This window comes from Microvirgula curvata (assembly GCF_054781615.1).
Genome location: NZ_BAAGUB010000011.1, coordinates 1 through 57,671 on the forward strand (window position 1 = coordinate 1; position 57,671 = coordinate 57,671).

Genomic DNA, 57,671 nt, shown 5'->3' on the forward strand with positions numbered 1-57,671 from the left:
GCGGCAAGGTTTACGCCTTCAACGAAGTCACGCCGGAGATGATCAAGCTCGACGGCGGCGTACTCAAAGACCAGGGGATGTGACGCCATGTCCAACCCGGATTTCTTTCGCGACCTGCAGCCGGAAGTGGCGGCAGAGGTCGAAGCGCTGGCGCGGCTGCAGTATGAGCTGCGCGAAGCCGGCAAGGCGGCACTGGCCGCGGCTGACGCGGCATCGGCCGATGCGCTGATTCACGACATCACGGCAGGCCGGCGGGCGGAGGACGAGGACACCGTCGCCATCCGTGCCTCGGTGCTGCAGGCCGAAAGCGAGCGGGTGCGGGCCGTGCTGGCCGCCCGCCTGCGCGGCACGATGCTGGAAGACGACAGCCCGCATGCCTGCCTGGTCGAACTGGTCGAACAACGGCATGCCGACCGCTATCCGGGCGGCGCACTGCGCCGGCTGGATGCCGTCGAGCTGCTCGATGTGGATGGCGTCGGGATGTGGCTGCGCATGGCGTCACCGGCATGCTGGGAAGCCGCCTGGCTGGCGCCGGACAATCGCGACTGGCGGCTGTCGCGGCTGTCCGCCACCTCGCCGGTGCTGTACCGGGCCCCGGACCGCCTGCCACGCCCGATCGACCTGCCACTGACCGATGTGCCGGTGCTGCTGGGCTGGCTGCTCGACACGCTGGCCACGGGGCCGGATGCCTTCGACAGCCTGCACGACAGCTGAGCGGGCATGAAAAACGGGGCCTCACGGCCCCGTCAGCTTGTCCGGAAATCCCGCCCATGTCGCAAAGGGGCAGGATTCAATCGTGTCAGGCGCTCTTGCCGGCCATGAAGTCGACAGCGGCCTTGACGTCATCGTCGGACAGCGACGGGTTGCCGCCCTTGGCCGGCATCGCGCCCTTGTTGCCGTTGAAGCCTTCCAGCGCGTGCTTGTACAGCGTGTCCTTGCCCTGTGCCAGACGCGGACCCCAGTCGGCCTTGTCGCCCAGTTTCGGCGCGCCGGCCGCACCGGTCTGGTGGCACATGGCGCAGGTTTTCTTGAACACCGCTTCGCCGGCAGCGACTTCGGTGCTGGCGGCCGGGGCGGCGGCCGGGGCTTCGGCGACCGGAGCGGCCGGAGCGGCCGGGGCCTCGGCTGCGGCAGGGGCTTTTTCCTGCTGGCCACCACAGGCGCTCAGCGCGGCGAGCAGGGACAACAGGGCGAGGGAACGAATCGGAGACATCGGCAATCCTGACAAAAGAATAAAAAACGGCATCCCGCACGCAATATGCAGCGATCTCACGCAGATTAAGTATTTATTCAGGATTTTCACTTGATGGCGGTCAATGATCCGGAATGACAGGCAGGTACAAAATGGCTGCGACATTTTGACGCAGTTGTCGCCCTTCTCCACTTGCCCACAGGACCCCCATCATGTCCGACCAAGAACTCCTGCCCCATGACCCGAGTCGCCGTTCCTTCCTGGGAAAATCCGCACTGGCCGGCCTCGCCGGCGCAGGACTGAGCGTAGGCCTCGCCGCCTGCAAGAAGCCGGAAGGCGACAATGCAGCCAAGCCGGCCGCCGCCGGTGCCGCATCGGCCGCCTCGCATGGCAAGTACGACGTCCCGCCCGGCCAGCTCGATGACTACTACATCATCAGCTCCGGCGGTCACTCCGGCGAGTGCCGCATCTACGGTCTGCCGTCGGGACGGGAATTCAAGCGCATTCCGGTATTCAACATCGACTGCATGAGCGGCTGGGGCATCACCAACGAGTCCAAGGCCATTCTCGGCACCCGTCCCGACGGTCAGCTGAAGTTCAAGACCGGCGACACCCACCATATCCACGGGTCGTACAAGGATGGCACCTACGACGGCAAGTTCTTCTGGGTCAACGACAAGCTGAACGCCCGCGTGGCCCGTGTCCGCGGCGACACCTTCGAGTGCGACAAGATTACTGACGTGCCGAACGTGCAGGGCCATCACGGCATTTTCCCGGACAAGCGCGACCCGGTCGATCCGGCCATCAACTACACCACCCGCGTGTTCGCCGGTGCCGAATTCCATATCCCGCTGCCGAACAACGGTGCGGATGTGGATGCGCCGGAAAAGTACGGCTGCCTGTTCTCCTGCCTCGATGCCGAGACCATGGAAGTGCGCTGGCAGGTTCACGTCGACGGCAACATGGACCTGGTCGCGACCAGCTATGACGGCAAGCTGGCCGCATCGAACCAGTACAACACCGAAAACGGCATCCACTATGAAGACATGATGTCGGCCGAGCGCGATGCCTGCGTGTTCTTCAACATTGCCCGCATCGAAGAAGCGGTCAAGGCCGGCAAGTTCACCACCATCGGGACCTCCAAGGTGCCGGTGGTCGATGGCCGCGCCGCCAAGAACGCCGACCCGAAAACCGCGCTGACCTGCTACGTGCCGGTGCCGAAGAACCCGCACGGCGTCAACGCCAGCCCGGACGGCAAGTACTTCGCCTGCTCGGGCAAGCTGTCGCCGACCGCGTCGCTGATCGAACTGGCGCTGGTGCACAAGTGGTTCGACGGTGAACTCAAGACCCAGCGCGACTGCGTGGTCGCCGAGCCGGAAATCGGCCTCGGCCCGCTGCACACCGCCTTTGACGGCCGTGGCAACGCGTACACCACGCTGTTCCTCGACAGCCAGATCGTCAAATGGAACATCGACGCGGCCATCAAGCAGTTCAAGGGCGACAAGACCGCCCAGCCGGTGGTCGACCGCATCGACGTTCATTACCAGCCGGGTCACGGCTGGACCACGATGGGCGAAACCAAGGAAGCCGACGGCAAGTTCTTCAACTCCGGCAACAAGTTCTCCAAGGACCGTTTCCTGCCGGTGGGGCCGCTGCATGCAGAAACCGAGCAGCTGATCGACATCAGCGGCGACAAGATGGTGCTGGTGGCCGACCACCCGGCCTACTCGGAGCCGCATGACGCCATCGGCATCCGCCGTGACGTGATCAAGACCCGCCAGGTCTACAACATGGATGACTTCCCGAATGCGGTGAAGGACCCGAAGAGCCAGCGCATCGAACGCAGCGGCAACAAGGTCACCATCTACCTGGCCAGCCAGGCACCGGCGTACTCGATGCGCGAATTCAAGGTCAAGCAGGGCGACGAAGTCACCATCTTCCTGACCAACCACGACAAGGTCGAGGATCTGACCCACGGTTTCGGCATTCCAATGTACGACATCAACTTCGTCGTCAATCCGCAGGAAACCAAGTCGGTCACCTTCAAGGCCGACAAGCCCGGCGTGTTCTGGTGCTATTGCACCCACTTCTGCCACGCGCTGCACCTGGAGATGCGCAGCCGCATGATCGTCGAACGGCGTTGAGGAGCTCCGTTCACGGCGGGCGTGTCAAGGCGCGCCCGTTTTCCGGCCACAGCACGGCCGCGGGGTGTCCGGTCAGAGGCTCCGCGTACCGGCTTCGATGGTGCCAGTGGCACGGCGAAGCATGGCCGGTTTGACAGGAGGCCCTGAGCAGGGGCCTCCTTTTTTCATCTGCTCATTTCATTCAGAAGGTATCCCGCATGCAGCGCCTCCTGTCCTGCCTGGCCATCGCCCTGACGTTATTGTGCATGCCGGCGCTGGCCGATTCCGCCACGGTCACCGCCCGTGACGGCTGGGCATGGCGCACCCGCGCCGGTCAGTACGGCAGCGCCGGTTTCATCACCCTGAACACGACGGCCACTGCGCAACTGGTCGCCGCCAGCAGCCCGCGCGTCGGCCGGATCGAAATCCATGAAAGCTTTGTCGACGCACAGGGTCGCTTCGGCATGCGCCGGCTGGGAGCCGTCGCCCTGCAGCCGGCCCGCCCGCTGCAGATGCGCCATGACGGCATCCACCTGATGCTGATCGGCCTGCGTACACCGCTGGCGGTCGGCGACCGCTTGCCGCTGTCGCTGACAATCAACAGCGGCGGCCGGACCGAAACCGTGTCGACCACGCTGGAAGTCCGGGCGCCGTAAAGCGCGGGCGCCGTGTGCGGACACCAGCAAACACGGCTCAAAAACAGGATTATTCCTAAATACATTCCAGAATTATGGTGCTGGCATGAGCAGGTCAAGTACGTAGCCTACGTCGTTTCTCCAACCGGCTACGGCATGACTGCGCATGACTTTACCGACCCATTTTCCGCCGCTGTTTCTCGCCCTGCTGACGCCGGGCACGGTCTTGTCCGCACAGGCTGACGGCATCGTCGCCGACCCGGGGGCCGCGAGCACGCAGCAGCCGGTGGTGCAGCGCACCGCCAGCGGCCTGCCGCAGGTCGACATCCAGACCCCCAACGCCGCTGGCGTTTCGCACAACCATTACCGCCAGTTCGACGTCGGCCCGCGCGGCGCCATCCTCAACAACGCCCGCCACGATGTGCAGACCGAGCTTGGTGGCCGGGTGCGCGGCAATCCGGCCCTGGCCAGCGGCAGTGCCCGGCTGATCATCAACGAGGTCAACAGCAGCCAGCCCAGCCTGCTGCGCGGCCTGCTGGAAGTGGCCGGTCCGCGCGCCGACGTCATCGTCGCCAACCCGTCCGGCATCACCTGCGCCGGCTGCGGTTTCATCAATGCCGACCGCAGCACGCTGAGTACCGGCCGGCCGCAGCCCGGCCCGCAGGGCAATCTGGACAGCTTTCGTGTCAGCAATGGCACGGTGCGTATCGAGGGCGCCGGGCTGTATGCCGGCCTGAGCAGCCACACCGCGATCTTTGCCCGCGCGGTCGAAATCAACGCCGGGCTGTGGGCCAGGCACCTGCGGGTGGTAACCGGCGCCAACCGCATCAGCGCCGACGGCGACAGCGTGACCGCAGAGGCCGCCGACGCGGCCACCCGGCCGCAGTTCGCGCTGGATTCGGCCCTGCTCGGCGGCATGTATGCCGGCAAGATCTTCCTGACCGGCACCGAGCACGGCGTTGGCGTCAACCTTGGCGGCAAGGTCACCGCCGGCGACGGCGGACTGGTGCTGCATGCCGACGGCCGGCTGGAAGTCAGCGGCACGGTGCACAGCGAGGGCAGCGCCCGGCTGCACAGCCACGAACGACTCGACAACCGCGGCGGAATCCTCACCGCCCGCGGGAACATCTCGCTGGACGGTGCACGGCTGAACAACGCCGGGGGGCGCATCGAATCGACAGCCGGGGCGCTGGACATGACGGCCCGCGCCGGCGGGATCGGCAACCGGGCGGGCCGGATCAAGGCCGCAGGGCGGATCGTTCTCACCAGCGACGGCATCGACAACCGGGGCGGCACCATTGCCGGACAGCAACTCGTCATCGATGCCCGCCAGGCAACGCTCGACAACCGGAACGGGGGGCTGGACGCCCGGGAGGACCTGAGCCTGAACGGCAGCAGTCACCTGGGCAACCGCCAGGGGCATATCCGTGCAGGCGGCAGGCTGGCCATCGGGACCCCTTCCACCCCGCTGCGGGGCATCGTCAATCACGACGGCGAGCTGCATGCCGGCCGGCAGCTGACCATCCATGCCGACCAGTTCGATGGTGACGGCCGGCTGTACAGTGGCGGTGATTTCCATCTGGCCGTGCATGGCGACCTCAGTCACGGCGGCACGCTGCGGGCAGGGGGGGATGCCACCGCACGGGTCGGCGGCATCCTCCTCAATCTGGGGCGAATGGAAACGGGCCGCCGGCTGACGCTGTCCAGCGCCCACCTTGCCAATGCCGGCCTGCTCGGCGGCGACGTCATCCGGTTATCCTCGACCGGCAGGGTGGAGAACCTGGGGCTGATCGACGGCCGCCGCGTCCATATCGGGGCCAGCCGGCTGAGCAACGATGCCGGGAACAGCCATGCCGCCATGATCACCGCCCGCGACCGCCTGGATATCGGCGTGCAGTCGCTGGACAACCATCCGCATGCCCGGATCTTCAGCGCCGGTGACCTGCTGATCGGGGGCGGGCTGGATGACAATGACCATGCCAGCGGCCGGGCCGGAAGCGTCGTCAACCGGGGCGCCACCTTCGAGGCGCTCGGCAGGCTGATCCTGCGGGCAACCCGCCTGCACAATCTCCGCAACCGGGAATCCGGCACATCGATACCGGCCCGCATCCTGTCCGGCGGGCCGATGCTGCTGGACACCGGGCGGCTGACCAACGACGACAGCCTGATTCTCGCCAATCTGGCCGACAGGCCGGTCATCGTTCCGGCCCGCCCGCCGGCGCCGGAACCGACCGCCCCCGCGCCGGAGACAACCGCCCCTGCGCCGGAGACAACCGCCCCTGCGCCGGAGACGGCCTGGGTGCCAGCCCCCCCCGCGCCGGAAACGGCCGGGGGGCCGGCTCCCCCTTTCCCGCCATGGCTGCACGACCGCTTCCGTGCGCAGCAAGAAGAGCGCGAGCGGCGTGCACAACTGACCGGCCGACGTTTCGACACCAGTCACCATGCCGATGAGGCCCGCTACCACGCCCGGCTGGCGCAAACACTTCTGCCCGCGCACGACTGGCAGCTGATTCCCGGTGTGGTACTGTCGGCCATGCAGATGGCACGGCTGACCGGACGCGTGCACCCCGGACTTTTCAGTCTGGGGGCCGACGGGCGGATCGACCTCGGCACCCTGCCCGGCCGCGGTCGGGATGCCGGTGCGAGCCGGCGTGACCGGCAAGAGGACGGCGCGCCCGTTTTCCGCTGAAAGCGCTTGTGCCGCAGCGATTTCCCCCCATCCAAAAAGCGGTTCTACAGCGCTATAATCCTTGGCAATGTCTACAGATCAAAAAGGGGAGAACACTATGTCGATGGCTGACCGCGACGGATTCATCTGGTTCGACGGCAAGCTCGTGCCATGGCGCGAAGCCACCACTCATGTGCTGACGCACACGCTGCACTATGGTCTTGGCGTGTTTGAAGGCGTCCGCGCCTACGAAACCGCCGAAGGCCCGGCCATTTTCCGCCTGCAGGACCATACCGACCGCCTGTTCCGCTCGGCGCACATCCTCGGCATCGACATGCCGTTCGACAAGGCGGCACTGAACGCCGCCCACCTCGATGTGGTCAGGGCCAACAAGCTGAAGTCGTGTTACTTCCGCCCGATGGCGTTCTACGGTTCGGGCAAGCTCGGCGTCGCACCGCCGAAGGGCGACGTGCACGTGATCGTGGCTGCCTGGGAATGGGGCGCCTACCTCGGCGAGGAAGGCATGAACCGCGGCATCCGCGTCAAGACCAGCTCGTTCGCCCGCCACCACGTGAACATCACCATGTGCAAGGCCAAGGCCAACGGCAACTACATGAACTCGATCCTGGCCAACAACGAGGCCATCAGCAACGGCTATGACGAAGCGCTGCTGCTGGACGTTGACGGCTATGTGGCCGAAGGCTCCGGCGAGAACGTGTTCATCGTCCGCAAGGGCAAGCTGTACACGCCGGACCTGACCAGCGCGCTGGAGGGCATCACCCGCGATACCGTGGTGACCATCGCCGGGGAAATGGGCCTGCAACTGGTCGAAAAGCGCATCACCCGCGACGAAGTCTACAGTGCCGACGAAGCGTTCTTCACCGGTACCGCCGCCGAAATCACGCCGATCCGCGAACTCGACGGCCGCCAGATCGGCGCCGGCAGCCGTGGCCCGGTCACGACCGAGATCCAGTCCCGCTACTTCGCCTGCGTGAAGGGTCAGGACGCCAGTCACCGCGAGTGGCTGACCCTGGTCAAGTAAACGTTATCCGGACGCGGAAACGCCGCCCGCGCGTTCCCGCTCCCGCCCACCCCTGTACGGAACCGAATCTGCAAATGGCTGAATTGAAAGAAAACCGCGCCAACTTCATCGAGATCACCGCGCATGACCTGCCGCTGCACTGTCCGATGCCGGGCATGGTCAAATGGAACGCCCACCCGCGCGTATTCCTGCCGATCCAGCAGCAGGGCGGCGTCTCCAGATGCCCGTACTGCGGCACCGAGTACAAACTGACCGGCCCGCTGCCGAGCGGCCACTGACGCGCGGCCCGCGCCGCGCGGGGGCAACGCGAACTGCGTTGGCCCGGGGCAATGCCTCTATAATCCGGCTTTCGCCCATGCCGGCCGCCAGGCCGGACGGGGCGATCCGAAAACGGCGACGGCATCGGCAGTCCGCGATGCCGTTACCCCCGGCCTTCGCCCCGCGAAGGCGCTCCGCTTCACCCGTGGTAGCGGGCGTGACTGCACGCCACCCCACGGGGGATCGCGTCTTTTGCCATTTATGAAGATCCTTGTCTGTTCCCCCGCCTGGGTCGGCGATGCCGTCATGGCACAGCCGCTGTACCGCCGCCTGCATGAGCGTCATCCCGGGCTTGAGCTGCACGTCCTCGCCCCGGCCTGGACGCTGCCGGTGCTGGCGCGCATGCCGGAAGTCGCCCGGTCGCACCTGAATCCGTTCGGCCATGGCACGCTGAAGCTGATCGACCGTCTTCGACTGGGCCGCAAACTGGCCCGCGAACACTTCGATCAGGTCATCGTGCTGCAGAATTCACTGAAATCGGCACTGGTTCCGTTCGCCACCGCCGCAAAACGGCGTACCGGTTATATCGGCGAAATGCGCTATGGCCTGCTGAACGACCTGCGCGAGCTGGACGAAAAAGCCCTGCCGGACATGGTCGGCCGCTTTGTCGCCCTCGGCGAAGATCGCGGCCAGCTGCCGCAACGACCGATTCCGCACCCGCGCCTGCGCACCGACCCCGCGTCGCAGACCGCCACCGTGGCCCGGCTCGGTCTCGATGCCGGCACCCCGGTGGTCGCCTTCTGTCCCGGCGCCGAATACGGCCCGGCCAAACGCTGGCCGGCCCGCCATTTCGCCACCCTGGCGCAGCAGTGCCGCGATGCCGGCATGCAGGTCTGGATTTTCGGCTCGGGCAAGGACCGGGACATCGCCGACGAAATCGTGCGTCTGGCCGGCGAGGACAGTGTGGTCAACCTGTGCGGCGTAACCCAGCTCGACGAGGCCATCGACCTGCTGTCACTGGCGCAGGTCGCCATCTGCAACGACTCCGGCCTGATGCATATCGCCGCGGCCCTGGACCTGCCGCTGGTCGCCATCTATGGCAGCTCCAGCCCCGATTTCACCCCGCCGCTGTCCGAACATGCCGAGATCGTGACCCTCAGCCTCGATTGCAGCCCGTGCTTCGAGCGCGTCTGTCCGCTCGGCCATATGGACTGCCTCAACAAGCTGGGGGCCGATATGGTATGGTCCGCACTCGATCAAGCCATTGCCAGAAAAACGAATGATTTTGCCCGTCCAGGACGATAACAGCCGTAAATCCGAACTGGTGCGCGTCGCCGCCGGTCTGTTCCGCGACCGCGGCTTCGAACGCACCACAGTCCGTGATATCGGCAATGCCGTCGGGCTCCAGTCGGGCAGTCTGTTCTATCATTTCCGCACCAAGGAAGAGATCCTGGTCGCGGTGATGGCGCTCGGCATCACCAGCACCACCGAGCAGCTGCGCGCCGCACTGGCGGCGGCCACGTCGCCGCGCGAAAAAGTGGCAGCCCTGGTCAACGTCCACCTGCACTCGCTGCTCGGTGAAAACCAGGCCGCACTGGAAGTGATGCTGTACGAGTGGCGCAGCGTGTCGCCGGAACAGAAACCGGGCCTGATCGTGCTGCGCGACCGCTACGAGGACCTGTGGCAGTCGGCGCTGGAAGAAGCCGTCGCCGCCGGCCTGATCCGCGCCGAAGACCCGCGCCTGCTGCGCCGCATGGTGCTGGGCTCGCTGCAGTGGAGCGTGCAGTGGTACAAGCGCGACGGCGACCTCAGCGTCGAGCAGCTGGCACAGCAGATGCTCGACATCCTGTTGCCGCCGCCGGACGGCCAGTAACCGGCTAGCGCGGTTTGCGGTCCCGCGTCTCATAGCCGCGTGCCTCGACCGCGCGGCGCAGCTCGCCGACACCGATATCGACCAGCGCCGGCGCACCGGTCAGGCCGAACTCGATATGCGGCGGCAGGTCGGCGGTGCCGAAGCTTGGCAGGCACGACAGGCGCAGCGCCGGGTAGCGGGCGACCATCTCCTCCATCAGCCCGATCAGGTCGCCTTCGCGCGCCTGCAGGGCGACAAAACCGTGCTCGACATCCGGTTCGTCGTTGAACAGCCCCCGGTAATGGGTATCGAGCACCCACTCGATCATCGGCCATGCCATGCTCGGAAACCCCGGCACGAAGTGATGATTGCCGACGCTGAAGCCCGGAATCTGGTTGACCGGGTTCGGAATCAGCCGGCTGCCGGTCGGAAAATCGACCATGTGAATCCGGTGCGGATAGGCCTCCTCGCCAAAACGCGCCTCAAGAATCGCACGGCCGTCGGCATGCGTTTCCAGCTCCACGCCGGCCGCCGCCGCTGCGCAGGCCCGGGTGTAATCGTCCGGCGTGGCGCCGATGCCGCCAAAGCTGAACACCAGATCGTCCCCTGCCAGCGTGCGCTTGAGCGTCGCGGTAATGGCCTCCGGGGAGTCCGCCAGATACTCGGCCCAGTGGAGCCGCATGCCGCGTGCGGCCAGAATGCGGATCAGCGCCTGCAGATGCTTGTCCTGCCGCTTGCCGGACAACAGTTCGTCGCCGATGATGATTGCGCCTACCTTCATGAGGTCGACTCCGTGGCCGTGAATGGAGCGGGCAATCTATCTCTCCCGGTCTTTCCTGACAATGACCTGTCCCGATTCCCTCACCGTCGCGTAAAATCCCTGCATGCTCAATGAACGCGCGCAACGCCTGCTCAAATCGCTTGTCGAACGCTATATCGCTGACGGCCAGCCGGTCGGTTCGCGGACGCTGACCCAGATTTCCGGTCTCGACATCAGCCCGGCGACCATCCGCAACATCATGGCCGACCTGGAGTCGATGGGACTGATCGTCAGCCCGCACACCTCCGCCGGACGGGTACCGACCGCCAGGGGTTATCGCGTGTTCGTCGACAACCTGCTGACCATCCAGCCGATCGACCATATCGCCCGCCAGCAGATGGAACACGAGCTGCACCCCGACAGCCCGGCGCGGCTGGTCGCCGCCGCCTCGCAACTGCTGTCCGACCTGACCCATTTCGCCAGCGTGGTGGTCACGCCGCAGCGTGCCGACATGGCCTTCCGCCAGATCGAATTCCTGCGTCTGTCCGACCGCCGCGTGCTGCTGATCATCGTCACCCAGCTTGGCGATGTGCAGAACCATTTGCTGTTCACCGAACGCGACTACACCGCATCCGAACTGACCGAGGCGGCCAATTTCCTCAATCGCCACTACGCCGGCCAGTCGCTCGCCACCATCACTGTCGAACTGGAAAGCGAACTGGCCCGGCTGCAGGGGCATATCGCCCGGCTGATGAGTGCGGCCATCGATGCCGGCAAGAACTCGCTGAACAGCCAGGCCGACACGGTCGTGGTCAGTGGCGAACGCAATCTGCTGACCATCGACGAACTGACCAGCGACCTCGGTTCGCTGCGTCAGCTGTTCGACATGTTCGAGCACAAGACCGAACTGCTGCGTCTGCTGAGCCAGAGCCGCGGCGCCCAGGGCGTGCAGCTGTTCATCGGCGACGAATCCGGCGTCCACACGCTGGACGGCTGTTCGGTGGTCACCGCACCGTATTCGATCAATGGCCAGCTGGTCGGCACGCTGGGCGTGATCGGCCCGACACGCATGGCCTACGAACGGGTGATCCCGATCGTCGACATCACCGCCCGGCTGGTGTCCGGCGCGCTGTCCCACTCCTGAATTCCCTTTGACCGGCGCCGATGGCGCCATTCCGACAGGATGCTGTAATGAAACGTCTGCTGCTCCCCGCCCTCTTCGCGCTCGCCGCCCCCGCCTTCGCCGACGAGGCGCTGCTCGCCCGTCCCGAGGCCCAGGCCTTCGTGGAGCGCACGGCCAGAGAGCAGGGACTCGACCGCGCGGCAGTGGCCGACGCACTGCGCCAGGCCGTGATCAAGCCGAACATCGTCGGCATTCTCGACCGCCCGAGCACCGCCCGGCCGTGGTACCAGTTTCGCCCGGCCCACGTGAACACCCGGCTCGCCAGCGAAGGCGCCGCTTTCTGGCAACAGAACGCGAGCTGGCTGGAACTGGCGGAGAACCGCTACCAGGTCGACCCGGCGGTCATTGTCGCCATCATCGGCATCGAGACCGGCTATGGCCGCAACATGGGCAGCTTCCGCGTGCTCGACGCGCTGGCCACCATCGGCTTCAACTACCCGCGCCGCGCCGACTACTTCCAGGGCGAGCTATCCGCCTTCCTGCGCCTGGCACGCGACGAGAACGGTGACCCGACATCGTTCAAGGGGTCGTACGCCGGCGCGATGGGCATGCCGCAGTTCATGCCGTCCAGCTTCCGCAAATGGGCGGTGGACCTGAACGGCGATGGCAAACGCGATATCTGGAGCACACCGGCCGATGCCATCGGCTCGGTCGCCAACTACCTGCAGCAGCATGGCTGGCAGCATGGTGCCGACATCCTGCTGCCGGCAGCGCTGCCGGCCGGCCTTGCCGATACACTGGCGGCCGACAAGTTCAACCTGCACTACAGCGTTGGCGAACTGAAGAAAATGGGGGTGCAGATCGACGCCGACATCGCCGACCCGGTGCTCGGCGTGGTGTTCCCGCTGGAAGTTTCCGCCGGCAACACCCAGTATTGGCTCGGTTTGCAGAATTTCTACACCATCACCCGCTACAACAAGAGCACGCTGTATGCGACAGCCGTCGCCCAGCTGTCGCAGGACATCGCCCAGCGGCGCGGCGCGCAACTCGCCGTGCAATAAACTGCGAACAATGGCGGCAGACGGCCCGGCTTCCTGCCGCCATTGTAGCGAACGGTATTTACCGACCCGTTTTATTTACCGGACAACAAGTATCTGCTTTATCTGCCCGGGCAATTCCAATTACAGATTCAGAATTAACCTGTCCAGAAGCAGTACTCCCTCATTTCATTCCGTTAGCCGCTGACTCTAAATATCACCCTTGCCGTTTTTGTTTCTTCATTCAGACGCAAGAGGCTGATATATGCACTGCCCGTTTCTTTCCGTATCAGGTCGCCAGTGCCGGAGGCTGGTCCGGCGCTGCCGATACCTGTATGCCAGTGGCCTTCATATCGGCAGCACCGTGGGCATTGCCGTCATGATGGGCTGCGCTCCCCTGAGCAAAGCGGCAGACGTGATCGGCGACCCCGTCAGGGCACGCGGGCAGGACGCCACGCCACAAACCGACAGCCCCCCGTGCGACGCGACCGAGCCCGGATACACAGGCCCGTGCCCCGCCCCGTCACCGGGTGCCCGCCCACCGGTCAGCTATGGCAGCATGGCCGCCGTAGCGGGACTGGCTGCAGCGGGTATCGCCATCACGGCGCGTGGAGACCGCGGCACCACGCCGCATGTCGACACCATGCCTCTCCCGGACACGGCCAACCCGGCGGCCCCCGCAGACAGCACCCACAAGGTGTCGAGCCGCCCTCGTACCCCTCCTCCCGCGGGTGGGCCTGATCCACAGCGCCCCTCCAAACCTGGCGACAAACCTGACGACAGGCCCGGTGACAGGCCCGGTGACAGGCCCGGAAGCCAGCCGGAAGTCATTGCCGACGACCGCAGCATTTCCAGCGAACAGGATGCCATCACCGCCTTCGATGGCACGACCGTCGTGCTGAAAGGTACCATCCGCGTCCACGGTACCTTCCCCCATACCCCGACTGTCGTCCGGGTCGATCGCGGCGGCACGCTGAACGTGGACGAAGCAGCCAGTCTGGACACGGCCGGGCTTGACGTGGCCAGCCCGGTCTCGCGTCCTTCCCGGCACGCACTGATGCAGGCGGCCGGCCAGGGCTCGATGCTGCGCAACAACGCTACGCTGACCCTGCCGGGAGGGGCCGGACTGGCTGCCGTAAGGCAGGCCCGGGTCGAGAACCATGGCCTGCTGTCGTCCCGGTTGTCCTCGCCGCCCCGGCCCGGCACCGATGGCCGGCAAAGACCGCCGCAGGGGGCCTATGCCCTTGCCGCCATCGGCAACGGTTCCGGAGCCAGCAACAGCAAGGCATTGTTCGTCTCACTGTCCACGGAGGTCTCCGCGCACCAGTACGACCACCTGGCCACCCACCACGTCCCGTCCCAGTTCAGTGGCAGGCGTCCCGGGATCACCGCCATGGTTGCCCTCAATGGCGGCAGGGCGGACAACGAGGCAGGTGCCACCATCCAGGCCGAAGGCATCGGTGCCGGCGGGATGAGCGCCAGTAACGGCAACCACGCGTCCCGGCCACACTCCATCGCGCGGAATCTGGGCAGCATTACCGTCAACCCGGCCATCGGCGGCCATCTTTCCGTTCATTACCTTCCCATCACGGGTGACGCTGGCGACAAAATCCCCCTCGCCCCGTACGAATACGCAGCGGGCATGTCGGTCGGGTCGCGCGAAGGCAACCAGAACACGCGGTTCGCCATCAATGCCGTCGCCATCAACAAGGGCACCATTACCGTCCACAATGCCGGTGTCGGCATGGTGGCCAGCGGCGAAGGCGGGCTGGCCATCAACCAGGGCACGATACGGCTGGTCAGCGACCCCGGCGTCGAGACACCGGCAGGCAGCCTGTTCGGCATGCAGGCACTGAATCACGCCACCATCCTGAACGACCACGACGGCACGATCGAAATCAGCACGCCAGCCGGCAAGGCATTCCGGCGCCTGGACGGCGGAATGCTGCTGAATCGCGGCAAGGTGCTGCTGCTCGATTCGCCGGTTGCACCCGGCGAGCCGGCATGGGGCTCGGTCGCCGACGCCGGACTCACCGATCTGGCTGGCGAGGGGGATCTGCTGAGCCCGGAAGATGGCCACACCCGGCTGGAGCGGCCGCGGTTCTCCCCCGGCATCAAGCCGGAAACCGCCCCCTCCACGCTCCGCAATCCGGGCAATCTGTCACTCAACGGGCACCGTCTGACCCTGGCTGGCAAGGACACCCTGAGCAATACCGGCACCATCGGCGATGGCACGATCACGACGCTGCACGGCAGCGCGCTGCATAACCGGAACCTGTTCGACCGGGTCGTGCTGCGTGCTTACGGCCCGGTATACAACGAGCCGGACGGTCACGTCATTCTCGGCAGCACGAGCCCCAGCCTGGCTTTTTCGCTGCACAACGCCGGCAGGATGTATCCCGGTCAGCTGGAGCTGCACGGAGAGTTCACCAATGTCCGGGGGAGCTCGATCCACCTGACGCCGGGAGCCGGACTGTTCCTGCATGCCGGCGTGTTCAGCAATGCCGGTGACATCCGCACGGCACTCAGGCCCGACCAGTCTGCCACCGCGGATCAGGCCCTGCTGACCCTTCCGCGCAGCGCGCTGGACCGCGAGATCATCAACACCGGCACGATAACGATGGCAAATGATGTGGCAGTCCTCAGGACGACTGCCGCCTCGCGCGCCGCGACCCGCACGCCATTCATCAACCGCGGCACCATCCGCTTCGACAGCGGGCATCGCACGACAACCGCCCTGGAGGCCGGCCACAACGGGCTCGACATCCTGAACGATACCGGGGCCACGCTCGAGATCGACGGCGACAAGGCCGTGGGGATGTACAGCGATGCCGACGCGCAGCTGGTCAATCGCGGCACCATCACCGTCGGCAAGCCGGGCAGTCCCCATACCGGTCTGGTGGCAATGGCACTGGGGCCACACGCCACCGGCACCCTGGTCAACGACAGTACCGGCCTCATCATCATCAATGCCGGGCAATCCCACGCTTTCCATATTGCCGGACCGGACGGCGCGCTGGTCAATCGCGGCAAGATCCTGCTGCAGTGCGGCAAGGAAGACGGGTGCGACACCTTCAGGGACGCGTCAACCCGGGCACGGGACATGACCGGCACCGAAACGGACCGGGCCCTGATCTTCCCGCCCCGGTTCCTGGCCACCAGCGGCGGCGCCGGCGCGGCCGGCATCCGGTCGACCTCACTGGACCACTACCAGATCGGTACCAGCGCCAGCAGCGCCGGCACGCTGTCCGGCGATTATCTGGCGCTTGGCCACGACGTCCGCATCGATACCGGTTTTACAGCCGGCACATCGGCCAGGCAGCAGGACTATCCCAAGCTCGTCACCGGCAAGGGGCTGAGCGGCGCCGGCAATATCCGTTCGACCACCGTGGTCTGGGAAGCGCGGGGCTACCATGACAACGACGGCGATATCGGCGTCACCCTGGTCAAGAACGACTACCGCGACCTGATTGCCGACGCGTCGCTGGCACCGGTCGCCAGCGCCCTGGAGCGCAGCTACGGGCGCGGCAGACTGTTCTCCAGCCTGGAACTGCCGGGGCGTGAAGATTTTGCCCGCGCGCTGCGCCAGCTGTCCGGCGCCGGCTTTGACCGGTCACTGCGGGCCGTGCCCACGCTGGAACACCGTTTCGACCGGATGGCCGACAGCGTGGCCGAGGATGCCACCGGCTTCGGCTTCAGGCTGCTCGGGCGCGGCGAACGCGGCAGCCGGCTGGGTGCGTCAGCCTACGACATGGTCGCGCTGCAGCAGCGCTTTGCACCCGGCACGGCGCAACTGGCGGTGCGCTACGGTTTTGCCCGCGTGTCGCCGGGCAGCAGCAAGGACCGCGAGCAGGGACTGGACGGCAGCAGCCAGTACCTTGGCGCCCGCTATGCGCGGCCGCTGACGACCGGGCTGGCCGTGGAGGGCCACCTCGACTACTTCCTGCACCAGTACCGCACCCGGCGCACGCTCGACTATGGCACGGGGAGCAAGGCGGTCAATTACCGGGCGCGGGCCGATCACCGGCGCGACCAGCTGGGGGCCCGGCTGAACCTGGCGCTGGCACAGCCGGTCGGCGGTGCGGTGCTGACCCCGCTGCTTGGCGTCAGGCTGCGCTACCAGCGAGACGGCGCACTGCGGGAACGCGACGCCGGGGCCTTCGGGCTGCGGGTGACGTCGCGGCACGATGTGGCGCTGGAGGCGCTGCTGGGATTGCGTTTCAGCCATGACGGGCGGGATTCGCGGTCGCGAGGCTGGCAGCTGGATGCACAGTTCCATGGCCGGCCGGCCATGCTGCGTCAGGCCGGCCGGCGGGAGGCGAGCCTGGCCGGTGCGCCGGATGCCCGCTTTGCCCTGGCGGCGGCGGATGGCCGGCGCCGCTTCGGCTACGACGGTCGGCTGGGCCTCAGCCACCAGGGACGCCACGGGCGCTTCAGCCTGGAGGGCTACCTGAGCCGCGACGACGGCAGTCAGGACCGCGGCGTGATGGCGAACTGGCGGCTGCTGTACTGAGCCGCAGGAGAAATGGCAGGGGCGGATGACAGACAGGCGGTTCCGTCACCGCCCGGATTCATTCCGGTATCGGCTTTAAATCCCGATTCAGAATTTTCCATTCGTCTTTCACCCATTCCATCAGGAAAAACAGGAAGGTACCAAATAAAAAAACAGTATCGTTCCATTCTCATCCAGTGAGTAACGAGACTAAATGGTGCATGGAAATTCCTTTGATTTTTTCACCAAGGATTCAATATGCCAACCCCTGTTCTGTTCAAAACCGGCCGGCACCTGCTCGTCTCCGGTTTTCGCCTTGGCAAGACCGCCGCCCTTTCCATTCTGGTCGGCAGCGCACCACTGGGTGAAGCGGCGGAAAGGAATGAGCACCCTGCCACAAGCCGGGCACGCACCACCTTGCCGGAGGCTCCCCCGCCCTGCCTGGAATCGGAACGCGCCGACAGCGACGCCTGCCCCCGGCAGCCCCGGCCCCAACCGGACCTGACCCTCAGGTACGGGGCCATTGCGGCAGGCGGGGCGGCAGTCGTCGGTTCGCTGCTGGCAGGAGGCGGGAAAAGCGGGGGGAAGGAAGAGGGACAGCACAAGGCACAGCCGGTCACGGCAACGGCAAGCGGCACGGCATCCGGCATGCAGACCACGCCACAGGCTCCGGAACAGGTAGCAATGGAAGCAGAAAAGCGGCCGCCGGTCCTGCAGAAGGGTGTGGAGCCACCACCGGCAAAGGGTGTGGATGAACCACCGCCAACAGGGCAGGACATCACCATCAGCCACGATCGCCATATCAATGGCAAAGAGGACAGCCCGCACCGGACGCTGGACATTTCCGGCGGGCAGAACGCTGTTACCGTCACGGGCAAAACCACGCTGAACGGGGGCCAGGCCGGTATTGCCGGGACGGGCAACAACCTGTCGGTCACGCTGCACGGCAGCAGCGAAATCCACGACAACGATTCGCGTGCCGCGCATCTCAGCGGTGACCACGCCAGGATCAGGCTGAGTGGCAACACGCGCATTACCGCCAAAGGTACCGGCATCGACATCACCGGCAATGACGCGGAGGTCGTGCATTCAGGCCGGATGGAGGTGCTGCATGCCCATGCCGCCGGCACGCGGCTGACCGGCGACATGGCCCGTTACATCGAGCAGGGCCGGCTGGACCTGCACACCCCGCAGGGACACGGCGTACAGGTTACCGGCAACAATGCGCTGCTTCACACCGAACCCGACAGCCAGATCGACGTGACGCACAGCGCCACGGCCCTGTCGCTTGCGGGCGATCGCGGCGCCGTGCGGATGGAAGGCCGGATGACGCTGAACCGCAGTGCCACCGGCCTTGCGCTGACGGGACATCGCAACCTGGTAAAAATATCATCCGGTGACATCCGGGTCAGGGGCGGCAACAGTTTCGCCGTGAAGGTCCGCGGCAACAGCAACAAGATCGAGCTGGATGGCACGATCTCGCTCAGACCGGACGAGCTGCGGCCGGCCAGGCAACTGGCCGAGCCGCTGACGGCCATGTGGATCAAGGGCAATGACAACCATGTCGACATCAACAGTCTGGGACTGGATGGTCAGCTTCTGAGGCTGGACAGGCCACGCTGGCTGGCCCGGCACGGCAACACCTTCGGCATCACGGCCCGCTCGAACGGACTGCGGATAGAGGGGGATGGCAACCAGGTATGGATAAACGGGCCGGTTTTCTACCGTCAGGTTACCAAACCCCTGACGGACAACCAGCGCGCCGGCATCAGCGACACGGACGAACTGCTGCGCCTGCACCCCGGCCTGATGGTTGACGTCAATGGCAAATCTTCCGTGCTGCTGAAGCACAAGATCAATATCCGCGGCGCATTCGCCAGCACACCGACCCTGTTCCGCGCCAGCAACGGGGCCACGCTGACCCTGGTCCAGGGTGCCAGCCTGGAGACCGGCGAGCTGAGGATCATGGACCCGGTCACCTTCCCCACCCGCCACGCGCTGATGGAAGCCAGCGGCGCAGGATCGGTCCTGGACAACTCCGCCCACCTGACCCTGCACGGCGGGGCGGGCCTGGCCGCCCGCAACCAGGGACTGGTCGAGAACAACAGCCAGCTGTCGTCACGGCTCGCCTCGACGCTGCTGAACGAGGCCGATGCCACGATGGCAGGCCCGCTGCAGGGTTCCTATCTGCTGGCGGCCATCGATGCAGGCTCGACGGCAAGCAACCGGCGCTCGCTGACCGTCTCGCTGGACAACAATGTCGCCGCCCACAAGACCGGTTCGCCGTCACTGGTCCTGTCACAGTTCAACGCCACCCGTCCCGGCAACACGGCCATGCTGGCCGTCAATGCCGGCACGGCCAGCAATGAGGCGGGCTCGACCATACGGGCCGAAGGCGTCGGCGCCGGCGGCATGTCGGCCCATGGGGGCAATCCCCGCACCCGCACACTGGCACGGAATCTCGGCAGCATTGTCGTCAACCCGGTCATTGGCAGGCAGCTGACCCTGCGCGACTCCGCCCTGTCCAGTTCGGATGGCCAGTGGGAGCCGCTTGCCGCGCACGAGTATGCGCTGGGCATGTCGGCGGGTTCGCAGCGGGCCAGCGGCGGGACCGGGGGACCCCAGCTCATCCATGCCACCGCCATCAACGATGGCCAGATCACCGTACACAATGCCGGTGTCGGCATGGCGGCCTCCGGCAAGGGCAGCATGGCGCTGAACCGGGGCACGATACGGCTGGTCAGTGACGATGGCGTCCAGACGCCACCGGACGGGCTGTACGGCATGCTGGCGCTGAATGGCGGCCTGATCGTCAATGCCAGAGAGGGCAGCATCGACATGGATACCCCGGTCGGCAAGGCATTCCGGCTGGACAGCGGCGGCATGCTGATCAATCAGGGCAAGGTCCGGGTGGGGGGGCACTCGCTATCGGCCGGGCATTCGCAGTGGGGCGCCGCCACCAATGCCGAGCTCACGGAGGATTTCGCACTGGGCAAAGGGCTGCCGCTGACCCCGCAGGGCATCACCGTCAATGCCGACAAGCCGATGTTTTCCCCGGGCGTAGACATGCCCGCCGTGCTGCGCAGCGACGGCAAGCTGATGCTGAGGGGACTGACGCTGACGCTGTCGGGCAATGACCAGTTGATCAACACCGGCAAGCTGGTCAACGGCACACTGGTCACCCGCCACAACGCCATGCTGGTCAACAGCGGAACGCTCGACAATATGGTCCTGCAGGCGGACGCGCCGCTCAGCAATGAAGCATCGGGCCGGATACGGCTCAGCCATGCGGATCCGAGCCACATCCAGGCACTGGACAACAGCGGCCGGCTGTATCCGGGCAGGCTGTCGCTGCCCGGCCCGGCCACCAATGCCGGCAGCGGCGTGATCCTGATGGCACCGGGCGCCACGCTGGAGCCCGGGAACCACCGTTTCACGAATGCCGGCGAGATCCGGGTGGAACTCCGGCCGGGTCAGCATGGCGCGCCGGCGCAAACGCTGCTGGCCCTCAGCCAGGGACGGCAAGCGGAAGGAGAGATCATCAATACCGGCACGATGGAGGCATCCGACGGCTTTGCCGTCCTCAGGACGCAGAACCCGGCCGGACCGGCCCGCATCCTGTTCGCCAATCGCGGCATGATCCGCTTCAGCACCGGGCACGACACGACAGCGGCGCTGCAGGCCAGCCATGACGGGCTGGACTTGCTCAATGACGCCGGGGCGACCCTGGAGATCAACGGCGACCGTGCCATCGGCATGTTCAGCAATGGCGACGGACAACTGATCAACCGCGGCACCATCAACGTCGGTCAGCCTGGCAGCCCCCACACAGGGCTGGTCGCAATGGCGCTCGGTCCCGACGCGACCGGCACCCTGGTCAACGACAGCACCGGCACCATCGTTGTCCATGCCGGACAGTCCAGCGCTTTCCATATTGCCGGGTCGGGCGGAAAGCTGATCAATCGCGGCCAGGTACTGCTGCAATGCGGCGACGGAGGCACTTGCACCCGGTTCAGGGACGACCATACCCGGGGGCAGGATATCACCGGCTCCGCGGAGGACAAGACCTTCGTCTTCCAGGCCAGAATTGCCGAAAGCCCCCCCGCCGCCCGGCAGATGTCGCCGGACGGTTACGAGATCGGCACCACGGCCAGCGGCGGCGCCGGCACCCTGTCCGCCGACGGCTTGTCGGTCGGCAATGTGGCCATCAATACCCGCTTCACCGCCGGCACGTCCGCCCGGCAGGTGGTGTTCGACAAGGTCTTTGTCGGCAAGAACCTGAGCGGTGCCGGCAATATCCGCGCGACCTCCGCCGTCTGGCGCGCGCACGGTCATTACGATGCCGACGGTCATATCGGCGTGACGCTGGTCAAGAACGACTACCGCGACCTGATCACCGATGCCTCGCTGGCACCGGTTGCCGGGGCGCTGGAGCGCAGTTACAGCAGCAACGCGCTGTTCCGCAGCCTGGAACTGCCGGGCCGCGACGAATTCACCCGGGCACTGCGCCAGCTGTCCGGTGCCGGTATCGAGCGGACATTGCGGTCAACGGCCGCCCTGGAACACCGCTTTGGCCTGATGGCCGGGACCGTCTCCGAGGACGCGACCGGCTTCGGCGTGAAGCTGCTTGGCCGCGGCCAGCACGGCAGCCGGCTCGGTGCATCGGCCCATGACATGCTCGCGCTGCAGCAGCGCTTCGAATCGGGCACGGCGCAGCTGGCAATACGCTACGGCTTCGCCCGCGTATCGCCGGACGGCCAGAGCCGGGATGCCGCGCTGGATGGCCACAGCCAGTTCTTCGGCGTGCGCCATGTACGGCCCCTGTCGTCCGGGCTGGCGCTGGAAAGCGATGTTGGCTACGTCCTGCACCAGTACCGTACCCAGCGTACGCTGCGCTATGGCAACCCCCTGGATCGCCATGACAAGAAGGACGCCAGCCGGCAGCCGCAGGCCGACCATCGCCGTGACCTGCTCGGCAGCCAGGTGAACCTGGCGCTGGCGGGCAAGGCAGGCAGCGTGATGCTGGAGCCGCTGCTGGGCGTCAAGCTGCGCTACCAGCGCGACGGGGCGCTGAAGGAACGGCATGGCGGCGATTTTGGATTGCGGCTGTCATCACGCCATCAGGTGGCGCTGGACGGGGTGCTCGGGCTGCGGCTGAGCCATGACGGCCGGGACGGCAAATCGCGCGGCTGGCGGCTGGACGCGCAGTTCCATGCCCGCCCGACCCTGCTGCGCCACACCGGCCAGCGCGAGGCCAGTCTGGCCGGCGCGCCGGATGCCCGCTTTGCGCTGGCACCGGCAAGTGGCAGCCGCTTCAACCACGACAGCCGGCTTGGCCTCCGCCATGACGGTCGCCACAGCCAGTTCAGCCTGAACGGCTATCTGGGCCGCAACGACGGAGAAAGTGACCGGGGGATGACCGCGAACTGGCTGTACCGGTTCTAGGAGAACGGCAGGCAGGCCCGTCAGGCAATGAAGACGTTGTCGCCCTGACGAGCCAGCTTGCCGCGTCGGCCCGGCCACGTTTCCCACACCAGTTCGCTGTGCGGCAAACGACTCAGGTCCAGCGTCGCGGCCAGATCGCCCAGCGACACGCACTGCCAGCCCTGCCGCTTCCAGCCGGCCAGCAGCAGACCGACCATCTGCAGCAACTTGCGCCCGTCCGCTTCCGCGTTCAGCGAAAAGACATGGCCGTGGCGGCGCGGGGTCGAGGTCAGGTTGAGAATGCGCTCGATCGCCTGCGTCTGGTCACCATGCGATTCGGCCAGCACTTCGTCGAGCGTCGGCAGCGTGGTCGGCAGTTGCGGCACGGCCACGATTTCCGCCCGCTGTACCGGGATGAACGGTTCGCGTCCGCGGGCATCGCTGGCGAAGTGAATGCCGAGCCCCTGGCTCTGGCGCACGGCAGACCAGTTGCCATGCCAGCCCGGCGCCGCCAGCGTCTGCGGTGCAGCCCCGGTCAGCCGGGTGAAGCCGGCGATGGCCCGTTCCAGCGCCTTGCGCGTCCATTCGGCATCGGCCTCGGTGGATTCCTTGCGCCAGGCGGCCTGGTCCCAGGCCTTGAGTCCCAGTTCGAATCCGTCCCCCTGCAGCGCATGCAGGCATTTGCGCAGCGCACGCCCCATGTCCGGGCCCGGCCACAGCCGGCCGTTCTGGCGGGTCAGGAACGGCAGATGCGCACGCGGCTTGACGCCGCCATGGGCAAACCATTCAGCCAGCGGCACCTTGCCGGCCCGATCAGGCCCGAGGCTCAGATAGAACGTCGCGCCCGCCCCCTGCTCGCGAAACAGCCCGGCCAGCGCAACGGCGCCGTCGGTCAGCCCGACCCGGGTGTGGATATCGACCTTGAGCGCAATGACGGACATGGTTCAGGCCACCGTGGCGAGTTCGGCGCGCATGGCATTGATCACGCCGCGGTAATCCGGCTGGCCATAGATGGCGGAGCCGGCCACGAAGGTATCGGCACCGGCGCGGGCGATCTCGGCGATATTGTCGATCTTGACCCCGCCGTCGACTTCAAGCCAGATCTCGCCGCCGTGCTTTGCCGTCCAGGCGTCGATGCGCTCGCGCGTCATCCGGATCTTGTTCAGCGCTTCCGGGATAAAACTCTGCCCGCCAAAGCCCGGGTTGACCGACATGATCAGCACCATGTCGAGCTTGTCCATGACGTGGTCGAGATGATGCAGCGGTGCAGCCGGATTGATCACCAGCCCGGCCTTGCAACCGTTGTCGCGGATCAGGCCCAGCGTGCGGTCGACATGGTCGCTGGCTTCGGGGTGGAAGGTGATCATGTTGGCGCCGGCCTTCGCAAACTGGACCGCCAGCGCATCGACCGGCTTCACCATCAGGTGTACATCGATCATCGCTTCGGTATAAGGTCGTATCGCCTTGCACACCATCGGCCCGATGGTCAGGTTGGGCACGTAGTGGTTGTCCATCACATCGACGTGGATGATATCGGCCCCGGCCGCCACGACATCGCGGACTTCCTCGCCCAGACGGGCAAAATCGGCGGACAGGATGCTGGGGGCAATACGGAACTGACGCATGGCAAAATCGACCTGATAGCGAAAAACCGGATTTTACCGGTTTGCCGCCGTCGACGCATGGTCTTGGCATTTTTCCATTCGCCCCTATCTGCAGGACGCCCATCCACCTTGCAACGGGATCGCCACATGCAGAACAACAAATACGCCATCACGGTCGAACCGCAGTCGTTCTACATCGAAAACCAGTCTGCGCCGGACGATGGCCAGTACGTGTTCGCCTACCGCATCCGCATCACCAATGCCGGTACGGTATCCGCGCAATTGCAGGCCAGACACTGGATTATCACCGACGATACCGGCCATGTTGAGGAAGTTCATGGCGAAGGCGTGGTCGGCGAAAAGCCGACACTGGCGCCGGGAGAGTCGTTCGAGTATGTCAGCGGCGCCGGTATCGGCACGCCGTACGGCACCATGCGCGGCAGCTACCAGATGCTCGCCACCGACGGCACGCCGTTCGAGGCCGAGATCCCCGAATTCACCCTTCTTGGCCCGCGCGTGTTGCATTGACGCGCTCCAGCAGCGCGTCGAGCGCCACTTCGACCGTCTGCGTGCGCACCGCCCGCCGGTCACCGGCGAAATGACGGACGAAGGTATCGACCCGGCCGAACGGCATGGCGATGGCGAAGCAGACCAGGCCGACCGGCTTGTCCGGCGTGCCGCCGCCGGGACCGGCCACGCCGCTGACCGCGACACTCCAGTCGGCCCCGCTGAGCTTCTGCACCCCGCGCGCCATTTCCGCCGCCACCACCTCGCTGACGGCACCGTGCGCGGCCAGTGAGGCCGGCGACACTTTCAGCATGCCGGTCTTGGCCGCATTCGCATAACTGACCACGCCCCAGCCGAACCAGTCGCTGGAGCCGGCGATATCGGTCAGCGCACCGGCAATCAGGCCGCCAGTACACGACTCGGCGGTTGCCACGGTCTCGTGCCGCGCCTTCAGGCGCAGGCCGAGCGTTTCCGCCCGGGAGCGAATCGATGCACTCATTGGCCTCTCCGGCGATAGCGTTCGATCAGGGCATTGGTCGAACCGTCATGGCTCAGCGGGCCATTGCCCGCCAGTTCCGGCGCGATGCGCCGGGCCAGCAGCTTGCCGTACTCGACCCCCCACTGGTCAAACGAATTGATGCCCCAGATCACGCCTTCGACAAACACCTTGTGCTCATAAGCGGCCAGCAGCATGCCGAGCGAGCGCGGGCACAGCGCATCCAGCACCAGGGTATTGGACGGCTGATTGCCCGGAAAGACCTTCTGCGGCAGCAGCATGTCCAGCGTGTCGCCAGAGACGCCCTCGTCTTCCAGCTGCGCCAGCGCTTCGGCCACGGTCTTGCCGCGCATCAGCGCCTCGGTCTGCGCCAGGCAGTTCGCCACCAGTTGCCGGTGATGGTCGCCAACCGGGTACTGGCTGGACAGCGGCAGGATGAAATCGCACGGCACCAGCCGCGTACCCTGATGCAGCAACTGGAAAAACGCATGCTGGCTGTTGACGCCGACCTCGCCCCAGATCACCGGGCCGGTATCGAAATCGAGTTTCTCGCCATAGCGACCGACACGCTTGCCGTTGGACTCCATGTCCAGCTGCTGCAGATAGGCCGGCAACCGGGCCAGGCCCTGGCTGTACGGCATGATGGCGTGGGTATGCGCCCCGTAGAAGGTGTTGTACCAGACGCCAAGCAGGCCCATCACCACCGGGATGTTGCGTTCGAACGGCGCCGAGAAAAAGTGCGCGTCCATCTCGCGGGCGCCGGCAAGAAAATCGCGAAAGTGCGCCTCGCCAACGGCGATCATCACCGGCAGGCCAATGGCCGACCAGACCGAATAGCGCCCGCCGACCCAGTCCCAGAAACCGAACATATTGGCCGGATCAATGCCGAAGCGGCACACCGCCGGAGTATTGGTCGACACGGCGACGAAGTGGCGCGCCACGTCGGCGGCCGTTGCCGTGCGCAGGAACCAGTCGCGGGCCGCTTCGGCATTGGCCAGCGTTTCCGGGGTGGTGAACGATTTCGAGGCAACGATGAACAGCGTGGTGGCCGGATCGCAATGCGCCAGCGTCTGCATCAGCTGCGCGCCATCGAGATTGGAGACGAAATGCACCCGCACCGCCTCGCTGGCGAACGGGCGCAGCGCGCTGTCGACCAGCATCGGCCCGAGATCGGAACCGCCGATGCCGATATTGACCACATCGGCGATGCGCCGGCCGTCATGCCCCAGCCACTCGCCGTCGCGCACGCGGCGGGCAAAATCGAAACAGCGTGCCAGCGTGGCATGCACGTCCGGCACCACATCGATGCCGTCGACGCAGTAGTGGTCGTGCTCGCCGGCGCGCAGCGCCATGTGCATGACGGCACGATGCTCGCTGACATTGACCGGTTCGCCGTCGCGCAGGCGCCGCATCCAGTCACCGAGCCCGGCCGTGCGCGCCAGTTCGGTCAGCAGTTCCATCGTCCGCGCCGTCACCCGGTTTTTCGAGTAATCGAGCAGGAAGCCGTCGAGTTCGATGGAGAAATGTTCAAAGCGCTGCGGGTCGGCCTCGAACAGGTCGCGCATGTGCACCGGGCGGGTCGCACGCTGATGATGGTGCAGTTGCGCCCAGACCGGCGTGAGGTTGATGTCGTTGGCGAGCAGGGAGGCCATGGCGTCAGCAGGAACAGGTATCGATCGGCGGCGCCTGCACATGCCGGCGCCGGACTTTTCAATCAGGCATGGCCCGCCGGCGGGCGGGCTTTTGCGCTCACAGCTTGATGAAATGCTCGCGGTAGTACTTCATTTCCTCGATCGACTCGTAGATGTCGGCCAGGGCTTCGTGCTTGCCGTGCTTTTTCATGCCCTTGGCAATTTCCGGCTTCCAGCGCTTGCACAGTTCCTTCAGCGTCGACACGTCAAGGTTGCGGTAATGGAAGTGGGCTTCCAGTTCCGGCATCCAGCGCGCCATGAAGCGGCGGTCCTGGCAGATCGAGTTGCCGCACATCGGCGATGCCTTGGCCGGCACGTGCTGCTGCAGGAAAGCCAGCATCTGCGCCTGCGCGGCGGCTTCGTCCAGCGTCGATGCCCTGACCTTTTCGATCAGGCCGCTGCGGCCATGGGTGCCCTTGTTCCAGGCGTCCATGCCGTCGAGCACGGCGTCGCTCTGGTGAACGACCAGCACCGGCGACTCGGCCACGGTATTGAGTTCGCTGTCGGTAATGACGACAGCCAGTTCAATCACGCGGTCGCTGTCCGGATTCAGCCCGGTCATTTCCATGTCGAGCCATATCAGGTGGTTTTGGTCTTGTGCCATACTGGTGTGCTTTTCTGTATTGAATTTCGGTAGCGGTGGAATTGTCTCATACTCGACGCCACTCTCCCCATCCTGCCATACCATGTCCGTCTCCATGACCACACTTGTCACCAGCGCCTTCCTGCTCGCCCTGGCCTTTTCGCTGGCGCTGCGCCTGTACCTGGCCTCGCGTCACATCCGCCATGTCCGGGCGCACCGCGAGGCCGTGCCGGCGGCCTTCACCGGCCGCTTCACCCTGGCCGATCACCAGCTGGCCGCCGATTACACCGTGGCCAGGACCCGGCTCGCCATGCTGTCGGCGCTTGTCGACGCCGGTGTGCTGCTGGCGCTGACCCTCGGCGGCGGCATCGAGGCGCTGACGGTATTCTGGCTGGGTCTGGGCTGGCCCCCGGTCGTCAGCGGCACGGCGCTGATCCTGTCGCTGATGGCGATCACCGGCCTGATCGGCCTGCCGTTCGGCCTGTATGCAACCTTCGGCATCGAGGCCCGCTTCGGCTTCAACAAGACCAGCGTCAGGCTGTTCATCATCGACCAGTTGAAGAGCCTGCTGGTCGGGCTGGTGCTCGGCGTGCCGCTGTTGCTGCTGGTGCTGTGGCTGATGTACGGCAGCACGCTGTGGTGGCTGTGGGTGTGGCTGGTCTGGAGCGCCTTCTCGCTGCTGATGGTCTGGCTGTTCCCGACCGTGATCGCACCGCTGTTCAACCGCTTCCTGCCGCTGGAAGATGGCGAGCTGAAACAGCGCATCGACGCCCTGCTCACCCGCTGCGGCTTCCGCTCCAGCGGGGTATTCGTGGTCGACGGTTCGCGCCGCTCCAGTCACGGCAACGCCTATTTCACCGGTTTCGGCGCCGCCAAGCGTATCGTGTTCTACGACACGCTGCTGAACCAGCTCGATGGCGACGAGATCGAGGCCGTGCTTGCCCATGAACTGGGCCACTTCAAGCGCCGGCACATCATCAAGCGCATCGTGCTGACCTTTGCCCTGTCCTTCGCCTTCCTGCTGCTGCTCGGCTGGCTGCTGGAATGGACGCCGTTCTACTTCGGCCTCGGCATCAGCACGCCGACACTGGCAGCCGGGCTGATTCTGGCCGCCATGGCGCTGCCGGCCTTCACCTTCCCGCTGACCCCGCTGATGAGCCGGCTGTCCCGCCGCCAGGAATTCGAGGCCGACGCCTATGCCGCCGAACACGCCGACCGCCATGCGCTGGTCTCGGCGCTGACCCGGCTCTACCGCGACAACGCGTCGACGCTGACCCCGGACCCGCTCCACTCGGCGTTCTACGACTCACACCCGCCGGCAACGATCCGCATCCAGCATCTGGAATCGCTGCCGCATACCGGAGTTTCCGCATGAACCGACTTGCCCGCGAGCGCTGCTCGCCCCAGCATGCCCACACCCGGCTGGAGGCGGAAGAAATTCCGTCCCTGCTGGAAGCCCTGTCCGAATCCTGGCGCCTCGACGGCGAGACACTGGTCCGCCGCTTCGACTTCGCCAACTATCACGAGACCATGGCCTTCGTGAATGCCAGCGCGTGGATCTCGCACCGCGAGGACCATCATCCGGACCTGTCCGTGCATTACAACCGGGTGGAAGTCTCCTACTCGACCCATGATGCCGGCGGTCTGACCCGCAACGATTTCATCTGCGCCGCCAAGCTCGACGTACTGGACAGCCTGTGACGCAATCGGCCGGACAGATCATCAGAAGCCATGGTCGACGCTATGTGGTCGAAGCCGACGATGGCAACACCTACGACTGCAGCACGCGCGGCAAGCGTTCCGACTACGCCGCCGGCGACCGGGTCGACCTGCAGATCAGCAATGGCGAGCAGGCGGTCATCGAACGGGCGCAGCCGCGCCGCAGCCTGCTGTACCGGCAGGACGATTTCCGCCAGAAGCTGATCGCGGCCAATGTCACCCAGCTGGTCGTGGTACTGGCCGCCGTGCCGACCCCGTCGCGGGAATTCCTCGACCGGGCGCTGATCGCCGCCGAGGCGGCCGATATCGCGGCACTGATCGTCCTGAACAAGACCGACCTGCCGGAAACGCCGGCCGCGCGCGAGCTGCTGGGCTTCTATCGCGAGATCGGCTACCCGGTGCTGGAACTGTCGGCACTGGGCGACATCTCGCCGCTGCGCGAACGGCTGACCGGCCAGACTACGGTGCTGATCGGCCAGTCCGGCATGGGCAAGTCCACGCTGACCAACGCCCTGCTGCCGTCGGCACAGGCCCGGGTCGGCGATATTTCCACCGCGCTGGATTCCGGCCGCCATACCACCACCCATGCGACGCTGTATCACCTGGACGCCGACAGCCACCTGATCGATTCGCCCGGACTGCAGGAATTCGGCCTGATGCATCTCGATGCAACCCAGGTCATTCACTACTTCCCGGAAATGCGCGAGCTGGCCGGTCGCTGCCGCTTCCACAACTGCGCGCACCTGGTCGAGCCGGGCTGCGGGCTGATCGCGGCCAGTGCCGCCGGCGAGATCGCGGCCGTCCGGCTGCCCCTGCTGCAGAAACTTACCCGCATGCTGCAGCGTTGATTCACTAGCTGATTCAATCATTTAGTCAAAGCCATCCACCCGGATGGCTTTTTTTCATTCTGCGTCCATTCGGCCAGAATTATGCTTTTGCTCATTTTGCCAAACGTGTCGGCAATTCAGCGCTATAAACAAATCAGCCCCCCGATATTCCACGCATTTGTTGCATTGCGGCATTTTCTGCAATCTCATCCATATTGCATTGCGGAATGCATTTTCCATTCGTATGGTTCATCATGAATAAAACGGACTGAAGAATAACGGTCCGCCAATAACCGGGGTGGCGTGACGCCACCGGGCCTGGCGGTACCCGCAACGCTTGCACCCACAATAAGGAGGTACAGATGACACGAATTGCTCTCGTCACCGGCGGTATGGGGGGGATTGGCACTGCCATCTGCAAGGCACTTGCCCAGGCCGGTCATATCGTCATCACGACCTATTCCCGCCCCGGCAAGGAAACGGCCTGGCTGGCCGATATGAAAGAGCAGGGATTCGATGTCCACGCCTATCAATGCGACGTCACCGATTTCGATGCCTGCAGTGCCCTGATCGCGAAAATCCAGTCCGAAGTCGGCCCGGTCGACGTGCTGGTCAATAATGCCGGGATTACCCGTGACGGCGTGCTGCGGAAAATGGACAAGGCGTCGTGGGACGCCGTCATGTCGACCAACCTCGACAGCGTTTTCAACATGACGCGGCCGCTGATCGAAGGCATGTGCGAGCGCGGTTTCGGCCGGATCATCAGTATTTCGTCGATCAATGGCCAGAAGGGCCAGCTCGGCCAGACCAACTACTCGGCGGCCAAGGCCGGCATGCACGGCTTCAGCATGGCGCTGGCGCAGGAAGTCGCCCGCAAGGGCGTGACGGTCAACACCGTCAGCCCGGGCTATATCGGCACCGACATGGTGATGGCGGTCCCGGCCGAAGTCCGCGAAAAGATCGTCGCCCAGATCCCGCTGGGCCGGCTCGGCAAGCCGGAGGAAATTGCCGGGCTGGTCGCCTATCTGGCCAGCGACCTGGCCGGTTTCATGACCGGCGCCGATCTGGCGATGAACGGCGGGCAACACATGATGTAATGCCATAATTCCCGCCAGTCAACTGCAAGAGACGGTCGCAACGCGACCGTCTCTTTTCATCCACAGCGCCAACCGCCACTTTTGTTCCCGCAGCGGCCTTTCCATTACAACCTGTCCGGTACGGTCGTGCGCCGTACCTTGCCTTGACCGGAAAGGAAACGTAATGGAGCTGTTCTCGCATGTACGCATCATCATCGGCGTCGTCATGAGCCTCGGGCTGACCCATCTGCTGCAGGGCATCGCCTCGCTGGTCCAGCACCCGGAACCGCGCAAGGTCTATATGGTCCATCTGCTCTGGGTCGTGTCGATGGTGCTGTATCTGCTGCATTTCTGGTGGTGGGAGTTCCGCCTCAGGCATCTCGCCGACTGGACCTTCCTGATCTATGTATTCCTGATCGTCTACACCGTCCTGCTGTATCTGCTGTGTTCGCTGCTGTTTCCGCGCAGACTGGCACCGTATGCCGACTTCGAGGAGTACTTCCTTTCCCGCCGGCGCTGGTTTTTCGGCCTGATGGCGCTGGTCTACCTGCTGGATATCATCGATACCGCACTCAAGGGCGACCAGCACCTGCAGTCGCTCGGCCTCGAATACCTGGTGCGCATCGCCGTATACGTGGTGTTGTGTCTGGTGGCGATGCAGACGGCCAGCCACCGCTTCCATCTGGTCTTTGTCATCGCCAGCCTCGCCTATCAGATCTCGTTCGCGCTGCGGCTGTTCTGGCGCGAGACCAATTAACGCAATGCGCCGCCCGAAGGCGGCGCATTGCGGTGCAACGGTGTCGCGCTTACTGCCGTTCCCAGGTCTGGGTACGACCGAGCAGCGACACGCCGAGGAAACCGCGCACTTCGAGCTTCTTGCCGCCGTCCTGCAGTCTGGCCTTGCTGCTGTAGATCTTGCCCTTTTTCGGGTCGAGGATCTTGCCGCCTTCATAGCTGTCGCCGGACTTTTTCAGGCCCCAGAGAATGGTCATGCCCTGGATCGGCTTGTCCTTGCGATCGCCATCGCACTGGTCGCATCTGGCGTCCGGATTGTGGAACAGCTTGACGATCCGGCCCTGGTACTCGCCACCGTTGTCGGTAATCTGCACCAGCGCCTTCGGCTGTCTGGTTTCGTCATCGATGGTCTTCCAGGTTCCGACGATGGCTTCGTCGGCACGCGCCAGTCCGACCAGCAGCAATGTCCCCATCAGCGCAGCAGCGATCTTCTTCATGTTGTCTCTCCATCCTCGAAAAAACGATTGTTTTAAGTTGGAACTCTAGAATGCCGAACGCGTTCCCGACGGTCAAGCTATTGGGGTAAACCCGATTGGGGAAACACCCAATTCATTTCGGGCAATTCTGTAGCGCATCATTCGATCACCATAGGAGAAACGGGTGGCTCGCGTCACCCTCAGCGCAAGACAGGAATCGGGATGCAAAGAAAAATCTACAAGAGCCTGTATTTTCAGGTGATCGTGGCCATCGTGCTGGGGGTCGTGCTCGGCCACTTCCTGCCGGAGACCGGTGCCAGCATGAAGCCGCTCGGAGACGGTTTCATCAAGCTGGTGAAGATGATGATCACGCCGATCATCTTTTGTACCGTGGTGGTCGGCATTGCCGGCATGGAAGACATGAAGAAGGTCGGCCGTGTCGGTGGCAAGGCGCTGCTGTACTTTGAAGTCGTGACCACGCTGGCGCTGGTCATCGGCCTGTTCGTCGTCAACACGCTGAAGCCGGGTGCCGGCATGCACGTCGACCCGGCCACGCTGGATACCAAGTCGATTGCCAAGTACACCGCCGCCGCCGAGCACCAGTCGGCTGTCGACTTCGTGCTGCACATCATCCCGAACAGCGTGATCGGCGCGTTCGCCGAAGGTGAAATCCTGCAGGTGCTGCTGTTCTCGGTGCTGTTCGGCTTCGGTCTGTCGCTGATGGGCAAGGGCGGCAAGCCGGTGCTGGAGTTCATCGAAAAAGTCTCGCACGTGCTGTTCGCCATCATCGGCTTCATCATGAAGCTCGCCCCGATCGGTGCCTTCGGCGCCATGGCCTTCACCATCGGCAAGTACGGCGTCGGCAGCCTGACCTCGCTGGCCGCGCTGATGGGCAGCTTCTACCTGACCTGCCTGCTGTTCGTGTTCGTCGTGCTCGGCGCGATCGCCCGCTACTGCGGCTTCAGCGTGTGGAAGCTGATCAAGTACATCAAGGAAGAACTGCTGATCGTGCTCGGCACCTCGTCGTCCGAGTCTGCCCTGCCCCGGCTGATGGTCAAGCTCGAACAGCTCGGCTGCGCCAAGCCGGTTGTCGGCCTGGTGGTACCGACCGGCTACTCGTTCAACCTGGACGGCACGTCGATCTACCTGACCATGGCCGCGATCTTTATCGCCCAGGCCTGCGGCATCGAACTGTCGCTGACCCAGGAACTGACCATTATCGGCGTGCTGCTGCTGACGTCGAAGGGTGCCGCCGGCGTGACCGGTTCGGGCTTCATCACCCTCGCCGCCACGCTGGCCACGGTGCCGGACATTCCGGTTGCCGGTCTGGCGCTGATCCTCGGCATCGACCGCTTCATGTCCGAAGCCCGCGCCCTGACCAACCTGGTCGGCAATGCGGTGGCCACGGTGGTGGTGTCGAAGTGGGAACACTCGCTGGATGCCGCGCAGATGAAGCGCGAGCTGGACAGCCCGACCCCGATCGAACACGGCATGCAGATCAACGCACCGCACCTGACGCGCGAAGTGTCGCAGGAACTGTCCTGATTCCTGCTGCTTCATCGCAAAAAACCGCCGCCCGGCAACGGACGGCGGTTTTTTTCATGCCCTCTCCTACAGATCGATCTGACCGCTGCCGACCGGCATCACCCGCCCGCCGACGCGAATCACGCCGGCGGCGTCCACTTCGAGATCGAGCACATTCGGCCGGTTCAGCGCATGGCCCTGCTCCAGTCGCCAGTGCAGCCCGCGCCGGCCGTCACTGGCCAGCCAGCCGCCCAGGTTGGCACAGGCCGAGCCGGTGCCCGGGTCCTCGATCACCTGGCCGTTGTGGGTGAAGAACAGCCGCACCGTGGCCACCGCGCCGTCGACATGCCAGACATAGGCCATCGCCGCCCCGGTCACATTGCGGCACAGCGCATCGATGCCGGCCGCCGACGGCCGGCAGGCCAGCACCGCATCGCGGCTGGTCAGTTCGATCAGCAATTGCTCGGTGCCGGTATTGACGAATCTTGCATCGCGCAGCGCCCCGGCGCCGAGGCCCAGCATGTCGGCCAGTGCATCCTGCTCGCCCGTGAACGGGCGCACCTGCGCCGGTTTGGCAGTCAACTGCGCATACCCCCCTTCACCCAGCACAATCGGGAACATTCCGGCCGCCATTTCCAGCCGGACCGATGCACTCAGCCCGCGCAACCGCGCCAGTACGGCGGCCGTGCCCAGTACCGGATGGCCGGCGAACGGCAGTTCGTAGCCGGGGGTGAAGATGCGCACGCGGGCATCGCCCCCCTCGGTGGCCGGAAAAACGAAGGTGGTCTCGGACAGGTTCATCTGCGCGGCAATCGCCTGCATGGTCGTGCTGTCGAGTCCGTCGGCCGGTTCGAATACCGCCAGCGGATTGCCGCCGAACGGCGTTTCGGCAAAAACGTTGACCAGATGGAAGCGGTAACTCGGCATGAATGGGCTCCTCGATGGATCAGTCCTTCATCATAACGACTTGCCGTGGCCGGATAACCGGAATTCGCCGATTCCTGTAGGGTTTGCGGAACGGCTGGTCTAGGCTGACGAAACAGAACTCACATCAAGGGAAACACCATGGGCTGGATTATCACGATACTGGCAGGCGCACTGATCGGCTGGCTGGCCAGCAAGGTGATGGGCACCGATGCCCAGCAGGGTGCGATCGCCAACATTCTGGTCGGCATTATCGGCTCGGCGCTTGGCAAGTGGATCTTCGGCGATCTGCTCGGCATCGGCTCGGCCTATGCCGCAGGCGGGTTCTCCATTGCCGGGCTGGTCTTCGGCATCCTGGGGGCGGTGGTGCTGATCTTCCTGCTGAAGATGGTCGGCATATTCAAGTAAATGCCGGCGGCCGGGCTCCTGTCCCGGCCGCCGCCGTTTCACTCAGTGACCGTCGAAGCCGTTCAGCACGCTGACGGCATTCTCGCCGATCGGTCCGACCGCATAGCCGCCCTCCAGGCAGAACAGCGTCTGCAGGCCCAGCCGGGCCAGCCGGGCGCCGACGGCATGAAAATCGGCCGTTTTCAGCTTGAAGGTCGAGATCGGATCTCCCTCATAGGTATCCAGCCCCAGCGACACCACCAGCGCATCGGGCCGGAAAGCCGCAATCGCCGTGCACGCCTGTTCCAGCGCCGCCATCCAGGTCGGAACGTCGCTGCCGGCCGGCAGCGGCAGGTTCAGGTTGCACCCTTCCCCCTCCCCGGCGCCGCGCTCGTCGGCAAACCCCAGATAGAACGGAAACTCGGTGCGCGGGTCACCGTGGATGGACACGAACAGCACATCGGCACGGTCATAGAAAATCTGCTGCGTGCCATTGCCGTGGTGGTAGTCGACGTCCAGGATCGCCACCCGGCCCAGCCCGCTGTCGCGCAGATGCTGGGCAGCGATCGCGGCATTGTTGAAGAAGCAGTAGCCGCCAAAGACGTCGGCCGCGGCATGGTGCCCCGGCGGACGGCACAGCGCGAACGCGGCCCGCTCGCCGGCCAGCAGGCGATCGGCACCGGTCAGGGCGGTCTGCGCCGACCAGTAGGCGGCAGGCCAGGTGCCGGCGGTCACCGGCGTGCCGGCGTCCATGGAGAAATAGCCCAGCTGGCCGTCGATGTCCTGCGGCTCGATCTGGCGGAAGCAGCGCGTCGGCCAGATCAGCGGCAGCGCATCATAGGTGCGGCCGGTTTTCGAGCGCCGGCTTGGCGCGGTCCAGCGCGACCAGAACGTTTCCAGAAAACGCACGTAGTTGTCGCGATGCACTGCCAGGATCGGCGCCTTGCCATGGTCGGTCGGCGCAATGCGCTCGAATCCGGCCCGGTCGACTTCGGCCAGCACCATGTCAGCGCGCGAAGGGTTCTCGAAGCACGGTTTCAGCGTGCCATCCACCAGTTCGGCATTGCCATGCTGAAGGCGATGTTGCTCGGTGTACACAGTCAGCATCGGAAAAAACACTCCCATAGAGAAACGGCCACCCGGCGACGCGTCGGCGGCATGCATTCACCCTACGCCACCCGCAGGCAAAATGTGCTGCCCTGGATCAGGAAGCCGGCCCGACGCAAAAAACCCCGCTCGCGGGCGGGGCCTGTTGCCGGCTGGCCGGTCGACGGGTCAGTCGAACGGATGCGGGCGCGGGGTGTTGTCAGCCGACGGCGGCAGGATCGGCATGTCGATCTTCGGCTGGTCGCCGGTCAGCGTCTTCAGGAAGGCCACGATATTGGCGTTCTCGCTCCTGGTGAACTGCTTGCCGAGCTGCAGCTTGCCCATCGTGTCCACCGCTTCGGACAGCGTGGCCGCCGCGCCGTCGTGGAAGTACGGATAGGTCAGTTCGACGTTGCGCAGGGTCGGCACCTTGAAGTTGAAGCGGTCGGCATCCTTGCCGGTCACCGCGGCACGGCCGATCGCCGGGTTGTCGGTCTTGTACGGCGTGACCAGCCCCATTTTCTGGAACGAGGCGCCACCGACGGCCGGACCATTGTGGCAGGCCACGCAGCCGCTGTTCTTGAACAGCTGGTAACCGGCCAGTTCCTGGGCGGTCAGCACCTTCTTGTCGCCCTTGAGCCACTTGTCGAAGCGCGAGTTCGGCGTGACCAGCGTTTCCTCGAACACGGCGATCGCGTCGGTGATGCGGTTGATATCGATCTTGTCCGAACCGTACACCCTGGCGAATTCCTGGCGGTACTGCGGGATGGACTGCAGCACGTCGACCGCCAGCGTATGCGTCGACGCCATTTCGCCCGGGTTGGCGATCGGGCCGCCGGCCTGTTCCTGCAGGTTCTTCGCCCGGCCGTCCCAGAACTGCGCCAGGTTCAGACTGGAGTTCAGCACCGTCGGCGAGTTGATCGGGCCTTTCTGCCAGTTGTGGCCGATCGAGGTCTTCAGGTTGTCCGAACCGCCCATGCTCAGGTTGTGGCAGGAGTTACAGGAGATGAAGCCGGAACGCGACAGCCGCGGATCAAACCACAGCTTCTTGCCCAGTTCGGCCTTGGCCGGCTGCGTCAGCTTGTACGGGGCGATCGGCTGAATCGGCTCGTCCCCTGCTGCGCTGTCTGCCCATACCCAGCCGGCAGTCAGCATCACGCTGGCAATCGCGCCAATCTGAAATAGTTTTTTACTCATTTACGGCCTCCTTGATTCACGACGTCGTACCCAATATCTATTGGCCTGTTGCGCCAATGACCAGTCCATCCGCATAAAATGCTATTGGCTTTCAATATGCACAGTATTGACCGAAGTCAACAAGCTCAGGCTATCGACCGTATCAGGCAAACAGCAAAATCAACACGTTGATTACAAAAGGATTTTTTGTTATAAATTTTTTAAATCACTTCGATTAACATTGGCTATCGCCGAATGAAAAAACCGAAACAGCCAATGTTTTACGGCAAATAAACGGCGTTATGCCTGACAGATAAAAAAAAGAATAAATTTGTCCTGACACGCCATTTTTAATTCAATTCTTCATTCTGCAAAACAGAAAAAATTAAATACCTGGCGCATCCGGTCGATAACAGGCACAACGAATCACAGGACGCACCGGACATGACCTCGATCTCCGTCAACCTCAGCAGCTCGGCCTCGTCGACCAGAATGTCGACCGGCGCCACCGACAGCCTCGGCAAGAAGATCGCCGACCTGAAGCAGCAGGTTCAGGATCTGTACAAGCAGGCGCAGGAACTGAAGGACGCGAAGCTGTCGCCGGCAGAGAAAGAGAAGCAGCAGCGCATCATCGAGGCGTCGATCCAGATGCTGCAGGCCGAAATCGCCCGGCTGGAGAAGGAACGTGCCAGCCAGGGCAAGCAGGGCGGCACCGAACCGTCCAGGGACCCCAAGCCCGGCACGGAGGTCAAGACACCGACCGCCAGCGTCGCCAGCCCCTCGAACACCGGCACCCAGGTCGACGACTTCGCCTGAGGAGTGTTGCGGAACAGCAGTCCAGGCGGCGGATCACGTGATCCGCCGCTTTTCGTTTCTGCCCTGCCGTCCGTCACCCGTTGCATCCGCCCCACACCCCGTACAAAAAACACCCCCTCCCGCAAGTGCTTGAACGCAGGCGAAAAACGCGCTGCGGATATCGTCGTCGGCTGGAAAACCGTTATGTCCATGCCTTGTCATGAACAGACAATGACTACTACAATTTGTGCAACAACTATGAAAACAGCAGCACATATTGTGTAAAAACCCGCCTGGCACGGGTTTTCAGCCGACACAAGCGTCCCAGCAAAGGAGCTCCCAACGATGTCTGTCGCATCCACCGCCTCATACCAGTGCATCCGTCGCAACGGCGACGTGGTGCCGTTTGCCCCTGACAAGATTTCCGTCGCCTTGAGCAAGGCTTTCCTGGCCGTGCTCGGCAGCGAAGCCGGCGGCTCCAGCCGCCTGCGCGATGAAGTGGAACACCTGACCGCCACCGTGGTGGCAGCCCTGATCCGCCGCCGCCCGGAAGGCGGCCCGATCCATATCGAAGACATCCAGGACCAGGTCGAACTGGCCCTGATGCGCGCCGGCGAGCAGGAAGTGGCCCGCGCCTACGTGCTGTACCGCGAACGCCGCGCCGCCGAGCGCCGCGCTGCCCGCGAGGCACTGGGCCTGGCCGCCGCCCCCACCCTGCACGTCACCCGTGCCGACGGCAGCCGCGCGCCGCTGGATCTGGACCGGATGGCCACGCTGGTGCATACCGCCTGCATCGGCCTGGAAGCCGATACCGACCCGGCCGCCATCCTTGGCGACACGCTGAAGAACCTGTACGACGGCGTCAGCGAAGCCGAAGTCGGCCGCGCCGTGGTCATGTGCGCCCGGCAGATGATCGAGCGCGACCCGGCCTACGACAAGGTCACCGCCCGCCTGCTGCTGGATTCGATCCGCGGCGAAGTGCTCGGTCGCCATGTGGCGCAGACCGACATGGCCGCGCTGTACGCCGACGCCTTCCCCGGCGCCATCCAGCGCGGCATCCAGGCCGAGCTGCTCGACCCGCGTCTGGGCGAATTCGACCTTGCCCGCCTGGGCCAGGCGCTGAACGCCGACGCCGACCTGCAATTCGGCTATCTCGGCCTGCAGACCCTGTACGACCGCTACTTCCTGCATATCGAAGGCCGCCGCATCGAACTGCCGCAGACCTTCTTCATGCGCGTGGCGATGGGCCTGGCGCTGAACGAAGCCGAACGCAACGACCGCGCGATCGAGTTCTACCGCGTGCTGTCCAGCTTCGACTTCATGAGCTCGACGCCGACACTGTTCAACGCCGGCACCCTGCACAGCCAGCTGTCCAGCTGCTACCTGACCACGCTGGGTGATGACCTGACCGAGATTTTCGACGGCATCAAGGAAAACGCGCTGCTGTCCAAGTACGCCGGCGGCCTCGGCAACGACTGGACCCCGGTGCGCTCGCTCGGCAGCCATATCAAGGGCACCAACGGCAAGAGCCAGGGCGTGGTCCCGTTCCTGAAGGTGGCCAACGACACTGCCGTCGCGGTCAACCAAGGCGGCAAGCGCAAGGGCGCGGTGTGCGCCTACCTGGAAACCTGGCACGCCGACATCGAGGAATTCCTCGAACTGCGCAAGAACACCGGTGACGACCGTCGCCGCACCCATGACATGAACACTGCCAACTGGGTGCCGGACCTGTTCATGCAGCGGGTGATGGAAGACGGCCCGTGGTCGCTGTTCAGCCCGAGCGAAACCCCGGACCTGCACGACCTGACCGGCAAGGCCTTCGCCCGCCGCTACGCCGAGTACGAAGCCATGGGCGAGCGCGGCGAGCTGCGCGTCTACAAGCGCCTGCGCGCGCTGGACCTGTGGCGCAAGATGCTGACCATGCTGTTCGAGACCGGCCACCCGTGGCTGACGTTCAAGGACCCGTGCAACCTGCGCAGCCCGCAGCAGCACATGGGCGTGGTCCACAGCTCGAACCTGTGCACCGAGATCACGCTGAACACCAGCGACAGCGAAATCGCCGTGTGCAACCTCGGCTCGGTCAACCTGGCCAACCATATCCGCAATGGCCAGCTCGACGACGCCAAGCTCGCCGGCACCGTGCGCACCGCCATGCGCATGCTGGACAACGTGATCGACCTGAACTTCTACCCGGTCGAAAAGGCCCGCAACGCCAATATGCGCCACCGCCCGGTCGGCATGGGCCTGATGGGCTTCCAGGACGCACTGCATGCGCTGGGCCTGGCCTACGGCTCCGACGCAGCAGTCGAGTTCGCCGACCGTTCGATGGAAAGCATTGCCTACCACGCCTACTGGGCCTCGACCTCACTGGCCGAGGAACGCGGCACCTACCAGACCTACGACGGCAGCCTGTGGAGCCGCGGCATCCTGCCGCACGACAGCCTCGACCTGCTGGCCGAGTCGCGCGGCGGCTGGCTGGAAGTCGACCGCTCGACCACGCTGGACTGGGACCGCCTGCGGGCCCGCATCAAGCAGTTCGGCATGCGCAACTCGAACTGCCTGGCCATCGCCCCGACCGCGACCATCGCCAACATCATCGGCGTGTCGGCCAGTATCGAACCGACGTACAAGAACCTGTTCGTCAAATCGAACCTGTCCGGCGAGTTCACCGTGGTCAACGAGTACCTGGTCCGCGACCTGAAGCGTCTGGGGCTGTGGGACAAGGTGATGCTGGCCGACCTGAAATACTTCGATGGCGACCTCGGCCCGATCGAACGCATCCCGGCCGAGGTGAAAGCCCTGTACGCGACGGCATTCGACCTCGACCCGAGCTGGCTGGTCGAAGCCGCCAGCCGGCGCCAGAAGTGGATCGACCAGGCACAGAGTCTGAACCTGTACATGGCCGGCGCCTCGGGCAAGAAGCTGGACACGCTGTACAAGCATGCGTGGGTACGCGGTCTGAAAACGACCTACTACCTCCGCACGCTGGCCGCGACCAGTGCCGAGAAGTCCACCGGTCGTGGCGGCGAGCTGAACGCCGTCCCGGTCGCCGCCCCGCCGGCCGTCCCGGCGACGGACATGAAGTTCTGCTCGATCGACAACCCCGACTGCGAATCTTGCCAGTAGGCAAGATCGCAGGCGGTGGTTGAGGCGCAGCCACAACCCGGACACTCCTGCGACAGCAGGAGCCAGCCCGCAGGGCGCGAATCTTGCCAGTAGGCAAGATCGCAGGCGGTGGTTGAGGCGCAGCCACAACCCGGACGCTCCTGCGACAGCAGGAGCCAGCCCGCAGGGCGAGAATCTTGCCAACAGGCAAGATCGCAGGCGGTGGTTGAGGCGCAGTTAAGGCACGCAGCCCACGGCGGGCGGACAGGTGTATAAGCACAATCGTCACCTGTCTGTTCCCGTCGTCGATTGGAGAGAGCGTCATGAAACGCCTGCTGTTACTGATCTGCTGCCTGACCCTGGCCGGCTGCGCCACGGTTGCCAAACAACTGAACGGCAGCCTGCAACCGCCGCCCGGCTACGGCTACGCCATCGTGTCGATGACCGCGCTGGCTTTCGAGCCGGATGCGAGCTCGATCGAGGCGATTTACGTGCCGGACGGCGCGCCTGGCCGGGGTGGCAACATCCACGCCAGCCTGCTGACCGACTCGGTGTTCGGCGAAGCCGGCTCGTCGCCGGTCGAAGGCAAGCTGGCCCTGCTGACGCTGCTGCCGGGCAACTACCGCTTTGTCGAGGCCATCGGCTACTACCCGCAGGAGATCGCCGGCTGGCGTACGCGGCAGATCATCCGGATGCCGATGAGCGCGCCGTTTACCGTGACCGCCGGTCGTGCCGTCTATCTCGGCGAGATCCGGCTCGATCTGTCGTACCGGCCGGAACTGCTGCTGCGCGACGGCCGCCCGCGCGACTTCGGCCATATCCGCCGCGTCTGGCACGTGGAGGACCTCTCGCCGATCGACGTGCGGCTGCTCTCCCCCCTTACCCAATAATCGACGTACCCGACAGGAACCGACATGCTGACATTTGAAGACAACGACATCGCCGCGCCGGCCGTACCGGCCAATCCGACTGCCACCGCCATGCCGAACCGCGTCAACGCGGTCGACAAGCGCATCATCAACGGCAAGACCGACGTGAACCAGCTGGTGCCGTTCAAACACAAGTGGGCATGGGAGAAGTACCTGGCCCAGTGCGCAAACCACTGGATGCCGCAGGAAGTGAACATGCAGCGCGACATCGAGCAGTGGAAGACCGGCCAGCTGAGCGAAGACGAAATGCGCATCGTCAAGCGCAACCTCGGCTTCTTCGTCACCGCCGACAGCCTGGCTGCCAACAATATCGTGCTCGGCACCTACCGCCAGATCACGTCGCCGGAATGCCGCCAGTTCCTGCTGCGCCAGGCCTTCGACGAGGCCATCCACACCCACGCCTACCAGTACATCGTCGAAAGCCTCGGCCTGGACGAAGGCGAAATCTTCAACGCCTACAACGAGATCGCCTCGATCCGCGACAAGGACGAGTTCCTGATCCCGTTTATCGACGCGCTGTGCAACCCGGCCTTCAAGACCGGCACGCTGGAAACCGACCAGCAACTGCTGAAGTCGCTGATCGTGTTTGCCTGCATCATGGAAGGCCTGTTCTTCTACGTCGGCTTCGTGCAGATCCTCGCCCTCGGCCGCCAGAACAAGATGACCGGCGCCGCCGAGCAGTACCAGTACATCCTGCGCGACGAGTCGATGCACTGCAATTTCGGCATCGACCTGATCAACACCATCAAGCTGGAAAACCCGGAACTGTGGACCGACAGCTTCAAGGCCAGCCTGGACGAGCTGTTCCGCAAGGCAGTCGACCTCGAATACGCATACGCCGAAGACACCATGCCGCGCGGCGTGCTCGGCCTGAACGCCCCGCAGTTCAAGGAATACCTGCGCTTTATCTGCAACCGCCGCATGCAGCAGATCGGCCTGACCGAACTGTTCCCCGGCGCCAGCAACCCGTTCCCGTGGATGAGCGAGATGATCGACCTGAAGAAGGAAAAGAACTTCTTCGAGACCCGGGTGACGGAGTATCAGACGGGCGGGGCTTTGAATTGGGATTGAGGGGGGTCGTCGGAAATCGGAAAGGTTGAAATTTTGTAGTCAAAAGTTGAAATTTCCGATAACCAAAGCATGAAATCTTGCTTTGCGAGAAGAAAGGGCCCTGTCGTTACAGGGCCCTTTCCATGTTGCGATCGGCAGTATCAGTAATCGGAAGTAACCTCTTGCTTGAACATTGGCATGCGCTCGCTTCTCGGCCAAAACTGACGTTCGACGGCTCGATGAAAAATGGCCGCTTACCTATTGGAAGTGGACTGCCCCGGCTCCTGCAGGTAATCCTGCCCCATGATTGGCCGCAAGGAGGTAACGCGCAGACGGGCCGGCTCAGCGCTTGCCGGCCGCCTCTTCTCGCCGGCGCTTGGCCTCTTCCAGCAGGTAGACCTGGTAATCGTCCAGATCGCCCGCGAAATCGCTGACCCCGCCACGCGACACCATCCAGAATTCGTCACACACCGCGCGCAGCAACGCCCGGTCGTGGCTGACCAGCATCACCGAGCCTTCGAACTCGTTCAGCGCCACGCTCAGCGCCTCGCGGGTGGCGAGGTCCAGATGGTTGGTCGGTTCATCCAGCAGCAGCAGGTTCGGCCGCTGCCACACGATCATGCACAGCACCAGCCGCGCCTTCTCGCCGCCGCTCATGCTGCCGACCGCCTGCTTCACCATGTCGCCGCTGAAGTTGAAGGTGCCGAGGAAATTGCGCAGCCCCTGCTCGCGGCAGTCATTCGCCGACGGCCGCATCGCCGCCGGGGTGTCGCGCGCCAGGCGGAACATGTGCTGCAGCGGATCGTCCTCCGGCCGCAGCACGTCCAGTTCCTGTTGCGAGAAGTAGCCGATGTTCAGCCCCTTGCCGCGGATGATCTCGCCGCCGACCGCCTGCAGCGCCTCGGCCACGGTTTTCACCAGCGTCGACTTGCCCTGGCCGTTGGCGCCGAGAATGCCGATGCGCTGGCCGGCCAGCACGGTGCGGTTGACGTTGCGCACGATCACCGTCGGCGGTGTGTCTGCCGGCGCGCCATCCATTGCCGGATAGCCGAACGCCGCGCCGGTCATCGACAGCATCGAGTTCGGCAGGCTCATCGGCTCCTTGAATTCGAACTGGAAGTCGGCGTCAGCCAGCACCGGCGCGATCTTCTCCATCCGCTCCAGCGCCTTGACGCGGCTCTGCGCCTGCTTGGCCTTGCTGGCCTTGGCCTTGAAGCGGTCGATGAACTTCTGCAGGTGCGCCATCTTTTCCTGCTGCTTGGCCTGCGCCGCCTGCTGCAGGGTCAGCTGTTCGGCACGCATGTACTCGAACTTGCTGTAATTGCCGCCGTAGCGCACCAGCTTGGCGTTGTCGACGTGCAGCGTCACCGTGGTGACGGCATCGAGGAATTCGCGGTCATGGCTGATCACCACCATGGTACCGGCGTACTGCTTCAGCCACGCCTCCAGCCACACCAGCGCATCCAGATCCAGGTGGTTGGTCGGCTCGTCCAGCAGCAGCAGATCGGACGGACACATCAGCGCGCGCGCCAGTTGCAGCCGCATGCGCCAGCCGCCGGAGAAGCTGTTCACTGGCTGCTGCAACTCGGCGACACTGAAACCCAAGCCGAGAATCAGTGCCTGCGCCCGGGCCGGCGCGTCGTGGGCGCCGGCATCGTTGAGCGCGGTATAGGCGTGCGCCATGCGCATATAGTCTTCGCCGGCCTCGGCCTCGGTCACCTCCCGCTGCGCGGCGAGCAGGATGGCATCGCCTTCGACCACGAACTCGGTCGCCGTCTGCGCCGTTTCCGGCATGTCCTGCGCCACCTGCGACATGCGCCACTGCGACGGGATCGACACATCGCCGCCGTCTTCGTGCAGCGAGCCGTTCAGCACCGCGAACAGCGAGGATTTGCCGGCGCCGTTGCGGCCGACCAGGCCGACTTTCTCGCCAGGATTGAGCGTCACCGACGCGTTGTCGAGCAGGACTTTGGTACCGCGGCGCAAGGCCACGTTTTTCAGAATGATCATGGGAAGCGCCGTGCGGCGGCAGGAAACAGGTTACGCCGCGACCGGCGACAAGGCGGGAAGACGACAGGCAATGCGGCCAACGTTGGCCGCATCAGGACAAGGGTGCTGCCTCGGCAGCGTGGCGCCGCCGCATGCTGCAAAGCAATAAAAACGGCGCGGCGCAGATGGTAACACGCCCCTACGCGCTCCAAAGGGGAAGAAAGCTGACGTTCGGTGCCGGCAACAGAGAAATGGCCGGTATTTGACTCTGAGCAGACGTTCAGGACAAATGGGGTAGCAGACCGCTTTGGCCGAGTAGCACGCGTAAGCCAACGGTACTCCCCCCATTTTTAGCGGTCGCCAGAAGTAGAGGCTAGGCCATGATGGCCAATCGTTGTTTCGGTGTAATGCCACCGAGGGCCATGTTCGGGCGTTCGTGATTGTACGACCATAGCCATTTCGTGGCGTAGTCCTGGACCTCCGCGACGGTTTCGAACAGGTAATGCGCCAGCCAGTCATACCGTACGGTTCGGTTGTACCGCTCGATACAGGCGTTCTGCTGGGGCTTGCCTGGCTGGATGAACTGCAGCCTGATCCCGCGCTTTTCGGCCCAGTCTTTCAACGCTCCGCTGACGTATTCAGGGCCGTTGTCGCACCGAATCGCCTGTGGTCGACCACGCCACTCGATGATCTGCTCCAGCGCCCGAATCACCCGTAGTGACGGCAGGGAGAAGTCCACATCGACGCACAGCCCCTCGCGGTTGAAGTCGTCGATAACGTTGAAGAGCCGGATGCTACGGCCATCGGCTAATTGGTCGTGCATAAAGTCCATCGACCAGCTTTCATTCAATGCCTGTGGTACCACCAGCGGCTCCGGTTGCTCTCGAACCAGCCGCTTGCGCGGCTTGATACGCAGGTTCAGTTCCAACTGCCGGTAAATGCAATACACGCGCTTGTGGTTCCAGCCAAAGCCCTTGACGTTACGCAGGTACAGGAAGCACAGGCTGAAGCCCCAGTTGCGCTGGTTGTGGGCCAGCCTGACCAGCCAATCGGCAATAAGCTCGTTCTCTACCGAGCCCTTGGCACGATATCGGTAGCAGGTCTCACTCACGCCAAACGCCGCACAGGCCGCCTTGACGGTCAGGGAGCGATCCCGCACGGCACGCATAGCCATCTCACGTCGATGAGATGGCCTTACCACTTTTTTTCGATGGCTTCTTTCAGGACATCGGTCTTCAGGCGTTCCTCGGCGTACATCTTCTTTGACCTTCCCCCGCCCGGTATCCCAGTCATAAATTAGCAATCAGGACTGTTGATCCGCCCCCAAGATTTACTCTAGGCAGAACTAGAAACTCTCACCTTGCTCGCCTGTGGATAAAACGTGGTACTGGTCCGCAAATGCGCTTGGCGTCAGATTGCCAATGGCGCTGTGAGGCCGAAATTCATTGTAGTCCTGGCGCCATTTTTCGACCTTGTTTTGCGCATCCTCCAGTGACAGAAATCAGTGCGCGTTCAGGCACTCATCGCGGAAGCTGCCGTTGAACGACTCGATGAACGCGTTATCGGTAGGCTTGCCGGGATCTGCTCTTCCGTGAACCGTGACTTCTTCATGCTGCCGCTCCTGTGGATAAGTGCTCGCGACAGGTTAGAAATTCCAGTTTACCGTGGAGTAAAAATCCGGGAGCAGATCAATCTGGCCTGAGCGACCACGTTCCTCAGTAGCTAGGTACGGTTTCTGATCCGTTGCTGCCGGTCGAGCCAAGAAAGGCTCAACAGCAGGTATCAGACTAGAGCAATCGCCCGGCATGGCTATTCGCTGACTGCAGCTTGGCCAAAACGTACATTCCGGGCGCAAGGACCAAATGTCTGCTACGCAATACCAAGCAGTCTTAGAGCCACAAGGAAAGCGGGTACAAGAAGTCTATCAAACGTGCAGCGATCCAGATTGCTTCATGGCATCAGTCGCAGTCGCCAAGAGAAATTTATCAATCTCCCCGACAGAGAGGACCTCGAAAAGGATGCCCCCCCCATTACGATTAAGCACTTTCATGAGGTGGCGGAAATTTGCTTCACCCGAAGTTATCCATGGTTCCGCAACCATAATGCGGATCAGTCCCTGAGCGAGTTTTGGCCTGCTCGTCGTGCGAGAGCGTTCTACGAAGTTGCTCCGGATATCGGCACTCTTGAGTATCAGGCCCAGTGCCTGTTCATGATCCCCTGCGCCGGCCGCGATTTTCGCGATTCTTGCATTCCACCAGAGGCGCCCAATTGCATTATCGTCCCGGATCGAGGTGAGACCCGTCCCAAAAAAGTGATCAAGAACAGCCTTGTCTACCCCCGCACCGCTAGCTCCCGAAAGCCAACGGGCCCTTGAGTATTCGAAGCCCTCTACATGAGTGAGCCTGCTCCATATGCGCCCTTCACGGGCTATAGCTGGAGTCATGCCCGGAAGCGCCTCGAAAACCTTCAGCGAATTCTTGATTTCGACTTCAGGTTTAGTCGAGGACATGTCGAGATTTGCGAATGCTGCTCCATCAATTGAAACGGTTGAAAGCTCGATTGCCCACCCATTGCCGAGTTCGAGGTCCAGAAAACCGCCAGTTTCATACCGTGCACGGTGAGCGGAGACCTGTGCTTTCAGGTTATCCATGACGTCCTGTGAGAGAAATTTGAGTTTGCTCACACCATGTCCTCCGTGATCACATCAAGCCGACTTACAGGCATTTCCAGCAACATCTGCGCGTTATCAAATAGGCTTCCGTTGTAATCGATATTGGCCAACGTGCACTTCGCCGAGAACGGCTGCTTCCAGCGTCGGTTACCATACGCGCCGGGGTTCTCCCGAAGCGTATCGAGCACTTCCATAAGCGCGGGCAGATACACTGAGCTCAAGAGAGCAGCTCTAGCCGGTGAGTGTCGCAGGGCATTGACCATCTTGAACGTGCTCTCGTCGGTGAGAATGGTTATCTTCTCGGCATCAAGCTTGACACTTAGCTGACCTTCCGGCTGAGATGGCGACGCCACGAGCGCAAAAATGCTCTCCATCGGGGCTAGCTTGGCTTGGCCAACGCTCAGAACCTGCTCTTCATCGAGGGCAAGAATATCCCCGGCGACAAGGCTCAGGGGTAGAGTGAACTCCGAATGCACATTGCCCGGCCTCCATCCGGCCAACGGTTGCGACAGCCAAATGACCGGACGTACAGTTACACGATTGAGAAGCGAGCCCTTCTCGAACTCGACCTTCCCCTTGGGCCAATCCAGTTCCCGCAGGTCGGAATAGAAAGTGTCTTTGCACCTGACGAAAATTCCGACGGTAGCCTGGCCGTTCTCGACCAGCTTTCTGATGGACGGCTCCGTCAGTTCGATCTCGTAGCGAATGCTTACCTTGCCGGTTTCGATGATTTCCTCAACTTCGGTATCAAGGGCAAAGCTACCTTCGTCGAAGTCACCGGTCTCGGCTGTCAGCACAGGATGGGCGAAGCGCATGTTATCGGAAAACCTCATGCCTCTGCCTCCTGTGTTTCCGCTGTTGCAAACACTTCGATCGGCCCTGCGTACGGCGCGTCCAATGTCACCCCCAAGGAGATCCGCACCCCCTCGTTGAGATCTAGTTCGACGCTCCCATTGCGAACCGAACCTGTGCTGGCTGTCACTACAGGCAGCGGCTCCCCGGTGTGCAAACCGGTTGCTTCGAGCTTAACTGTGGCCTTACCTGAAACGGTAGGTGTGAACCATATTGTTCTCTTCCAGGCATCCGCGCCGTTCTTTGGAATTGCGGTCCTGAGGTCCCGCAACTTCAGAGGCGGTACTTTCCCTTGTTTGCCGCTACCGCCGCTTCCAGCCCCCGGCCCTTGTTTGTCGCCGGAGCGTTTGCCACGACTTCTCTTTGTCTCCTGGTCGTTGTCACCGCCTTCATTCCCGGAATTCTCATGCGAGCTTTGCGGGCGTGCCTTTGTCTTTCGAGCAGGCGTGTAGACATATTTCTCAGGATCATTTTCCGCGGCCGGATCGGGCGGCGTGGTGCCGCTTGCGTCCTCGGCAAAGAATCTCGCCAGCTCGTCGAGGGTGACCTCTTCATCCTCATCGATCGCCGCAGTCTGTCCGATCTGCCGTCGCAGGTCTTTGATGAGCTGCTTCATGGCACTGGTTGCTGCCTGCCGCTTCGCTGGATCTGAAAGTCGATTGGCAGAAAAGCTGTCGTGTCGAGGATTCTCGATCGACTTCATCTGCTTGCTTGCAGCGTCGGAAACAGGCTCCACAAACATAACAAACTCTCGCATCCCGACGAACCGCTGCAGCTTGTCTCCGAATTGCTGAAGTTCGGACGTAATCAACATCCCGTTACGTACGATCCCCACTCTTTTTTGAAGACCATCTTCAACCAGAATGCAAAAGCGCATAGTGCCGAGCCCTTGGACGTCGTATTTAATATCAATAGCATCCGGCGACGTGAGACACCTGAACAGGTCACGCGAAAAGTCCAGTTGACTTCTCTGGCCGTCGGCTTCTGCCGCAGCGATTATGCGCGGGTCAACGAACATCGCGGCGACGGTATTGTGGTTGAGTTTGATCTCTCCATCGTTGATCTCAAAAGCCATCCTATCTCGATGCAATGCCGCGAAGAAATTCGTAAGCAGGGAATACGCGATCGACCAAGCCCAAGTGTCGATCTGCCTGAATCCCGCACAAAAAATGCTCGTGCCGACTTCTGTGCGACGCATCCACGTGGGAACCTTTGCAAGATCCTCGATTGCGACATACCCATCCGGGACTCCCCAGTAACCAGTGGCACGCCGTTTTGTACCGCTACTGTCAACGTGGGAGACCATCCGACATTTACCCTGCGCCGCAAACCGCAATACCTCCTCCCTGTCGCGGTATGTTGTCGAATAGAATACGGTTTGCAGATCGGAGACGGCGAACGCCGCGTTTTTGCCAATCCCGAATGAGCCTCCGGAGGTTTCCGTTGCTTTGTTGCTGATCCCGGCCCCCTTGAGCAAAGAATGGAAAGGCGTTCCTTCCTCCCCCGAGGGGCCTGTGAGCCCTTTGGTATTGTAATCACTTATTCTTAGAATCTTCGTAGTTTGCTTTCCCAGCAATTCTTTTGCCTGCAAGAAGAAGTCCTTGTCCTTTTCCTGCTTTGCATCAATGAGGCATCTCTGAACAGTGTCTTTCAGTACAGTGATGCCCGGAAGCTCTGAAGTTGGTAACGTAAGCACGTCAAATGTCATTCTGACGGGGTAATCAATCGCAGCGTCTGCGCTGTTCTGCCCCGCCTCGCGTCCGCAGCTAGCATAGGGGCTGTCGCGAAAAGTTTCGATCCCAGCATCACCGAGCCCCTCACTCTCGCCCGCCTGATTCGGCAGGAATTCAAAAACCGGTTCAATCATTGTGACCTCCTTGATGCGGCAGGACCGGGAATCGCCCTGCTACCCTACTAGGGTGAGCGACATCGTGCGATTGAAGTAACACCGCTGAATAGTACGGCTGATTTTAGGCTGAAGCTGTCTTTCACATGTCAGATGAAAAAGGCTGCTTTCGTAATTTCATCACCCGGCTTGAAATACCACTTCAATAGCGAATATTTCTGACATCCCAAACCCATGAGGGGCGCTCATCATGGGCCATCCAGCATGATCAGTCATTCTCTGCAAGAGATAGCATCTACAAACGGCATCAGGTGCTTATCGGATCAACATATTTTCGCGGTGCCACGCGAATGCATCAGGATGCACTTTCAACGCATTGTCCTTTGCCTCCCGGATCAGTTGGTCGTGAAGTTCTTGCAGGCTTGCATTTCCGGAAATGACCGTTACAACTTCAGGAACTATCACTTTCCGGTCATCACCCACACCAAACAGGCCCTTGTCGAATGCCCAGTGATGGCGTTTGCACAGGGCAACCCCGTTACGGACATCATCAGCGCCAAGAAGTGAGCGGGGAACGACATGAGCAGCATCCAGCTCCAGTGATCCGGAAGGCGATTTCAGTGCCTCTCCACAAATGGCGCAAGTCTCCTCATACTGTTCCAGGACCCTTTTACGGAAAACGATTGATCGTGCGACTTTCCTGACCGTGGATGCACTGGTTCCGGCAGCAGGATCAATGAGGGCAAAAGGCGCCGCTTCCAGGGCCATTTCTTCAGTCAGGGCGGAGTCAAGGTCATCATCGGACACTGGCGGTGCGGCGCGGTCAAGAACCCCCCAGCGATGCGGTCCGATCATGCCTGCAATTGCAGGAAAATCTGGTGAGAGTCGCCGCACCAGCGTCAGCCTGTAGTAATCAAGACGGTCGATGCTCCGCTGGATAATCAGTACGTCATTCCCGGTCGCCAGATTCCGCAACGGACCTAACTGGTCAGTCAATCGTGATTCAGGCGAACGCTGCCCGCCCCATGACTGAAACTGGTAGCGGGTACTTACGGTCCCTTTGTAGGCATTTTCAACAAAAAGCTGCGCTTCGATCCGGTGATCGACCGTCGGGTTTGCTGCTGAAACTGTACCAGTCAGCCCCGGAAAGAAAATACGCAAGTCTTTCGGTATGACCACTCCACCCTGATGCCCTGTAGCATTACCGGTATCATTGCTTGCCAGTACTTTGAAAACTGGAAAATCCCACTCCGGCGAATGCACAAGACAACGCAGTAACATATTGGATCGCTCTCGATATCGATACCAGAAGGCCGCAGAGTACCGCATTACCCGGCACGGGTCCATCCATAATGCATATTCCAGCAGCAACAACCTCCACAACCTGATTATTTTCCGGTACTTCGCACCCTTGCGATGGTTGATTTCGCACATTTTCACAACCTGCCCACATTTCCACTGGCTATAAGCTGCCTCTGCGGATAAAATGTGTCCATCAGCGGACGTTATGTCCGGCTTTTGTCCCAGAGAAAGCGCCATGAACACGCCAGATTCCCTAAATATCAAAGCCATGCTGGATGAAGTCTTGCAGCTGCGCAGCCAGACCGAGATTGCCAACGCTCTCAAGGTTGATGCCCGCACCATCCGCCGCTGGAAATCTGGCGACTGCGAACCGCCCTCTTTCCTAGTGCATGCCCTGCGTCAGTTATTGCCGCCCGCACTGCCGTTTGACAATGACAGTGCTGATTTCACCTTCATTGACCTGTTCGCCGGCATCGGCGGTATCCGTCAGGCTTTCGAGGGGATTGGCGGTCGCTGCATGTTTACCAGCGAATGGGACAGCTACGCCCAGAAGACCTACGCCGAAAACTACAACCGTGACCAGCACACCCTGAATGGCGACATCACCCAGATCAATGCCGGTGACGTGCCGAATCACGATGTGCTCCTAGCCGGCTTTCCCTGCCAACCGTTTTCCATTGCAGGGGTATCCAAGAAGAATGCACTGGGTCGTGCCCACGGCTTCCAGGATGAAACCCAGGGCACGCTGTTTTTTGACGTGGCCCGCATCATCGATGAAAAGCGTCCGCGTGCCTTCCTGCTGGAGAACGTGAAGAACCTGCTGTCCCACGACAAGGGCCGTACCTTTGATGTAATCCGCCGCACCCTGAGCGAGGAGCTGGGCTATCACATCCACTGCAAGGTGATTGATGGCGCCCACTTCACCCCACAGCACCGCGAACGCATCCTGATTGTCGGCTTCCGCGAGCCGGTGGCCTTCGACTGGGACGCCCTGCCACTACCGCCCAAGGGCAATATCCGTCTGGGCGAGATTCTGCACCGTACCGATGGAAGCGAACCGGCGTTGCCATGGGATGGAGACCGCTTTTTCGATCATGCGGCGCACAAGGTGCAGGACAAGTACACCCTCACCCCCAAGCTTTGGGCTTACCTGCAGGCCTATGCCGAGAAGCACCGCGCCAAGGGCAACGGCTTCGGCTTCGGGCTGGTGGGTGCCGACAGCGTAACCCGCACCCTGTCCGCCCGCTATTACAAGGACGGTTCGGAAATTTTGGTCTACCAAGGTGAAGACAAGAACCCGCGCCGCCTGACCCCACGCGAATGTGCCCGGCTGATGGGCTTTCCCGACACCTTCCGTATTCCGGTGTCCGACACCCGCGCCTACAAGCAGTTTGGCAACTCGGTGGTGGTGGACGTGATGGCCCACACCGCCCGGCTGATGCACCAGTTCCTGACCCAGGAGACGCTGGAGCCGGAACTGCCGCTACAGGCCTCCACCGTCTGACCCAGCCTCCATGACCGACATCGTCGACAAAGCCACCCGCAGCCGGATGATGTCGGGCATCCGTGGCAAAGACACCAAACCGGAAGTCCTCATCCGCAGAGCCCTGCACTCGCAGGGCTTTCGTTATCGTCTGCACGACAAGGGCCTGCCCGGCAAACCGGACCTTGTATTCCCGAAGTACAAGGCCGTGGTGTTCATTCATGGCTGTTTCTGGCATGGCCACGACTGCCGCTATTTCAAGGTGCCGCAAACCCGTACGGCCTTCTGGCAGGACAAAATCAACACCAACCGCCAGCGCGATGCCCGGCAGCTGGCGCAGCTGCTGCAGGCCGGCTGGCGTGTACTGGTAATCTGGGAATGTGCAACGCGAAAGAATGAATCCCTGTCAAAGGACATGCTGATTGACTATACTGCCAATTGGCTGACAATGGGCAGCTATGACTCGCAAATCGATGAGAACGGCATCCGCCCCTTGACATGTTTGACGACAGAATAAGTGACTACACCGAGGGCGTAGCAGCCAAATACCTGAGCGCCGTGGACGCAGAGCCCGGCAAATCCCGCCAGCACGAAATCGGCGGTCTGCCGGCAGCTGGCTTCCGTGAATGGCTGGGTACCCCCGGCAAGCAGGAGGAATACCGCTTCCGCGCCCGCCAGATCTACATCTCCGATGATGACGACGAACCGGTCATCTGCGACAGCCACGTCACCTGGTACGACTGCCGCCGTAAAGTGGCCCACCGTGGCCCGGAATACCGCCTCTACTACTACGACAGCCCGGTGACGACCTGCATCAGCGAAGGCGATTTCTTTCTGGTGGCCAAGCTGCGCGAAAACGCCCTGCCGCTGCAGGATTTGTTCCTGCCGCTGGACGGTGCCGACCTAAAGCCCGGCAGCCTGCTAATGGTGTTTGCACCGGCCGGCAGCGCGGCCGAGCAGCAATTGCGCATCCTGTTTGGCCTCGGCGAAATCGGCGAACGCTTCAAGGCGGGCGAACTGGATGCCGGCATCCTGCTACTGCCCCTGCGGATGATGCTGGAAGCGCTGGGTATCGAGCTGAACAAGCCCGACCGCTCCGACGACGACTGGACCGAACGCCTGCTGGCCACCTTTGGCGGTAAAGCCTTCCCGCCCACTACTGCCTTTTCAGCCTTTGCCCGCGACAGCATCGCCGACCATACCAATCCGCTGGCTGACCCGGATGGCACACTGATGGCGTGGATGGAGCACGAAGAAAAACTGTTCCGCCTGTACGAGCGCCAGCTGGTGCAGGCCCAGCTGCGTGCCGGCTTTGGCGAGCTCGGCGATGACGTGGACGCCTTCATCAACTACTCGCTCAGCGTGCAGAACCGCCGCAAGTCACGTGTCGGCCACGCCTTTGAAGGCCATCTGGACACCCTGTTCCGCCTGCACGGCCTGCAGTTCCAGCAAGGCCGCGGCAAGGGTAACGTCACCGAAAACAACGCCCGACCGGACTTCATGTTCCCCTCCTTTGCCGCCTACCACGACCCGGCCTTCCCGGCAGAGCAGTTGCTGATGCTGGGTGCCAAGACCACCTGCAAGGATCGCTGGCGCCAGGTACTGAGCGAAGCCGCCCGCATCCCGCGCAAACACCTTATCACCCTGGAAGCGGCCATCAGCGAAGCGCAAACCAAGGAGATGGCTGCGCATGGGCTGCAACTGGTGGTGCCGGAGAGCATCCAGAATACTTACACCGAGTCACAAATAAAAAACCTTTTCAGCATCACAGCCCTGATAGCCAATATCAAGCAATTAACCGTTTACCAACAATCTGAATTGTGACAATACTCCCCACTGAATATCTTTCCTTTCTTGTCACCGATGAAGAATTGGGCGATGAGAGGACTTTGTTGCATTAATCGGGGCTGGTGACTGTCCGGTAAAGTGACGGCATAAGCAAGCCCCTCCCTCTCAAATACTACGCCACCAACTGGCAAACCTACAATCAGTCCCTCAAGCAGCGAGGGCAACTCCTTATCTTGATCGATAAAGACATGAACTGGCTAGCGACTGCTGCTGAAAACGGGGGGACGTCGCTGCAAGCACATCAAACTAGATAAAGCCGTTCCCCAGCTGTAAGTAGCCGCAGTCCATACGGAATTAAAACGTTAGTTTTGGCCGAAAATCAGCCTACATGATCTAAGCTAAATTTTTTCAGACCTATATCACGCCCTTGAACACGCACAGTAACACCCTCTGGATAGGCCCCCCGAACGACAGGACACCGCATCCCGCCTAAACTAAGCGGTAGTCTTGAAACCATGTTCAAACCCATGTCCAAAATCGAGCGGGTTGATGTGCTGACCCACCCAGAGCAACGACGCCGGTTCAGCGTCGAGCAGAAGCTGGCCATCGTGCGAGAAACCTTCGAGCCCGGTCGTTCCGTTTCCACCGTGGCGCGACAGCATGATGTGCACGCCAATCAGGTGTTCAAGTGGCGCAAGCTTTATCAGGAAGGCAGCCTTGCGGCCGTCAGGACCGGGGAGACTGTCGTCCCGGCTTCCGAACTGGCTGACGCCATGAAGCAGATCCGCGATCTGCAGCGTATGCTCGGCAAGAAGACCATGGAGAACGAGATTCTCAAGGAAGCGGTGGAGATCGCCCACTCGCGAAAATGGATTGCGCGCATGCCCTTGTTGCCCGGGGACGACCAGTGAAGGCGGTCAGTGGAAGTCTCGGCGTTGCGCGCTCGGCCCTTATGGTCCGTCTTCACCGGCCGGAAAGTTGGCAGGACGGGAGACGGCACCGGTCTCTGGATGATGCCGCGCTGGTGGCCGAGTTGAAGGCTGTCATCGTCGATTTGCCAAGCTACGGCTATCGCCGCGCCTGGGGCGTGCTGCGTCGCCAGCGTGATCAGTTGGCCTTGCCGAGAGTGAACCGGAAGCGGGTCTACCGGGTCATGCGCGAGCATGCTCTGTTGCTGCAGCGGCGGATCAAGCGGCCTGGGCAACCACGTCGGCATGAAGGCCGGGTAGCCGTAACGGCCAGCGACACGCGCTGGTGTTCGGATGGCTTTGAGTTCAATGCGGACAACGGCGAGAAACTGCGGGTCACGTTTGCACTGGACTGCTGTGATCGGGAAGCACTGAGCTGGGTCGCCAGTCGGCGTGGATACAGTGGTGACGACGTACGCGACGTGATGCTGGCGGCGGTCGAGCACCGTTTCGGCCAGGAACGACCGCCGTATGCCGTGCAATGGCTGAGTGACAACGGCAGTGCCTACACAGCAGAAGAGACCCGCCGCTTTGCCCGGGAGATCGGACTGGAGCCGGTGACGACCCCGGTATGCAGTCCGCAGAGCAACGGGATGGCGGAGAGCTTCGTCCGGACGATGAAGCGGGATTACATCGCCTTCATGCCAAAGCCGGACGGGAAAACCGCACTGGCGAACCTGGCGCAGGCCTTTGTCCATTACAACGAGCACCACCCGCACAGCGCGCTGGGCTACCGGTCCCCCCGGGAGTTCCGACGGCTGGCGATTCCTTCAACCTGAAGCGGGAACGGGTGTTCTGGGGTACGGGGGCGAAGTCCACATGGCTGTTTCTGGCACCGCCATGCTGGTTGCAGGCTGACAGCCACCCCTGCTACACGCAGCGAATTCTGGCTGGGCAAGTTCGCACAGAACGTCCAGCGGGATCAGGCAGCAAGGGAAGCATTGCTGCAACAGGGCTGGCGCGTGTTTATTTTGTGGGAGTGCGGTATCAGAAAGCAGTCACTGGACTGGCTGCCGGGCGCAGTTACCAGTGATACAGCATTGCTTGACTGGCCAACACTTCCTTTCCCTGGCACAAATCCGGATTCGCCCGAGAAATCTGACGGCCCTCATGCATGACCGCCTGTTCTCAGCCCTGGTGGACAGAAAAGCTCGGAGCAAAATGCACGAGCGAACCGATTCCTTGCAGTGAACGCCGCATCACCTCTATCTCTCTCTGCTGAATGCGCGGTCCGCTGCCCGAGCAACCTCCAGCCCAGAGTCCCTGCTTACCTTGTGTACCGCTTGTCCTGTCAAGGGGGAAGCGGACACCCAGTCCTCAATTCACCAACGGCACCCCCACCGCGCCCAGATCCACCCCCACCACCTTCGCCTGCCCGGCCAGGATCCGGACATACTGTTCCAGCGCCCGGGTCAGCGCCTGGCCCTGCAGGTCCATGGCCACGCGTTCGCGCGCGACGTCAAACGGCATCTGCTT

The 57,671-nt window shown here is 63.1% G+C and carries 45 protein-coding genes and 2 pseudogenes (1 of these 47 running past the window's edge); 28 read left to right on the forward strand and 19 right to left on the reverse strand.

What is annotated here, in order from left to right; all coding sequences use genetic code 11:
• Positions 1-87 precede the first annotated feature (87 nt).
• Complete coding sequence (locus tag ACYVG8_RS05820) at positions 88-714, forward strand: hypothetical protein (RefSeq protein ID WP_460745156.1); 627 nt, start codon at positions 88-90, stop codon at positions 712-714.
• 85 nt (positions 715-799) lie between these two features.
• On the opposite strand, the gene ACYVG8_RS05825 is transcribed toward ACYVG8_RS05820, so the two are convergent.
• Positions 800-1,213 carry a c-type cytochrome gene (locus tag ACYVG8_RS05825; RefSeq protein ID WP_460745157.1) on the reverse strand — a complete coding sequence of 138 codons (414 nt, stop codon included), beginning with the start codon at positions 1,211-1,213 and terminating at the stop codon, positions 800-802.
• 191 nt (positions 1,214-1,404) lie between these two features.
• Here ACYVG8_RS05825 and nosZ point away from each other — a divergent pair, with 191 nt between their 5' ends.
• The 7 genes from nosZ (at position 1,405) to ACYVG8_RS05860 (ending at position 9,791) form a co-directional block, all read left to right on the forward strand.
• Positions 1,405-3,336 (forward strand): TAT-dependent nitrous-oxide reductase, encoded by a 1,932-nt coding sequence (nosZ, locus tag ACYVG8_RS05830; RefSeq protein ID WP_460745158.1) that lies wholly within the window; start codon positions 1,405-1,407, stop codon positions 3,334-3,336.
• 197 nt (positions 3,337-3,533) lie between these two features.
• Positions 3,534-3,971 carry a copper chaperone PCu(A)C gene (locus ACYVG8_RS05835; RefSeq protein WP_112692856.1) on the forward strand — a complete coding sequence of 146 codons (438 nt, stop codon included), beginning with the start codon at positions 3,534-3,536 and terminating at the stop codon, positions 3,969-3,971.
• Between the two features lie 145 nt (positions 3,972-4,116).
• On the forward strand, positions 4,117-6,639 hold the full coding sequence (locus tag ACYVG8_RS05840) for a filamentous hemagglutinin N-terminal domain-containing protein (RefSeq protein ID WP_460745159.1): 2,523 nt from the start codon (positions 4,117-4,119) through the stop codon (positions 6,637-6,639).
• Between the two features lie 97 nt (positions 6,640-6,736).
• Entirely contained in the window at positions 6,737-7,660 is a 924-nt protein-coding gene (locus ACYVG8_RS05845; protein ID WP_028500336.1) for a branched-chain amino acid transaminase, read from the forward strand.
• A gap of 74 nt (positions 7,661-7,734) precedes the next feature.
• Positions 7,735-7,938 carry a zinc-finger domain-containing protein gene (locus ACYVG8_RS05850; RefSeq protein ID WP_028500337.1) on the forward strand — a complete coding sequence of 68 codons (204 nt, stop codon included), beginning with the start codon at positions 7,735-7,737 and terminating at the stop codon, positions 7,936-7,938.
• A 241-nt stretch (positions 7,939-8,179) separates the two neighbouring features.
• Complete coding sequence (gene waaF / locus ACYVG8_RS05855; RefSeq protein ID WP_107889652.1) at positions 8,180-9,223, forward strand: lipopolysaccharide heptosyltransferase II; 1,044 nt, start codon at positions 8,180-8,182, stop codon at positions 9,221-9,223.
• On the forward strand, positions 9,198-9,791 hold the full coding sequence (locus tag ACYVG8_RS05860; protein WP_036386839.1) for a TetR/AcrR family transcriptional regulator: 594 nt from the start codon (positions 9,198-9,200) through the stop codon (positions 9,789-9,791). Before waaF ends, ACYVG8_RS05860 begins: the two co-directional genes overlap by 26 nt.
• Before the next feature lie 4 nt (positions 9,792-9,795).
• Here ACYVG8_RS05860 and ACYVG8_RS05865 read toward each other — a convergent pair whose 3' ends face one another.
• Positions 9,796-10,551, reverse strand: a complete 756-nt coding sequence (locus ACYVG8_RS05865) for a competence/damage-inducible protein A (RefSeq protein ID WP_028500339.1) — start codon at positions 10,549-10,551, stop codon at positions 9,796-9,798.
• Between the two features lie 103 nt (positions 10,552-10,654).
• On the opposite strand from ACYVG8_RS05865, the gene hrcA reads away from it, so the two are divergent.
• The 4 genes from hrcA (at position 10,655) to ACYVG8_RS05885 (ending at position 22,627) form a co-directional block, all read left to right on the forward strand.
• A complete protein-coding gene (gene hrcA / locus ACYVG8_RS05870; protein WP_028500340.1) occupies positions 10,655-11,674 on the forward strand; it encodes a heat-inducible transcriptional repressor HrcA in 1,020 nt (339 codons plus the stop codon).
• A 47-nt stretch (positions 11,675-11,721) separates the two neighbouring features.
• A complete protein-coding gene (mltB, locus tag ACYVG8_RS05875) occupies positions 11,722-12,714 on the forward strand; it encodes a lytic murein transglycosylase B (protein ID WP_028500341.1) in 993 nt (330 codons plus the stop codon).
• A 535-nt stretch (positions 12,715-13,249) separates the two neighbouring features.
• Positions 13,250-17,203, forward strand: a complete 3,954-nt coding sequence (locus ACYVG8_RS05880; protein WP_460745160.1) for an autotransporter outer membrane beta-barrel domain-containing protein — start codon at positions 13,250-13,252, stop codon at positions 17,201-17,203.
• A 237-nt stretch (positions 17,204-17,440) separates the two neighbouring features.
• Positions 17,441-22,627 (forward strand): hypothetical protein, encoded by a 5,187-nt coding sequence (locus ACYVG8_RS05885; protein ID WP_460745161.1) that lies wholly within the window; start codon positions 17,441-17,443, stop codon positions 22,625-22,627.
• A 20-nt stretch (positions 22,628-22,647) separates the two neighbouring features.
• Here the strand turns inward: ACYVG8_RS05885 and ACYVG8_RS05890 are convergent, their stop codons facing one another.
• Together ACYVG8_RS05890 and rpe are read right to left on the reverse strand one after the other, a co-directional pair.
• Positions 22,648-23,547 (reverse strand): polysaccharide deacetylase family protein, encoded by a 900-nt coding sequence (locus ACYVG8_RS05890; protein WP_036386208.1) that lies wholly within the window; start codon positions 23,545-23,547, stop codon positions 22,648-22,650.
• Between the two features lie 3 nt (positions 23,548-23,550).
• Positions 23,551-24,231, reverse strand: a complete 681-nt coding sequence (gene rpe, locus ACYVG8_RS05895) for a ribulose-phosphate 3-epimerase (protein WP_028499604.1) — start codon at positions 24,229-24,231, stop codon at positions 23,551-23,553.
• A gap of 126 nt (positions 24,232-24,357) precedes the next feature.
• On the opposite strand from rpe, the gene apaG reads away from it, so the two are divergent.
• Complete coding sequence (gene apaG / locus ACYVG8_RS05900) at positions 24,358-24,738, forward strand: Co2+/Mg2+ efflux protein ApaG (protein ID WP_028499605.1); 381 nt, start codon at positions 24,358-24,360, stop codon at positions 24,736-24,738.
• On the opposite strand, the gene ACYVG8_RS05905 is transcribed toward apaG, so the two are convergent.
• From ACYVG8_RS05905 to orn, 3 genes are all read right to left on the reverse strand, one after another.
• Positions 24,707-25,216 carry a CinA family protein gene (locus tag ACYVG8_RS05905; protein WP_028499606.1) on the reverse strand — a complete coding sequence of 170 codons (510 nt, stop codon included), beginning with the start codon at positions 25,214-25,216 and terminating at the stop codon, positions 24,707-24,709. The two genes, apaG and ACYVG8_RS05905, sit on opposite strands and share 32 nt — an antisense overlap.
• Positions 25,213-26,865 carry a glucose-6-phosphate isomerase gene (gene pgi / locus ACYVG8_RS05910; protein ID WP_107889646.1) on the reverse strand — a complete coding sequence of 551 codons (1,653 nt, stop codon included), beginning with the start codon at positions 26,863-26,865 and terminating at the stop codon, positions 25,213-25,215. The genes ACYVG8_RS05905 and pgi overlap by 4 nt, the downstream gene beginning before the upstream one ends.
• Positions 26,866-26,962: 97 nt before the next feature.
• Positions 26,963-27,508, reverse strand: a complete 546-nt coding sequence (gene orn / locus ACYVG8_RS05915; protein WP_028499608.1) for an oligoribonuclease — start codon at positions 27,506-27,508, stop codon at positions 26,963-26,965.
• Between the two features lie 94 nt (positions 27,509-27,602).
• On the opposite strand from orn, the gene ACYVG8_RS05920 reads away from it, so the two are divergent.
• From ACYVG8_RS05920 to ACYVG8_RS05940, 5 genes are all read left to right on the forward strand, one after another.
• Positions 27,603-28,862, forward strand: coding sequence for a M48 family metallopeptidase (locus ACYVG8_RS05920; RefSeq protein ID WP_028499609.1), 1,260 nt, complete (start codon positions 27,603-27,605; stop codon positions 28,860-28,862).
• Positions 28,859-29,188 (forward strand): 4a-hydroxytetrahydrobiopterin dehydratase, encoded by a 330-nt coding sequence (locus tag ACYVG8_RS05925; RefSeq protein ID WP_107889645.1) that lies wholly within the window; start codon positions 28,859-28,861, stop codon positions 29,186-29,188. Before ACYVG8_RS05920 ends, ACYVG8_RS05925 begins: the two co-directional genes overlap by 4 nt.
• Positions 29,185-30,054, forward strand: a complete 870-nt coding sequence (rsgA, locus tag ACYVG8_RS05930; RefSeq protein WP_315386243.1) for a ribosome small subunit-dependent GTPase A — start codon at positions 29,185-29,187, stop codon at positions 30,052-30,054. Before ACYVG8_RS05925 ends, rsgA begins: the two co-directional genes overlap by 4 nt.
• A gap of 341 nt (positions 30,055-30,395) precedes the next feature.
• Complete coding sequence (phbB, locus tag ACYVG8_RS05935) at positions 30,396-31,130, forward strand: beta-ketoacyl-ACP reductase (protein WP_028499612.1); 735 nt, start codon at positions 30,396-30,398, stop codon at positions 31,128-31,130.
• Between the two features lie 163 nt (positions 31,131-31,293).
• Entirely contained in the window at positions 31,294-31,866 is a 573-nt protein-coding gene (locus ACYVG8_RS05940) for a hypothetical protein (RefSeq protein ID WP_107889643.1), read from the forward strand.
• A 49-nt stretch (positions 31,867-31,915) separates the two neighbouring features.
• On the opposite strand, the gene ACYVG8_RS05945 is transcribed toward ACYVG8_RS05940, so the two are convergent.
• Positions 31,916-32,341 (reverse strand): DUF2147 domain-containing protein, encoded by a 426-nt coding sequence (locus tag ACYVG8_RS05945; protein ID WP_107889642.1) that lies wholly within the window; start codon positions 32,339-32,341, stop codon positions 31,916-31,918.
• A gap of 201 nt (positions 32,342-32,542) precedes the next feature.
• Between ACYVG8_RS05945 and ACYVG8_RS05950 the strand changes: the two genes are divergently transcribed.
• Positions 32,543-33,865 (forward strand): dicarboxylate/amino acid:cation symporter, encoded by a 1,323-nt coding sequence (locus tag ACYVG8_RS05950; protein WP_028499615.1) that lies wholly within the window; start codon positions 32,543-32,545, stop codon positions 33,863-33,865.
• 66 nt (positions 33,866-33,931) lie between these two features.
• Here the strand turns inward: ACYVG8_RS05950 and ACYVG8_RS05955 are convergent, their stop codons facing one another.
• Positions 33,932-34,771, reverse strand: coding sequence for a PhzF family phenazine biosynthesis protein (locus ACYVG8_RS05955; RefSeq protein WP_028499616.1), 840 nt, complete (start codon positions 34,769-34,771; stop codon positions 33,932-33,934).
• A 138-nt stretch (positions 34,772-34,909) separates the two neighbouring features.
• Between ACYVG8_RS05955 and ACYVG8_RS05960 the strand changes: the two genes are divergently transcribed.
• Complete coding sequence (locus tag ACYVG8_RS05960; protein WP_028499617.1) at positions 34,910-35,176, forward strand: GlsB/YeaQ/YmgE family stress response membrane protein; 267 nt, start codon at positions 34,910-34,912, stop codon at positions 35,174-35,176.
• Positions 35,177-35,218: 42 nt separating this feature from the next.
• Here the strand turns inward: ACYVG8_RS05960 and ACYVG8_RS05965 are convergent, their stop codons facing one another.
• Positions 35,219-36,262, reverse strand: a complete 1,044-nt coding sequence (locus tag ACYVG8_RS05965) for a histone deacetylase family protein (RefSeq protein WP_028499618.1) — start codon at positions 36,260-36,262, stop codon at positions 35,219-35,221.
• A gap of 168 nt (positions 36,263-36,430) precedes the next feature.
• Positions 36,431-37,438, reverse strand: a complete 1,008-nt coding sequence (locus ACYVG8_RS05970; RefSeq protein ID WP_084300124.1) for a cytochrome-c peroxidase — start codon at positions 37,436-37,438, stop codon at positions 36,431-36,433.
• Between the two features lie 423 nt (positions 37,439-37,861).
• Here ACYVG8_RS05970 and ACYVG8_RS05975 point away from each other — a divergent pair, with 423 nt between their 5' ends.
• The 4 genes from ACYVG8_RS05975 to ACYVG8_RS05990 all read left to right on the forward strand — a co-directional run bounded on the left by ACYVG8_RS05975 (position 37,862) and on the right by ACYVG8_RS05990 (position 43,317).
• Positions 37,862-38,233, forward strand: coding sequence for a FlxA-like family protein (locus tag ACYVG8_RS05975; protein WP_028499620.1), 372 nt, complete (start codon positions 37,862-37,864; stop codon positions 38,231-38,233).
• Between the two features lie 324 nt (positions 38,234-38,557).
• On the forward strand, positions 38,558-41,338 hold the full coding sequence (locus tag ACYVG8_RS05980) for a ribonucleoside-diphosphate reductase subunit alpha (protein WP_028499621.1): 2,781 nt from the start codon (positions 38,558-38,560) through the stop codon (positions 41,336-41,338).
• Positions 41,339-41,640: 302 nt separating this feature from the next.
• A complete protein-coding gene (locus tag ACYVG8_RS05985; protein WP_460745164.1) occupies positions 41,641-42,207 on the forward strand; it encodes a hypothetical protein in 567 nt (188 codons plus the stop codon).
• Between the two features lie 24 nt (positions 42,208-42,231).
• Positions 42,232-43,317, forward strand: a complete 1,086-nt coding sequence (locus ACYVG8_RS05990; protein ID WP_028499623.1) for a ribonucleotide-diphosphate reductase subunit beta — start codon at positions 42,232-42,234, stop codon at positions 43,315-43,317.
• 321 nt (positions 43,318-43,638) lie between these two features.
• Here the strand turns inward: ACYVG8_RS05990 and ACYVG8_RS05995 are convergent, their stop codons facing one another.
• The 7 genes and pseudogenes from ACYVG8_RS05995 to ACYVG8_RS06025 form a co-directional block, all read right to left on the reverse strand.
• On the reverse strand, positions 43,639-45,306 hold the full coding sequence (locus tag ACYVG8_RS05995) for an ABC-F family ATP-binding cassette domain-containing protein (RefSeq protein ID WP_460745165.1): 1,668 nt from the start codon (positions 45,304-45,306) through the stop codon (positions 43,639-43,641).
• Positions 45,307-45,658: 352 nt separating this feature from the next.
• Positions 45,659-46,554 (reverse strand): annotated as a pseudogene (locus tag ACYVG8_RS06000) (IS3 family transposase); the annotation flags it as partial.
• A gap of 76 nt (positions 46,555-46,630) precedes the next feature.
• Positions 46,631-46,864, reverse strand: a pseudogene (locus tag ACYVG8_RS06005) (integrase core domain-containing protein); the annotation flags it as partial.
• Between the two features lie 345 nt (positions 46,865-47,209).
• A complete protein-coding gene (locus tag ACYVG8_RS06010) occupies positions 47,210-47,968 on the reverse strand; it encodes a DUF6339 family protein (protein ID WP_460745166.1) in 759 nt (252 codons plus the stop codon).
• Positions 47,965-48,789 (reverse strand): hypothetical protein, encoded by an 825-nt coding sequence (locus tag ACYVG8_RS06015; RefSeq protein WP_460745167.1) that lies wholly within the window; start codon positions 48,787-48,789, stop codon positions 47,965-47,967. The genes ACYVG8_RS06010 and ACYVG8_RS06015 overlap by 4 nt, the downstream gene beginning before the upstream one ends.
• Complete coding sequence (locus tag ACYVG8_RS06020; protein ID WP_460745168.1) at positions 48,786-50,675, reverse strand: hypothetical protein; 1,890 nt, start codon at positions 50,673-50,675, stop codon at positions 48,786-48,788. Before ACYVG8_RS06020 ends, ACYVG8_RS06015 begins: the two co-directional genes overlap by 4 nt.
• 294 nt (positions 50,676-50,969) lie before the next feature.
• A complete protein-coding gene (locus ACYVG8_RS06025; protein WP_460745169.1) occupies positions 50,970-52,193 on the reverse strand; it encodes an HNH endonuclease in 1,224 nt (407 codons plus the stop codon).
• Between ACYVG8_RS06025 and dcm the strand changes: the two genes are divergently transcribed.
• From dcm to ACYVG8_RS06045, 4 genes are all read left to right on the forward strand, one after another.
• Entirely contained in the window at positions 52,162-53,460 is a 1,299-nt protein-coding gene (dcm, locus tag ACYVG8_RS06030; protein WP_460745170.1) for a DNA (cytosine-5-)-methyltransferase, read from the forward strand. The two genes, ACYVG8_RS06025 and dcm, sit on opposite strands and share 32 nt — an antisense overlap.
• 10 nt (positions 53,461-53,470) lie before the next feature.
• Entirely contained in the window at positions 53,471-53,956 is a 486-nt protein-coding gene (locus ACYVG8_RS06035) for a very short patch repair endonuclease (protein WP_460745171.1), read from the forward strand.
• Positions 53,938-55,263: a type II restriction endonuclease gene (locus ACYVG8_RS06040; RefSeq protein WP_460745172.1), complete on the forward strand. Its 1,326-nt coding sequence runs from the start codon at positions 53,938-53,940 to the stop codon at positions 55,261-55,263. The genes ACYVG8_RS06035 and ACYVG8_RS06040 overlap by 19 nt, the downstream gene beginning before the upstream one ends.
• Positions 55,264-55,742: 479 nt before the next feature.
• Positions 55,743-56,974 (forward strand): IS3 family transposase gene (locus ACYVG8_RS06045; RefSeq protein ID WP_460745173.1). Its coding sequence is split into 2 segments (ribosomal slippage): positions 55,743-56,091 and positions 56,091-56,974, totalling 1,233 coding nucleotides; the frame shifts between segments, so codons are not numbered across the junction.
• Positions 56,975-57,512: 538 nt separating this feature from the next.
• Here ACYVG8_RS06045 and ACYVG8_RS06050 read toward each other — a convergent pair.
• Positions 57,513-57,671, reverse strand: the 3' end of a protein-coding gene (locus ACYVG8_RS06050; RefSeq protein ID WP_460745174.1) for a peptidylprolyl isomerase. 561 nt of this gene lie beyond the right edge of the window; the window shows 159 of its 720 coding nt (coding positions 562-720); its start codon lies off the right edge, out of view; the stop codon is at positions 57,513-57,515.

Coding starts and splice junctions, on each gene's coding strand:
- ACYVG8_RS05820 (WP_460745156.1), top strand. CDS start 88: ATGTCCAACCCGGATTTCTTTCGCGACCTGCAGCCGGAAGTGGCGGCA.
- ACYVG8_RS05825 (WP_460745157.1), bottom strand. CDS start 1,213: ATGTCTCCGATTCGTTCCCTCGCCCTGTTGTCCCTGCTCGCCGCGCTG.
- nosZ (WP_460745158.1), top strand. CDS start 1,405: ATGTCCGACCAAGAACTCCTGCCCCATGACCCGAGTCGCCGTTCCTTC.
- ACYVG8_RS05835 (WP_112692856.1), top strand. CDS start 3,534: ATGCAGCGCCTCCTGTCCTGCCTGGCCATCGCCCTGACGTTATTGTGC.
- ACYVG8_RS05840 (WP_460745159.1), top strand. CDS start 4,117: ATGACTTTACCGACCCATTTTCCGCCGCTGTTTCTCGCCCTGCTGACG.
- ACYVG8_RS05845 (WP_028500336.1), top strand. CDS start 6,737: ATGTCGATGGCTGACCGCGACGGATTCATCTGGTTCGACGGCAAGCTC.
- ACYVG8_RS05850 (WP_028500337.1), top strand. CDS start 7,735: ATGGCTGAATTGAAAGAAAACCGCGCCAACTTCATCGAGATCACCGCG.
- waaF (WP_107889652.1), top strand. CDS start 8,180: ATGAAGATCCTTGTCTGTTCCCCCGCCTGGGTCGGCGATGCCGTCATG.
- ACYVG8_RS05860 (WP_036386839.1), top strand. CDS start 9,198: ATGATTTTGCCCGTCCAGGACGATAACAGCCGTAAATCCGAACTGGTG.
- ACYVG8_RS05865 (WP_028500339.1), bottom strand. CDS start 10,551: ATGAAGGTAGGCGCAATCATCATCGGCGACGAACTGTTGTCCGGCAAG.
- hrcA (WP_028500340.1), top strand. CDS start 10,655: ATGCTCAATGAACGCGCGCAACGCCTGCTCAAATCGCTTGTCGAACGC.
- mltB (WP_028500341.1), top strand. CDS start 11,722: ATGAAACGTCTGCTGCTCCCCGCCCTCTTCGCGCTCGCCGCCCCCGCC.
- ACYVG8_RS05880 (WP_460745160.1), top strand. CDS start 13,250: ATGGCCGCCGTAGCGGGACTGGCTGCAGCGGGTATCGCCATCACGGCG.
- ACYVG8_RS05885 (WP_460745161.1), top strand. CDS start 17,441: ATGCCAACCCCTGTTCTGTTCAAAACCGGCCGGCACCTGCTCGTCTCC.
- ACYVG8_RS05890 (WP_036386208.1), bottom strand. CDS start 23,547: ATGTCCGTCATTGCGCTCAAGGTCGATATCCACACCCGGGTCGGGCTG.
- rpe (WP_028499604.1), bottom strand. CDS start 24,231: ATGCGTCAGTTCCGTATTGCCCCCAGCATCCTGTCCGCCGATTTTGCC.
- apaG (WP_028499605.1), top strand. CDS start 24,358: ATGCAGAACAACAAATACGCCATCACGGTCGAACCGCAGTCGTTCTAC.
- ACYVG8_RS05905 (WP_028499606.1), bottom strand. CDS start 25,216: ATGAGTGCATCGATTCGCTCCCGGGCGGAAACGCTCGGCCTGCGCCTG.
- pgi (WP_107889646.1), bottom strand. CDS start 26,865: ATGGCCTCCCTGCTCGCCAACGACATCAACCTCACGCCGGTCTGGGCG.
- orn (WP_028499608.1), bottom strand. CDS start 27,508: ATGGCACAAGACCAAAACCACCTGATATGGCTCGACATGGAAATGACC.
- ACYVG8_RS05920 (WP_028499609.1), top strand. CDS start 27,603: ATGACCACACTTGTCACCAGCGCCTTCCTGCTCGCCCTGGCCTTTTCG.
- ACYVG8_RS05925 (WP_107889645.1), top strand. CDS start 28,859: ATGAACCGACTTGCCCGCGAGCGCTGCTCGCCCCAGCATGCCCACACC.
- phbB (WP_028499612.1), top strand. CDS start 30,396: ATGACACGAATTGCTCTCGTCACCGGCGGTATGGGGGGGATTGGCACT.
- ACYVG8_RS05940 (WP_107889643.1), top strand. CDS start 31,294: ATGGAGCTGTTCTCGCATGTACGCATCATCATCGGCGTCGTCATGAGC.
- ACYVG8_RS05945 (WP_107889642.1), bottom strand. CDS start 32,341: ATGAAGAAGATCGCTGCTGCGCTGATGGGGACATTGCTGCTGGTCGGA.
- ACYVG8_RS05950 (WP_028499615.1), top strand. CDS start 32,543: ATGCAAAGAAAAATCTACAAGAGCCTGTATTTTCAGGTGATCGTGGCC.
- ACYVG8_RS05955 (WP_028499616.1), bottom strand. CDS start 34,771: ATGCCGAGTTACCGCTTCCATCTGGTCAACGTTTTTGCCGAAACGCCG.
- ACYVG8_RS05960 (WP_028499617.1), top strand. CDS start 34,910: ATGGGCTGGATTATCACGATACTGGCAGGCGCACTGATCGGCTGGCTG.
- ACYVG8_RS05965 (WP_028499618.1), bottom strand. CDS start 36,262: ATGCTGACTGTGTACACCGAGCAACATCGCCTTCAGCATGGCAATGCC.
- ACYVG8_RS05970 (WP_084300124.1), bottom strand. CDS start 37,438: ATGAGTAAAAAACTATTTCAGATTGGCGCGATTGCCAGCGTGATGCTG.
- ACYVG8_RS05975 (WP_028499620.1), top strand. CDS start 37,862: ATGACCTCGATCTCCGTCAACCTCAGCAGCTCGGCCTCGTCGACCAGA.
- ACYVG8_RS05980 (WP_028499621.1), top strand. CDS start 38,558: ATGTCTGTCGCATCCACCGCCTCATACCAGTGCATCCGTCGCAACGGC.
- ACYVG8_RS05985 (WP_460745164.1), top strand. CDS start 41,641: ATGAAACGCCTGCTGTTACTGATCTGCTGCCTGACCCTGGCCGGCTGC.
- ACYVG8_RS05990 (WP_028499623.1), top strand. CDS start 42,232: ATGCTGACATTTGAAGACAACGACATCGCCGCGCCGGCCGTACCGGCC.
- ACYVG8_RS05995 (WP_460745165.1), bottom strand. CDS start 45,306: ATGATCATTCTGAAAAACGTGGCCTTGCGCCGCGGTACCAAAGTCCTG.
- ACYVG8_RS06015 (WP_460745167.1), bottom strand. CDS start 48,789: ATGAGGTTTTCCGATAACATGCGCTTCGCCCATCCTGTGCTGACAGCC.
- ACYVG8_RS06020 (WP_460745168.1), bottom strand. CDS start 50,675: ATGATTGAACCGGTTTTTGAATTCCTGCCGAATCAGGCGGGCGAGAGT.
- dcm (WP_460745170.1), top strand. CDS start 52,162: ATGTCCGGCTTTTGTCCCAGAGAAAGCGCCATGAACACGCCAGATTCC.
- ACYVG8_RS06025 (WP_460745169.1), bottom strand. CDS start 52,193: ATGGCGCTTTCTCTGGGACAAAAGCCGGACATAACGTCCGCTGATGGA.
- ACYVG8_RS06035 (WP_460745171.1), top strand. CDS start 53,471: ATGACCGACATCGTCGACAAAGCCACCCGCAGCCGGATGATGTCGGGC.
- ACYVG8_RS06040 (WP_460745172.1), top strand. CDS start 53,938: ATGTTTGACGACAGAATAAGTGACTACACCGAGGGCGTAGCAGCCAAA.